This window comes from Microbacterium sp. NPDC060117 (assembly GCF_042729315.1).
GTDB lineage: Bacteria > Actinomycetota > Actinomycetes > Actinomycetales > Microbacteriaceae > Microbacterium.
Genome location: NZ_JBHWXR010000001.1, coordinates 680,437 through 735,902 on the forward strand (window position 1 = coordinate 680,437; position 55,466 = coordinate 735,902).

The window sequence follows — 55,466 nt, forward strand, 5'->3', positions numbered from 1 at the left end:
CGTTCCGCGGCACCGGATTCCGGGAGCGGCGGGAGCCCCGACGCCTCCTCCTGCATGAGCAGCAGAAGGTCGTCCTTCGCCGTGACATAGCGGTACAGCGACATCGGGGTGAAGCCGAGCGCCTTCGCCACGGCCGCCATCGACACGGCACCGAGACCCTCGCCGTCCGCGAGCGCGACGGCCGCCTCGACGATGCGCTCGACGCTCATCTCGCGCTTGGGCCCGCGTTGCGGGCTGGCCGCCATCCCCCAGGCCAGCGCGATGCCGCGCGGCAGATCGGGCAGCTCGGCGGGATCCGGTTCTTCGGTCATGACTCCAGAATAGGACTGTTTACGATATAAACAGTGCGTTACTGTCATAAACAGTTTCATCCGTACACAGAAAGGAACGGCGATGACCACGGCCATCGAAGTCGCAGGACTCACCAAGCAGTACCGCGGCACCCCCGTGCTGAGGGGCGTCGACCTCACGGCCGAGCAAGGCGAGATCGTCGCGCTGCTCGGTTCCAACGGCGCCGGCAAGACCACGACGATCTCGATCCTCACCACGCTGACCCGTGCCGATTCCGGCACCGCGGTCGTCGCCGGCTGCGACGTGCGCCGCGATCCCGGGGGCGTGCGGCAGCGGATCTCGCTCACCGGCCAGTCCGCCGCGGTCGACGACGCGCTCACCGGCGTGGAGAACCTGGTGATGCTCAGCCGACTCTCCGGTCTGAGCCCGCGCGCCGCCCGCCGCCGCGCGGACGAGCTGCTCGGGCAGTTCGCGCTCGCCGATGCGGCAGGACGCAAGGTCAAGACCTATTCGGGCGGCATGCGCCGTCGACTGGACCTCGCCCTCAGCTTCGTCGTCACGCCGCAGGTGCTCTTCCTCGATGAGCCCACGACCGGCGTTGATCCGCGCAGTCGCCTGGACCTCTGGGAGGTCATCCGGGGTCTCGCCGACGCGGGCACCACCGTCTTCCTCACCACCCAGTACCTCGAGGAGGCCGATCAGCTCGCGGATCGCATCGCCGTGCTGCACGAGGGGCTCATCGTCCGCACCGGCACCGCGCCGGCGCTGAAGGCGCAGTTCGGCAGCGACGTGCTCGTCGCGGAGGACGCCGACGGATCCCCTCTCGCGGAGATCGCCACCGACGGCTCGATCGACGGCATCCGCCGCGCCCTGGACGAGCTCGAGGCCGCGCATCCGGCCGCCCGCGTGCAGCTGCGCCGCCCCACGCTCGACGACGTCTTCCTCACCCTGACCGCGACCGGCGACGCCGACCGCACATCCATCCGGGAGTTCGCATGACCGCTCTGTCCGCCCCTGTCGCCCCGCGCCCGCTCGCGCCGGTCCCGTCGCCCCGTTCGGGGATCCGCCCTCGCCTGCGGGGCTTCGCCGCCGAACGCGTGTTCGTCCGCCGCAGCCTGATCCTGTCCCTTCGCGACGGCGAGACCCTCTCGATGTCGATCATGCTGCCGGTGACGCTCATGCTGCTGTTCACCTTCGTGTTCGGCGGAGCGATCGAGAACGACGGCAGTTACGTCGACTACGTCGTGCCGGGGATCATCCTGCTGTGCGCCGGCTTCGGCGCCGCATCGACCGCGACGTACGTGTCGCGCGACATGTCCACGGGGATCATCGACCGGATCCGCACCATGCCGCTGCGACCGGGATCCGTGCTCACCGGTCACGTCGTCGCGAGCCTGGTCCGCAACCTGGTCTCCACGGCCGTCGTGTTCGGCGTCGCTCTGCTGCTCGGCTTCCGTCCGAGCGCGGGCGCTCTGCAGTGGGTCGCCGCGTTCGGCGTGATCGCCGTCTACATCCTGGTGATCACGTACCTCTACGCGGCCATCGGCCTCGCCGCGGGCAGCCCGGAGGCCGCGGCGGGGTACGGGTTCATCCTGATGTTCGTGCCATATCTGTCCAGCGCGTTCGTCCCGGTGCACACGATGCCGACCTGGCTGCAGTGGGTGGCGGAGAACCAGCCCATCACGCCGATCATCGAGACGATCCGGGGGTTGCTCATGGGCACTCCCCTGCACCTCCAGCCCTACTGGGCGCTGGGCTGGTGCGCGCTCATCCTGGCGATCTCCGTGCTGTGGGGTCGCTGGCTGTTCGGCCGGGCTCGGCGCTGAGCCTCGTCGGCTCCTTCCGCGCGACGTGCGTGCGGCGCTCAGGCTCCGAGGCGCTTGAGCGCCGTCTGCACGACGTGCTTCGCGCTGGCGGCGGCCCGGCCGACGACCTCGGCCGCGTGCGCAGCGCCGTCCGGCAGCGGCGGAACCCCGATGACGCCGGAGATGTCGGGGGCCGAGTCGCCATAGGCGTCGGCGAGGAACGGGACAAGCCAGTCGTCGACCTGTTCCAGCGGCGCGGCCTCGATGCTGTAGAAGCGCCGCTGGCCGTCTTCGCGCACCGTGACGAGCTCCGCCTCGCGCAGCACCTTGAGGTGCTTCGAGACGGTGGGCTGGCTGATCCCCAGCTCGCTGACGATCTGCGTCACGCTGGTGCCGGCATCCCCTTCCTCTGACCGCTGGCGCAGGAGCTGCAGGATGTCCCGTCTCGTGCCGTCGGCGATCACGTCGAAGATGTCGGTCATGCCTTCACAGTAGCCGCGCCACGGGCGGAGTACCATGACGAAGGCTTGGCGGACGGAGGATCGGAGGGGCTCGACCATGGCGCGCACCGCTGCCCCGCGATCCTTCTCCGAGATCGTCCGACGCACCATCCGTCTCGGCAAGACATTGACGACATCGTCGCCCTCGCGGTTCGCGATCGTCGTGTTCTCGGCGCTCATCCTGATCACGACCGCGCTGCTCTCGCTGCCGATCGCGAGCGCCGACCGCACGGTGACCCCGCTCGCCGATGCCCTGTTCACGGCCGTCTCCACGATCTGCGTCACCGGGCTGTCCACCGTCGACATGTCTACGCACTGGTCGGGCTTCGGGCTCGGCGTGATCTTCGTGGGCGTCAACATCGGCGGTCTCGGCGTGCTGACCCTCGCGAGCGTGATGGGCCTGGCGATCTCGAAGCGACTCGGGCTGCGCGCCAAGCTCATCGCAGCGGGCGACACCAACCCGATGCGCGCGCACGGCGGCCCCGTGAACGAGAGCCAGACCGTGCGTCTCGGCGAGGTCGGATCCCTGCTGCGCACCGTGGCCATCTCGGCGTTCGCCATCGAGGCCGGACTGATCGTACTGCTCTACCCGGCACTGCTGACGGCGGGGGTGGATCCCGTCACCGCCCTCTGGGAGGCGCCGTTCTACGCGGCGATGGCGTTCACGAACACCGGCTTCACCCCGAACCCGGGAGGGCTCGCGCCGTTCGCGCAGAACTACTACGTGCTCAGCGTGCTCATGCTCGGCGTGTTCCTGGGCAGCCTCGGCTTCCCCGTCATCTACACGCTCGCCCGGCAGCGCTGGCACGTGCGGCGCTGGTCGCTGCACGCCAAGCTCACGGTGCTCACCACGATCCTGCTGTTCGTGGTGGGAGCCGCGGTCTTCCTGCTGCTCGAGTTCGACAATCCGAAGACGTTCGGATCCATGGACGCCGGCGACACCACGTTCCAGGCCTTCTTCCTGTCCGCGATGACGCGCTCGGGCGGCTTCAGCGTGGTGAACATGGGGGATCTGAACGGATCGTCGATGCTCGCCGCGTCGATGCTCATGTTCGTCGGCGGCGGCTCCGCGTCCACCGCCGGCGGCATCAAGGTCACCACGCTCGCCGTGCTCGCCCTGGCCGTGATCAGCGAGGCCAAGGGGCGCCCCGCCGTGCAGGCGTTCGGGCGCCGGATCCCCTCGGACGTGCAGCGCGTCGCGCTCAGCGTCGTGGCGTGGGGCGCCACCACCGTCGCGCTCTCCACGATCGCGATCAGCCAGATCACGAAGTACCCCGTCGAGGAGGTGCTCTTCGACGTGGTCTCGGCCTTCGGCACCGTGGGCCTGTCGACGGGCGTCACCGAGAGGCTCCCGGACGCGGCGACGTACATCCTCGCCGCGACGATCTTCATGGGCCGCGTCGGCACCGTCACCCTCGCGGCCGCCGTGGCGGCGACGTCGCGCACTCAGCTGTACTCGCTGCCCGTGGAGCGGCCGATCGTCGGCTGACCGCGGGCTCGGCGGACCGGAAGTCGTCGGACAGTAAAGTGGGCGGCATGGTTGAAGTGCTGCGCAACGACGCTCCGGTGCTCGTGATCGGGCTGGGCCGCTTCGGCGCCGCCTGCGCCGGAGAGCTGGACCGGCTCGACCGTGAAGTGCTCGCGATCGACACCAACCTCGAGCTGGTGCAGAAGTGGTCGGAGCGCGTCACGCACGCAGTGCAGGCGGACACCCGCAACATCGACGCGCTGCGTCAGATCGGCGCGCAGGACTTCCAGGTCGCCGTCGTCGCCGTCGGATCCTCGATCGAGGCCTCCGTGCTCATCACCGCGAACCTGGTGGACCTCAAGGTGCCGCAGATCTGGGCGAAAGCGGTGTCGCAGTCGCACGGCAAGATTCTCGCCAGGGTCGGAGCCAATCACGTCGTCTACCCCGAGCGCGAGGCGGGCGAGCGCGTCGCGCACCTCGTGTCTGGCCGCATGCTGGACTTCATCCGCTTCGACGACGACTTCGTGCTGGCCAAGATGTACCCGCCGAAGTTCATCCGCGGCGTGGGCCTGAACCAGTCGGGCGTGCGCAGCAAGTACAACGTGACCGTGGTCGGGGTGAAGAGCCCCGGCAAGCCGTTCCGCTACGCCGAGGCCGACACCGTCGTCACCAACCACGACCTCATCATCGTGTCGGGCACGAACAGCGACATCGAGCGGTTCTCCTCGCTCGATCGCTGACGCCCTCGCATCCGGCCCCTCTGGCGACCGCGAGACCGAACTCTCGTCCCGAGACCGACGTTCTCATCTGCGGTCTCGGGACGCAGGATCGGTCTCGCGGTCGTCGGCAGTGGCGGCGGGATGTTCGGCGGGGATATCCGCCTCGCGACGGATGCCGGCCGCGCCGCGGCATGGTCGGATGGAGGCATGACCGACTTCACAGCGCCCTTCGCCGCCGCGCCGCCGGTGCTCTCGCTGCAGGGCCTTCGCAAGCAGTTCGGGCAGAAGGTCGCCGTCGACGACCTCTGGCTCGACGTCCCCGCCGGATCCATGCTCGGACTGCTCGGGCCCAACGGCGCCGGCAAGACGACGACACTCGCGATGACCACGGGGCTGCTGCGCCCCGATGCCGGCACCGCCCGGGTGCTCCGCGCGGACGTCTGGCAGGATCCGGCTGCGGCGAAGGGCCGCATGGGCGTGCTCCCCGACGGCGTGCGGATGCTCGATCGTCTCACCGGCGCCGAGCTGCTGCGCTACACGGGTCTGCTGCGCGGAATGACCGAGGCCGAGGTCGTCGGCCGGACCGGCGAGCTGCTGGACGCGCTGGGCCTGGCCGACGCCGGCAGCACGCTGGTCGTGGACTACTCCGCCGGAATGCGCAAGAAGATCGGGCTCGCGTGCGCGCTCATCCACGCGCCGCGCCTGCTCATCCTGGACGAGCCGCTCGAGGCCGTCGACCCCGTCTCCGGCGAGACGATCCGGCAGATCCTGCGCGCGTTCGTCGCCGGCGGGGGCACGGTCGTGCTCTCCAGCCACGTCATGGAGCTCGTCGAGTCCCTCTGCGACCGGGTCGCGATCGTCGCCGAGGGGCGTCTTCTCGCGAACGGCACCCTCGACGAGGTGCGGGCGGGCGAGACCCTGCAACAGCGCTTCCTCACCCTGGTCGGCGCGCACGAGCTCGGATCGGAGACGCTCGCATGGTTGCGCTCCTCGTAGGCCTGCGCTGGCGCCAGCTCGGCCACCAGCTCGGCCGCAACCCGTGGATGATCGTCTCGGTCATCATCTCCGGGTTGATCGCGCTCGGCCTGCTCACCGCCCTCGCGGCGGGCCTCGTCGCGCTGCGCGTGGCCGCGCCCGACGCCGCCGTGCGCACCCTCGTGCTGGTCGGCACCGGCATCGTGCTGGTGTGGTGGATCGGATCGATCGTCGTGAGCGTCGACGACTCGCTCGCCCCGGAGCGCTTCGCCCTGCTGCCGGTCACCGCCCGATCGCTGCTGCCGGGGCTCGTGATCGCGGGCGCCACCACCATCGGCGGGATCGGCACGACCGCGGCGCTGCTGCTCATGCTGGTCGGATGGTCGGTGAGTCCGCTCGCGCTGGTGGCCGCCGTGCTCCTGATCCCGCTCGCACTCGCGACCTGCGTGCTGGGAGCCCGCGTGGTCAGCGGCGTCCTCGCCGGGTGGCTCGCCGGACGCCGGACGCGGGATCTCGTGATCACGATCGGCGTGCTCCTCGTCGCGTGCTCGGGGCTGCTGATCAACGTGCTGGTGCGTGCCTTCGCACGCGTCGCGGATCCGACCGCGGTGCTGCCTGCGATCGCCGATGCGGCCGGATGGACGCCGCTCGGCGCCGTGTTCGGCGTGTCCGCATCGCTGGCCCGAGAGGATCTGCTCGGCGCCGGCCTGCGGCTGCTGGTGGCGATCGCGACGGTCGTCGTGCTGTGGTTCGCCGCACGCGGACTGCTCGCCGCACGCCTGGTCGCGCCGATCCAGAGCCGCGGAGGCGGACGCGTGCGCTCGGGCGGACTGCTCGATCGTGCGCTTCCGGCCACGGCCGTCGGAGCGATCGCGGCCCGCACCCTGCGCTATGCCAAGCGCGACCCGCGCCAGGTGATCAACACCGTGATGATGCTGCTGCTGCCGGCCCTGTTGATCGGGCTGACCCTGATGAACGGGCGTGGCGGCGGCTCGTTCGCCCTGGGCCCCGCCGCGATCCTCATCCCGGCGATCAACGCGCTGCTGATCGGGACGATCCTGCAGATGGGTATCGCGTACGACAACGACGCCATTGCGCTGCACATCCACACCGGCGTGCCGGGCCGGGCCGACCGTGCGGGTCGCCTGCTCGGGTTCGGCATCATCGCGGTTCCCGTCACGGTCGTGCTGTGCGTCGCCGCCAGTGTGCTCGCGGGGCGGGTCGACCTCATCCCGGCCAGCCTCGGTGCGGCTCTGGGCCTGAGCGCGGCATCGGCCGGGCTCGGATCCTGGGTGGGCGCGTTCCTCCCCGGCCGCGCGCCGGCCCCGGAGGCGAATCCGTTCGGACGCGGATCCTCCGGCGGGGTTCAGTCGATGATCGCCATGATCATCATCGCGCCGCTGAGCCTGCTCATCGGGGGGCCCGCCTTCGGCCTCGCGATCGCGGCCATCTGGACGCCGTGGCTCGGATGGCTGAGCCTGGCGTGCGGACTCGTGCTCGGCGGGCTCGCCGCGTGGGGCGGGACGGTGCTGGGCGGGCGGATCCTGGATCGGCGCTGGCCCGAGGTGCTCGCGGAGGTCGCGAGCGAGGCGTGACCCGGACCGCCCCAGAGCTCGAGGATCCGGCCGCGGATACTCGAGCTCCGGGGGCGGGCTCCGGGTGGTCGGGCTCCGGGTGGTCAGGCTCCGGCTGCGAGTTCGCGCGCCCGGGCGAGGGCGGCGTCGGTGGCCCGGGCGAACAGGCCGTCGAGGTCCGCGTCCTGCAGCACCGCGACGGCGCGCTCGGTGGTCCCCTTGGGGCTCGTCACGCGGCGGCGCAGCTCGGCGGGGTCCTCGCCCGAGGCCTCCAGCAGCGCGGTCGCTCCGATGAAGGTCTGCTCGGCCATGAGCCGGGCCTCGGGCTCTGCGAAGCCCTTGCCGATCGCGACCTTGGTGAACTCCTCGATGAGCAGGAAGACGTAGGCGGGACCGGATCCGGAGATCGTGGACAGCGGGTCGATCTGCCCCTCCGCGACCTCGATCACGGATCCGACCGTCTCGAACAGCCGACGCACGAGCGCGCGCTCGTCGTCGCTGACGCCGGCGGCCGCTGCGAGACCGGTCACCGCGCGGCCCACGGTGGCGGGGGTGTTCGGCATCGAGCGCAGCACGCTCGTGCCGTCCGGCAGGTGCGCCGCGAAGGTCGCCAGGGTGACTCCGGCTGCGATACTCACCACGATCGCGTCCTCGCGGAGGTGCGGCGCGATCTCGTCGAGCAGGTCGGGCACCATGGCGGGCTTCACGCCGACGACGACGATCCGAGCACCGGCCGCCAGGTCGTTCCCGTCCGGCTGCTGCTCGAGCGCGATCGAGCGCACACCCGGCAGACCCTCCAGCTCGGCGGCGCGCGCCGCCGTGCGGTTGGTGGCGGTGATGCCGCCGTCGACGGGGATTCCGCTGGAGACGAGGCCGCGCAGGATCGCACCTCCCATCGAGCCGGCACCGAGGAACGCGACAGAGGGCAGAGCATCGACCATGCGGCCATCCTACGAGCCCCATCCGTGCGGCGGCAGGGCCGACGTCCGACCGCGGTGTCGTCGAGGGCCGGGCCCGTCATGCGCCCCGCCGCCCCGCATAGACTCGTGACATGAGTGCATCCGGTGGCGGCAAGGCGATCCTGGCGGCGTTCCTCGCGAACATGGGCATCGCCGTCGCGAAGCTCGTGGCCTGGCTCCTCACGGGGTCCGCGTCGATGCTCGCGGAGGCGATCCACTCGGTGGCCGACTCCGGCAACCAGCTGCTGCTCATGCTCGGCGGACGCAAGGCACGCCGTCGCGCCGACCGCGAGCACCCCTTCGGCTACGGGCGCGAGCGCTATGTCTACGCGTTCGTCGTGTCGATCATCCTGTTCTCGGTCGGAGGTCTGTTCGCGATCTACGAGGGCGTGCAGAAGCTCGTCGAACCGCATGAGCTCGACAAGACCTGGTGGTGGGTGCCGATCGCCGTGCTGGTCGTCTCGATCGTGCTGGAGTCGTTCTCGCTGCGCACCGCCATCCGCGAGAGCAACCACGTGCGCCCGAAGGGGCAGTCGTGGGTGTCGTTCATCCGCCGCGCCAAGGCGCCTGAGCTTCCGGTCGTGCTGCTGGAGGACACCGGGGCACTCGTGGGCCTGCTCTTCGCGCTCCTCGGCGTCGGTCTCACGCTGATCACCCACAACCCGGTCTTCGATGCGCTCGGCACGCTGATGATCGGACTGCTGCTCGTGCTCATCGCGATCGCGCTCGGCATCGAGACGAAGAGCCTGCTCGTCGGCGAAGGCGCGAACGAGGCCGACTACGACCGGATCGTCGACGCGATCCTGGCGGGTGGCGAGGTCGAGAAGCTCATCCACATCAAGACCCTGTACCTCGGCCCTGACGAACTGCTCGTCGCGGCGAAGATCGCCCTCACCTCGGACAAGACCGTGCGCGCGGCCGCCGACGACATCGACGCGATCGAGGTCCGCATCCGCGAGTCCGTGCCGGCGGCACGGGTGATCTATCTCGAGCCCGGCATCTACCGGCCTGCCCTGGATCCGTCCCCGTCCACCGACGCGTTCGTGCTGCGTTCGGCCGACTGACCAGGCGGATCCGTCGTGGTCGATCCGCTCGCCGAGGCGCTCGCCGATCCCACGGTGTCCGCAGACGCGCGCAGCAGGCTGCAGCACGTGCAGGACGTGCTGCACGCGGATCCGCAGGCGCAGCTGATCTCGCTGTTCTTCGAGGGCGAGGAGCCCCGCGCCGCCGTGGCGTTCGGCGATTTCGACGCGGCCGAGCTGATCGTGGTCGTCCTGCACGGGATCGACACGGATCTCGCCGCCTTCCCGGGCTGGGCAGGCATCGCCCAGCGGCTGTGCGCCGACGTCATCCGCGCCAGTGCGCTGCGGGGCGGATCCGTCCGCATCGCCACGATCGCCTGGTTCGGGTACGACTCCGGCACCCACCTGTCGGCGCTCGCGACCAAGCACGCGACAGTCGGCGCGGCGCGGCTGGCCGGCGACCTGGTGCGGATCCGGCATCGCCATCCCCGGGCGCACATCGCGATGCTCGCGTACTCGTACTCGTCCACCCTCTTCGGCGAGCTCGTGCTCATGGACGGCGCGGGCCCCGTCTCCATGGCGTTCTCCATCGCCTCGGCGGGGATGACGCGCATGGCCGCCGACGCGGTGGCGGAGGCCATCTCGAAGCGCTCCTTCTCGTTCTACGCCACGGAGTCGTCGAGCGACGCCACCGCGCCTCTCGGACGGCTCGGCGCGCACCCGGTCGACCCCCGCGACATCGAGGGCGCGATCGTCTACTCCTCGGACGGCGGCTCCATCCCGGGGACGGATGAGCAAGGCGAGGCCACCGAAGGTCACGCGTCCCAGACCGAGGTCGACGAGCACGGCGAACGGCGCCGCGGGTACTTCGATCCCCGCGCGCAGGCGTATCTGTTCGCCGTGCAGCGCCTGGCCCGGCTGGCATCGCGACGTCCGAAGGCCTGACCGCGGCCGTCAGCACCCCGGGGTCGTTGAGCGAGGACGCCGGAGGCGACCGAGACGAAACGCCGTCATCCCGAGATCGCCGCGTTTCGTCTCGCGCGCTTCGCGTGCTCGCTCAACGACCTCAGGACAGCAGCGGCCGGAGTCAGCGCCGTTCGGCGAAGAACGCGCGCAGCTGCGTCACGGCCTCGGCCTCGCGGAGGCCGCCGACGACCTCGGCCCGATACGGCAGCCGACGATCGCGCAGCACGTCGTAGAGCGAGCCGGCGGCCCCCGCCTTCTCATCCCAGGCGCCGAACACCACGCGAGCGAGCCGGGACTGCAGGATGGCGCCGGCGCACATCACGCATGGCTCCATCGTGACGACGAGCGTGCAGCCGGTGAGATTCCAGGATCCGTGCGCCGCAGCGGCCGCGCGCAGCGCGACGATCTCGGCATGACCGGTCGGATCCGTCGTCTCCTCGCGGTTGTTGCGCCCCTCGGCGATTGGCCGTCCCTCCGGGTCGAGCACGACGGCGCCCACGGGGATCTCGCCTGCGGCGGCGGCCTCGGCGGCGAGCGCGAGGGCGCGGTCCATCGCCGTGTCGTCCGTCACGGATCCTGCTGCGCTCACCGGTCCTCCCGACGGTCGAGCCTAGCCGCAGGGCCGCGTCGCGTCGCCGTTGGCCGCCTCGGAACCCGCCCCCTCCCCGGCGTCGCGTGAGTAGCATGCGGAGGAGGGGTGTCATGGGCGCTCAGACGGATGCAGACCCGGGGGCGGCGGGCCGCCGGTCTCGCGCACTGCCCTGGCCCGTCCTGTGCTGGGTCACGGTGCTGGTGCTGATCGGCGCGGTCCAGATCGTGCGCGCCCAGTGGTTCGACGCGATCGTGTTCTTCGGCGCTGCCCTGCTCGTCGTCGCAGCCCGGTGGGCTCCGCCCACCCGCACGCGCCGCGCGCCGCTGCGGATGATCGTGGCAGGGGCCGCCCTCGCAGGACTCGTCGTGGGCCTGCTCCCCCGCCACGGCAGCGGCATGGTGGCCGCCGTGACCGCGATCGGGATCGCCGCCGTTGCTCTGGCCTGGCCCGGCGCGCCCGCAGGACCGCCGCCTTGGACGCGCGACCTGCGCCGGCTGGCCTGGCTGTGGAGCGGGCTGGTGGTCGCCGGCTGCCTGTGGGAGCTCGTGCAGTTCATCCTCAGCCGGATCCACCCCGATGCGCCTTCGTCTGCGCTCAGCGATCTGATGGATCCGCTGCTCGACGGCGCGCCGGGCAGGATCCTGTTCGCGGCGGTCTGGCTGGCGGGCGGCGTCTTCCTGCTGCGGGCGGGGGCCCGGCGATGACACTTCTCAGCGTCGCCGCTTTCGGGCTGTGCGCCGCTCTGCTCGTGCTGGCGACGTGGCGGATCCGGCGCGCGGATGCGGAGGCGACCACCACCGCGCTGTTCGACCGGCTGCTCGATGACCGCTCCGTGCGCATCGCAGTGATCGTCGTCTGGTGGTGGCTGGGCTGGCACTTCCTCGCCGGCACCACCCTGTGACGCGCACGCGCGCGCCACAGGCGCGCGATCGTCGTGCGCCGGAGAAGCCCGACCCGATCGAGCGCTCCCCGCTCCACCGAGAATCCGCGCAACGCACGGCGGCCCGGGCGAAGTAGCCTGTACCTATGCGTGTGCACGTCGCCGACCACCCCCTCATCACCCACAAGCTGTCGGTGCTGCGCGATGCGCGCACCCCGTCGCCGGTGTTCCGCCAGCTCACCGAGGAGCTCGTGACGCTGCTCGCCTACGAGGCGACGCGCAACGTGCGGGTGAGTCCCATCGAGATCACCACTCCGGTCACCACGACCATGGGCGTGAAGATCTCGGAGCCGCGACCGATCGTCGTCCCGATTCTGCGCGCCGGTCTCGGCATGCTCGAGGGCCTGGTCAAGCTGCTGCCCACGGCCGAGGTCGGCTTCCTCGGCATGGTCCGCGATGAGGAGACCTTCGAGCCGACGACCTACGCCGAGCGCCTGCCCGACGACCTCAGCGGCCGCCAGTGCTTCGCGATCGACCCGATGCTCGCGACCGGCGGATCACTCGCCGCCGCGATCCAGTTCCTGTTCGATCGCGGCGCGGACGACGTCACGGCGATCTGCCTGCTCGGCACGCCCGAGGGCGTGGCGGCGATCGAGAGCCTGGTGGGCGACCGCAACGTCACGCTCGTGCTCGGCGCCCTCGACGAGCGCCTGAACGAGAAGGGGTACATCGTGCCCGGCCTCGGCGACGCCGGCGACCGCCTCTACGGCACCGTCTGAGCCCCCGCCGTCACACCGTCAGCACGAAGGAGCGGTCCTCGCCGTACGGGGTGAAGCCACAGCGTGCGAGGATCGGGGCGGACGTCGCGACGCGCCCCTTGACGAGCGCAGTGGTGGCCCCGAGCTCGGCGCCGTGCCGCAGCCGCTCCGCGAGCACGGCCCGATAGGCGCCGCGTCCGCGGAATCCGGGCAGCGTCGCCGCACCCCAGAGTCGGAGGAAGCCGTCGACCACGGTGCAGCCGCCGGTGCTGACGGGACGCCCCTCGAGACGGGCGAGCGCCCTGGCCCCGGTCCCGGCCGCGAGCTCCGTCGCGACTTCGGCGAGCTGGTCGGCGAGCCCCTCCTCATCCAAGGGAAGCTGGTCCCATACCGGCACGCTCACCGCGTCCACGTCCCGCACGTCTGCGAGAGTCCGCACGATCACGGTGTCGATGCCATCCGGCACCGGGATCCGCTCCCCCGGGATCGGGCGGGCGAACACGGTCACGGTGTCGTCGTGCACGGCTCCGCGCCGACGCAGCTCGTCCTCCAGGTCGGGGCTGTCGGCGGCGTTCGTCCAGAACACGAGCTTCTCCTCTCCCCAGGAGCGCGTGCGTGCGACCGCGTGATCCAGCACCGCAGCCGGATCGAGGTCGGACGCGACCTGCGACCCGCGTACCCCGCCGCCGAATCGCGGCGGGTAGCGGACCAGCTGCAGCTCGGACCTCTCCTGTTCGCTGCCGTTCGGGAACCAGACCCACGCGGCGGACGCGCGAGCGATCTCGGCCTCAGAGTGCATCGTCTCGGGTTCCCGTCGTGACCAGCAGGTCGTCCGCCGGATCCTCCTCCCGATCCGCCCCGACGAGGTGCGCGAACGCGCTCAGCCGAGCGACGCCCTCGGGCGTCCACGGCAGGTCGTCCAGCAAGGCCGGCGAGTGCACCAGGTACGCGGCGACCTTGGCGCGTGAGATCGCCACGTTCAGCCGATTCTGCAGCAAGAGGAACTCCGGCCCGCGCGGGGCGTCGCGCCCGCTCGATGCGGCCAGCGACGTGATGGAGACCACCGCCTCCCTGCCCTGGAAGTTGTCGACCGTGCCCACCGCGACGTCGCCGAAGCCGGCGTCGGCGAGCGCATCGAGGATCAGCTGCTTCTGCGCGTTGTACGGTGCGACGACGATGATGTCGGCCTGCGCGAGCGGGCGCGGTGACGCGCCCGCCATGCCGTCGGTGTAGTCCCGCCCGACCAGCGCGCCCACGATGCGGACGACTTCCGCGGCTTCCTCCGGCGACTGCGTGGCGTTGCCGCGATGACGGATCGGCTGCACGTGAAGCCCCGGGTCGATGCCGTCGATCATTCGCCGCTCGGTACCGGGCGCCGACGCCAGCGCGCCCGCGTACGCGAGCCGCGAGACCGGGGCCGCGACCTCCGGATGCATCCGCCAGGAACGGGCGAGGAACACTCCATGCGCCGGGTCGATGACCGCCTTGTCGTGCATGACCCAGCCGAGCGCCGACGTGTCGACGGGTTCGGGGTGCGTGCCCTGACTTACCTGAGGCAGCTGTTGAGGATCGCCGAGCAGCAGCAGCCGCTGCGCCGACACCGCCACCGCGATCGTGGAGGCGAGCGAGAACTGCCCCGCCTCGTCGATCACGAGCAGATCGAGCTCGCCGCGCTGGACTCGTCTGGTGCTCGAGAAGTCCCAGGCCGTGCCTCCCACCACGCAGCCGAGGCCCGCCGCGCTCTGCTCGGCGAGATACGCGGCCATGCCGTCCTTGCGGATCCCGGTGAAGACGGGTTCCGATCCGTGCGGATCCTTCGGCGCCTTCGCCACCTGCGCGGCCGGAACACCCGCCGCGACCACCCGCTCGAGCAGGTTCTCCACGATCGCGTGCGACTGCGCGACCACGCCGATGCGGTACCCGTGCTCGTTCACGAGCCGGGCGATCACGTGCGATGCCGTGTAGGTCTTGCCCGTGCCCGGGGGGCCCTGCACCGCGAGGTAGCTGCGGTCGAGGTCGAGCACACCCCGCACGATGCCGTCGGCGGCCTCGGGAAGATCGGAGTCCGGCGACGTGGCTCCGTCAGCGGCGTCGGAGCTCCGGTCCGAGCGCCCGTCCGGCCCCGTCTCCAGAACAGGCAGCGGCGCACCCGACACGGTCCGCGGCACCAGGCGGCGCAGCACGTCGGTCGCCGCGTCCTGCGGGAACGCCGGGGCCGCCGACAGCACGGATCCGGCCCACTCCTCGATCGCACCCTGCAGGGAGTTTACGCGGGGCGGGGAGGCCGGGGTGAGGGCGAGCGGCAGCTCGTCCCAGGTCTGCCCGCCGATCGAGCGCTCGCGGATCCGGTAACCGTCGTCGAGCACCTCGACGACCTCCACCTCGTGCGGCACGTGGATCACGCGCGCGGGGAACTCCCCGAAGAACGGCGCAGGGGCCTCGTACAGGGCGAACGGACTTCCGCCCGCGTTCAGAGTGCTGCCGGGCGCGACCTCTCCGTGCAGGTCGATCAGACGCGTGACGGCGCGGGCGCCCTCCTCCGTGCCCCAGTCCTGCACGACCGCCGAACGGTCGGGATCCACCCGCAGCACGTCGCGCGTGGACTCCCACAGGGTCACCGGCTCGCGCAGACGCTGGAAATGCGAGATCCAGAAGCTCTTCGCCTCGCGCGGGAAGTAGTCGATCGCCGCGGCGGCGACCCGGTGGGACTGGCCGGCCTGCTCGAGCGCGGGCCCGGTCGCACCCGCGCTCCGCGCCTCATCCTGCACGCGCTGCCCCTCGGCCTGCAGCGCGAGCGAGAGCGGCGCGGGCTCGTAAGCGCGCGTCTCGGGCTCGTCCGGCGGCGCCGGCAGGACCCCCGCCTCGCGGGCGAGGCCCACGAGCCAGTTGCGCAGCCGCCGGGTCGAGACGCAGTCGTAGCGGTTGTAGTCCGCGAGGTCGGCCAGGATCCCGTCCGCCTCGGCCGTGCGACCCGACGCGGCGAGCCCCCGCGCCTGCACGTACTGGACGATCGAGTCGTCGCCCTTCTGCACGTCGCTCGTGCGCACCTCGGCGCCCATGTAGAGCGGCTCGAGCTTCTTGATCGAGTACGACCGCGACCCGATCCGCACGGTCCGCAGCACCAGTGGGTACAGGTCGACGAACACCCCTTCCCGCAGCAGCCGGTCGACCGCGGCCTCGCCCACGCCGTAGCGCTCCGCCATGTTCTGCAGGTGCGAGGTCTCGTAGGGGGCGTAGTGGTAGATGTGCATGTCGGGGTGCGCCGCTCGCCGCGCGGCGACGAAATCGAGGAAGTCCAGCAGCGCCCGCTTCTCGGCCGCGAAGTCGTGCGCCCAGAGTGCGGTGTACTGCTCGGCGTCGTCGACCCAGCCGAACAGGTAGTCGAGCCCCCAGGGCTGACCCTCGCCCGGCTCGGTGTAGAGCGGATCCCCCTCGAAGTCGAAGAACAGATCGCCACGGCTGGGCCGCGGCATCAGCCCGATCGCTGCCGCGGAGACCATCTCGAACGGCGGCACCGGATGCGCGGCGGCGTCGCCGTGCCCCTGCGCGGCGTCCTCTGCGGCCGCCTCCGCCGCCATCGCGGCGAGCTGCAGCCGGGCCTGGGCGCGGAGCGCTTCGAACGTCTCGACGTTCATACCCTCCGGCGCATCCTCTGTCACGGCGAGGTCGTCGATGGTCCTGATCCCCGCCGCACGGAGCCGGGCGCGCTGCACCGGGCGCATGCGCGCGACGAGCAGCAGGTCGCGGTGCGCCACCACCTCGAGCTCGCACGTGGCGCAGCGCCCGCACGCGACGATCTGCAGGTCGCCGCGGTCGTCGCCCCAGGCGAGCGGAGCACCCGCCGCGCCCTCGTCGATGCGACGGTCGGCGATGAGCGCGCGCAGACGGGCCCTGCGCACATGGAACAGCGGCAGCAGATCGCTCACCGCATGCGTCGAGATGCTGCGATCGCCGAGGATCAGATCCACCTCGTCGGAACGGGGGATGCCTGCCCGGTCGAGCTGATCGACGTATGCCGCCAGCTGCATGAGCGCGGTGACCCGCGCGGTGCGGGCGAGCTTCGAGTCCTGCACACGCCAACGCCCGTCGGGATCGCGGAGCAGGAAGTCGGCGAACCCGACGAACTCGGGGGTGGAGAACGCAGCCTGGTAGATCACCGTCGCATCCGACCGCAGCGCGCGCAGCGTGTCCTCGACCACGCCGGCGAGAGCCTCGGCATCGGTCGAGGAGACCTTGGGCAGCTCGATCACGCCCGGTCCGCCGTCGACGGAACGCCCCCGCTCCGCGATGTAGTCGTCCAGCACCACGAGCTCATGCGCATCGCCCATCGCCGCAGCGCGGGCGAGCGTGGCGTCCTCGGGATCCTCGACCGGTTCGACCCGCCCGAGCTTGGCATCGACCGCGCGGACCCAGGCGAACTCGCACTCCGCCGCGAGCTTCAGATCCGTGGCGCTCCAGATCACGCGGTTCCGGTCGGATCCGACGTTCTGATCGGATGCGGAAGCAGTGATCACGCGCACGAGGGCTCCTGTCGTCGGGGGGGGCGACCGATCGGGCCGTCGCTTCGACCCTAGACGGGGGCGGGGACACCACCGATCTCCGACGTTTCCCTCCTCCCGCCGTCTTTCCCTCCCCGCAGCAACGCCCACCAGGGGAGGGAAAGCCGGGCAGAGGAGGGAAACGCGCAGCAGGGAGCGGGAGGGAGCCGGAGGGGGGACGCGCTCAGCGCCACCAGGTGTCGTCGGGCGTGACCGGCTGTCGGCGCTTGTGCGAGGTCGCGAGGTAGCGCGCCTCGATGCGCTCCGCCGCACCCGCCTCGACCTGCCGCCCCTCGAGGAAGTCGTCGATCTGCTCGTACGTGAGGCCGAGCTCATCCTCGTCGGCCCGGCCCGGTGTGCCGTCGAGCAGGTCGGCCGTCGGCACCTTGTAGGCCAGGCGATCCGGAGCCCCGAGCGCCAGCAGCAGCGCCCTCCCCTGCCGCTTGGTGAGCCCGGCGAGCGGCGTGAGGTCGGCCGCCCCGTCGCCGAACTTCGTGAAGAAGCCGGTCACCGCCTCCGCCGCGTGATCCGTGCCGATCACGAGCATGCCGCGCTGTCCGGCGATCGCGTACTGGGTGACCATCCGCAGGCGCGCCTTGATGTTGCCGCGGTGGAAGTCGGCGACGTCCTCCAGGCCCGCCGCCTCCAAGTCGTTCTCGAGGCCGTCGACCCCGTGCTCGATGTTGACCTCGACGCCCTCGTCGGCGGAGATGAACGCCATCGCGGCGGTCGCGTCGTCGGCATCGTGCTGCACCCGGTAGGGCAGGCGCACGGCGATGAAGGTCGCCTCTCCCCCCTCGGCGCGCACCTTCTCGACGGCGAGCTGTGCGAGGCGCCCGGCGAGCGTCGAGTCTTGTCCGCCCGAGATCCCCAGCACGTATCCCTTGGCGCCGGTGTGCCGGAGGTAGTCGACGAGGAAGCCGATCCGGCGGTCGATCTCGGCGGCGGGGTCAATGTCGGGGCGCACCCCGAGATCGACGGCGATCTCCTGCTGCAGGCTCATGCTTCTCCTTCGGTCGTGGAACCAGTATCCAACGGCCACGTTTCGCGCGCGTGAACGCCGACGCGGCCCCGGCGGCGCCTGCGAGGATGGAGGCATGAGACTCCTCGTCGCCGCCCTCGCGTCCGAACTGCAGGCCTTCCCCGAGGAGCTTCCGGGCTTCGACCGGCTCGTGACCGGCCCCGGCAAGCTCAAGGCCGCCTACGGCCTCACCCGCGCACTGGATGCCACCGCCTACGAGGAGATCGTCGTCGTCGGCACGGCGGGCGGCGTGGATCCCGCCCTCCCCGGCGGCGTCTACGAGATCACCGCCGCGATCCAGCACGACGTGCAGGACCTGGACGGCGTGATCGGGCAGCACGTCTCGCTGCCGCCGCGCGTGGCGACCGGTCGCGACGGCCTCGTCATCGCGACCGGCGACAGCTTCGTCGACGACGTCGCGGTCGTCGAGCGGATCCGCGGCCTCGGCGGGGTGCTCGTCGACATGGAGACCTACGCCTACGTCTGGGTCGCCGACCAGTTCGCCGTGCCGATCCGGGTGCTGCGCGCGATCTCCGACACCGCGCAGGACGGCGCGACCACCGTCTGGGACGAGACCGTCGCAGCGTGCAGCGTGCAGCTGCGCGAGCGGATCCGCGAGGAGTACGGCGTCTGAGAGCGCACACCCGTCCGTGACCGGTCGTGGACATTTCAGTTAACGCTCGCTAATCTGAATCACGAGTCCACGACCACTGCGAAGCCGCCCAACGGAGGGTGCTGTGTCCGAATCAATCGCGCCGAGCGTCAGCACGCCGACCTATCGGGAGCTCGTCGACGAACTCCGCGTCCGCCGCGCCGAGGCCGCGCTGGGCGGGCCGGAGAAGGCGCGGATCCGGCACACCGAGCGCGGCAAGCTCCTCGCCAGGGATCGGGTCGACCACCTGCTCGACGTCGGCAGCCCGTTCCTCGAGGTCGCACCGCTCGCCGGCTACGGCCTGTACGGCGGCGACGCCCCCTCGGGCGGCGTGGTCGCGGGGATCGGACTCATCCACGGTCGGCACGTCATGGTCGTCGCGAACGACGCCACGGTCAAGGGCGGCACCTACTACCCGATCACGGTCAAGAAGCACCTGCGCGCGCAGGAGATCGCGGCCGAGAACCGGCTGCCCTGCATCTACCTCGTCGACTCCGGCGGCGCGTTCCTGCCGATGCAGGACGAGGTGTTCCCCGACCGCGACCACTTCGGCCGCATCTTCTACAACCAGGCCAGGATGTCCCGCGACGGCATCCCGCAGATCGCGGCAGTGATGGGATCGAGCACAGCCGGCGGCGCCTACGTCCCGGCGATGAGCGATGAGACCGTGATCGTGCGGAACCAGGGCACGATCTTCCTCGGCGGGCCCCCGCTCGTGAAGGCCGCGACCGGCGAGGTCGTCACCGCGGAGGACCTCGGCGGAGGCGAGGTGCACACCCGGATCTCGGGCGTCGCCGACCACCTCGCCGAGAACGACGAGCACGCGCTGCAGATCGTCCGGGACATCGTGGCGACACTGCCGCCCTCCCCGGCGCTGGCGGATCCGATCGCCGCGATCGCGGATCCTCCGGCCGTCGACCTGCTCGACGTCGTCCCGGTCGAGTTGACGGTGCCCTACGACGCGCGCGAGATCATCCGCGGCATCGTCGACGGCGGGGCGTTCACCGAGTTCAAGCCCGAGTACGGCACGACCCTGGTCACCGCGTTCGCCCGCATCCACGGGCACAGGGTCGGGATCATCGCGAACAACGGCGTGCTGTTCGGGGAGTCGGCGCTCAGGGGCGCCCATTTCATCCAACTCTGCGAGCAGCGGCGCACGCCGCTGCTGTTCCTGCAGAACATCACCGGCTTCATGGTGGGCCGGGAGTACGAGGCGGGCGGCATCGCGAAACACGGGGCGAAGATGGTGAACGCCGTCGCCACCGCGACGGTGCCCAAGCTCACGGTCGTCGTGGGCGGATCCTTCGGCGCCGGCACGTACTCGATGTGCGGGCGGGCCTACTCGCCGCGCTTCCTCTGGCTCTGGCCGGGAGCCAGGGTCTCGGTCATGGGCGGACCGCAGGCCGCGTCGGTGCTGTCGACGGTGCGCCGCGATCAGATCGAGGCGGCCGGCGGATCCTGGTCGGCCGAGGAGGAGGCCGAGTTCCAGGCGCCGATCCGCGCCGCATACGACGAGCAGGGCAGCCCCTACTACTCCACCGCTCGCCTGTGGGACGACGGGATCATCGAGCCCGGTCAGACCCGCGACGTGCTGGGCCTCGCGCTCGACGTCGTGATGCGAGCACCCTCGACCGACGCGCCCGCCACCGGCGCAGCGACAGATCAGCGCCGGTTCGGCGTCTTCCGGATGTGAGCGAGATGCACCGCACTGAGCCCGTCGACCTGTTCGACACCGTCCTCATCGCCAATCGCGGCGAGATCGCCTGCCGCATCATCGCGACGCTGCGCCGTCTCGGGATCCGCTCGGTCGCCGTCTACAGCGACGCCGACGCGGGCTCCCGCCATGTCGCGCTCGCCGACGTCGCCGTGCGGATCGGCCCCGCCCCCGCGGCGCAGAGCTACCTGAGCATCGAAGCCGTGCTGGACGCGGCGCGGGCGACCGGCGCCCAGGCGATCCACCCCGGCTACGGCTTCCTCGCCGAGAACGCCGCGTTCGCGCAGGCCTGCGCCGACGCCGGCATCGTGTTCATCGGCCCCACCGCGGACGCGATCCGCACCATGGGCGACAAGATCACGGCCAAGCTCGCCGTCGCCGAGCGCGACGTGCCCACCGTGCCGGGGATCGCGCGCCCCGGCCTCACCGATGCCGATCTCATCGCCGCAGCGGCAGGGGTCGGGTACCCGCTGCTCATCAAGCCCTCGGCGGGCGGCGGCGGCAAGGGCATGCACGTGGTCGCGGACGAGGCGCACCTCGCCGAGGCGATCTCCGCGGCGCGACGCGAGGCCGCCGCGAGCTTCGGCGACGATGCCCTGTTCCTGGAGCGCTACCTCACCACGCCGCGGCACATCGAGGTGCAGATCCTCGCCGACGCGCACGGGAACGTCGTGCACCTCGGCGAGCGCGAGTGCTCGCTGCAGCGCCGGCACCAGAAGGTGATCGAGGAGGCTCCGTCGCCCCTGCTCGATGCGGCGACCCGCGCGGCGATCGGCGCGGCCGCCTGCGAGACCGCCCGCAGCGTCGACTACCGCGGCGCCGGAACCGTGGAGTTCATCGTCGAGGCGACCAGGCCGGACGAGTTCTTCTTCATGGAGATGAACACGCGCCTGCAGGTCGAGCACCCCGTGACCGAGCAGGTCACCGGACTCGATCTCGTGGAGCAGCAGCTGCTCATCGCGGCCGGCGCTCCGCTCGGCTTCGGGCAGGACGACGTCGTGCTGCGCGGGCACAGCATCGAAGCCCGCGTATACGCCGAGGACCCCACCGCCGGGTTCCTCCCCACCGGCGGTCGCGTGCTGCGCGTGCTCCACCCCGAGGGTGACGGCATCAGGGTCGACACCGCGATCGCCGACGGTCTGGACGTCTCGATCGACTACGACCCGATGCTCGCGAAGATCATCGCACACGGCACGGATCGCGACGAGGCCCGCCAACGCCTGGTCCGTGCGCTCGACGAGACCACGGTGTTCGGCTTCCCGACGAACGTGGAGTTCGTGCGGGCGCTGCTCGAGCTGCCGGAGGTGGTCGCGGGCGAGCTCGACACCGACCTCATCGCGCGCCGCTTCGATGACCTCACGTTCGCCGAGGCGGATGCGCGCGTGTTCGCGGAGGCGGCGCTGCTGCTCGATGCGGCTCGGGATGCCGGGGCCGCGACCGTGTCGAGTCCATGGACCCGCCGCGATGGCTGGCGCCTGGGCGACCCCGCCCCCCGGCGCTACCGACTGGTCTGCGGCGAGCGCAGCTCCGAGGTTCTCGTGACGGGATCCGGATCCGGCCTGTCGGTCGACGTCGACGGATCCGGTCCGGTCGCTGCCGCATCGCGTGCCGAAGGAGCCCTGCGCCGCACCCTCACGATCGACCGCACGACGCGCACGGTCGCGGCGCTCGAGATCGGATCCGACCGGGTGGCCGTCGCTCACGGCGGGGCCGTGTTCGAGGTCGCCGTGGAGCGGGTCTCGCACGCCGGTGCGACGGCGGCGGAGAGCCGCCCGCACCTGGACTCCCCCATGCCCGGGACGGTCGTGCTCGTGCACGCCGCTGATGGCGCGCACGTCGCAGAAGGCGATCCGGTGCTCGTGGTCGAGGCGATGAAGATGGAGCACGTGCTGCGCGCCGGGGTGGCGGGCACGGTCGCCGTCCACGTCGCGCAGGGCGACACGGTGGCCCGGGGGCAGACTCTCGCCGTGATCACGCCGGACGCCCCTGCTGCCGGCTCAGGGACCGATGTCGAGGAGGACGCGCAGTGACCGGGAAGCGCATCGAGCAGCGAGGACTCTACTTCGAGGAGTTCGAGGAGGGCGCGGTCTATCTGCACCGTCCGGGGCGCACGGTCACCGAGGCCGACAACGTGCTCTTCACGACGCTGACCATGAACACCCAGGCCCTCCATCTGGACGCGGCCTGGAGCGCCGGGACCGAGTTCGGCGAGCGGCTGGTGAACAGCATGTTCACCCTGTCCACGCTCGTGGGGCTCTCCGTCGCGCAGCTCACGATGGGCACGATCGTTGCGAACCTCGGCTTCTCCGAGGTGTCCTTCCCCGCGCCGGTGCGCATCGGCGACACCCTCTACGCCGAAACCCTGATCGTGTCGAAGCGGTTGTCGTCATCGCGTCCCGGTCAGGGGATCGTCCAGTTCGCGCACACCGGGCGCAACCAGGACGGCGACGTGGTCGCGCTCGCCACCCGATCCACCCTCATGCAGTGTCTTCCGACGGAAGTCGCGCGATGAGCGCACTCCGCGGCCCCGCCCTGTTGTTCTGTCCCGCGGATCGCGACGACCGGTATGCGAAGGCTCTCGCCGCCGCCGACTCGGTGATCCTCGACCTCGAAGACGCCGTGGCCCCGGCCGACAAGCCCGTGGCCCGCGAGCGCGTCGCCGCCGCCGACCTGGATCCGCAGCGCACCATCGTGCGGGTGAACCCGTCAGGAACCCCCGATCACGGGCTCGACCTCGCGGCACTCGCCGGCACCGGGTACCGCACGGTGATGCTGGCCAAAGCCGAGTCCGCGTCCGATCTCGACGGCCTGCACGCCGCGGGTCATCACGTGCTGGCCCTGTGCGAGACCGCGCGCGGTGTCGTGCACGCCGAGGAGATCGCCGCGCACCCCGCGACGATCGGTCTCATGTGGGGCGCGGAGGATCTGGTCGCGAGCATGGCGGGACGCTCGAGCCGGTTCACCTCCGGCGCTCATGCGGGGCGCTACCGCGACGTCGCCCGGCACGCGCGCTCCCGTGTGCTGCTGGCGGCGAAGGCGTTCGGGAGGGCGGCGATCGACTCCGTGCATCTCGACATCGCCGACGTCGAGGGGCTGCGCGCCGAGGTGCTCGACGCCGCGGCGAGCGGCTTCGACGCCACCGCCTGCATCCACCCGAGTCAGGTCGCGGTGATCCGGGAGGGCTACGCCGCCGCTCCGGCCGAGCGGGACTGGGCCGAGCGCGTGCTCGCAGAGGCGGAAGGGCGACCGGGCGTGTTCCGATTCGAGGGGCGCATGGTCGACGAGCCCGTGCTGCGCCAGGCCAGGGCGATCCTCGGGCGCTGACCACGGCGGGCGGGCCGCTACTCCCAGATCGCCGTGTCGGGGTCCATGCCGTGCGCGCGGGCACTCGCGTCGACGAGCGCACGGAACCAAGCCGCCATCCCCGGCCGGATCCCGTCGTAATGCGCGGCGAAGCCCGGATCCTCCGCGTAGGTGCGGGCGACGCACACCTGCATCGACCGGGTCAGCGGGAAGTACGCCGAGAACACGGCGCGGTGACGCTCGACGAGCCGATCCGCAGCGGCGTCCGCCGGCGCCACGCCGTCATCGAACGCCGCGGCGAGCTCCTGCTCGAAGCCGGTCATCGCCTCGGCCACCGCCTGCCATTCCTCTGCTCCGCGCTCGGCCGACCGCTCGGCGTACTGCGCCCACTGCGCGGTCGTGCCCCAACGCGCCCGCGCCCCCTCGGCCCAGGCCGGGTCCCAGTCCGGTCCGAACACTGCGACCTGCTGTTCGGGCGTCAGCAGCACCCCGCGTTCGTGTGCGGCGATCATCCGGCCGAGCCCCGCGTCGAGCTGCTCAAGGCGGGCGATGCGCTCCCGGATCCGCTCCTGCTGCCGCCGCAGCTCCGCGGGCGCCGCCGCCGCCGGGTCGTCCAGAAGGGTGCGGATCGCCGCAAGGCCGAGGCCGAGCTCGCGATAGAGCACGATGCGCTGCAGTCGCTCGATGTCCCGCGTCGTGTACAGCCGGTACCCGGTATCCGAGCGGAGGGACGGGCGGGCGAGCGCGATCTCGTCCCAGTGGTGCAGGGTGCGCACCGTGATCCCGAGGACGTCCGCGACGCGGCCCACGGTCAGGCCGTCGTCGCGGACGCCCACGGGGTCGAGAACGCCCGCGCGGGGGAAGGGGCGCGACTCAGTCATCCCCCTCATTGTGCCCGCCGTCCGCGACTGCGGGGCCGGTGATGCCCATCGCCGCCAGGTTCCGGGCCCCCTGACTCTCGGGCACATAGGGTTTGGCCGCAGTGAACACGACCCGCACGTTCTCCGGGGTGATCATCTCGATGTCACGGGTGTTCCAGAACGTGTCGGTCGGCCCCTGCACCCGATCCGGATCCAGCGCGCGGCAGGCCGCCGCGATCGGCTCGATCTGGTCCATCACGCAGGAGAAGCTGACGGTCATCGCCGGCACCTGCTCCTGCACCACGTCGGCGCGCACGAGCAGCACGTCCTGGAAGGCCCAGCGACGCAGGTGCACCACGCGTCCCGGCGTGCGGAACAGTTCGATGAAGTCCAGCCCTCGAGTCCAGAATGCGACCGAGGCATCCAGATCCGTGGTCGGGATCGTGACGAAGGCCGGCATCCCGTAGATGCCGCGGTAGTGTGCGGGCGGCACGGCATCCGGGCCGGGCGGGGGCACAGGGCTGATCTCGAAGGCGTCGTAGTAGTCGTTCATGAGACCAGCCTCGACCCTCACGTCGCGTCAGGGTCAAGCGCGATGTGGGTCGGCCCCTGCTCCCGGCTGTCCGACCTGAAGCAGTTCCTGCACCCGCTCGATCGGCAGGCCGTGCACGTTCTGCCGGTGTCCGACCATGTCCTCTCCGGCGACCAGCACGTTGAGCACGGCCTCCTCCGTCGCCTCGACCACCGCCGTGTAGAGCGGATCCATCCGCCCCCAGGGCACGGCGCGCAGGTCGTCCAGCACGACCTCCTCGCCCTCCGCGGGGAAGCGGCTGGCGAGCGCGCCCGCGTTGGCGGTCGAGAAGGCGAGGAAGATGTCGCCCGAGAAGTGCGATCCCGCGGTTCCCGTGCGTGCGAGGCCGAGCGAGACCCTCCGCGCCATCGCCGTGCACTGTCCGGGCAGCAGCGGCGCATCGGTCGCCACGACCACGATCACACTGCCGGCGCCCTGCGGCGGCGCCGCGGCACCTGCCACGACGGGGGCCTCGGCGGGGGTCGCGGAACCCGCGGAGAGCTCGGCCTTGAGCGCTGGCCCGACCTGCTCCCCGCGCACGGTCAGCTCCGACATCTCGCCGAAGTTCGCCTGCAGGAACACTCCGACCGCGTACTCGGCATCCCCGAGCACGACCCGGCGCGATGCCGTCCCGGATCCGCCCTTGAATCCATAGCAGATCATGCCGGTGCCGCCGCCGACGGCGCCTTCGTCGACGGGCCCGGATCGCGCTGCCTCCAGAGCGCCCACGGCGTGCTCGGGGCGCACGTGCAGACCGTTGATGTCGTTCAGCCGACCGTCCCAGGTCTCCGCGACGACGGGCAGCAGCCACTGGTCCGCCGCGCCGGGAACGGCGTCGAGCATCCATCGGATGGCGCCCTCGTGCGCGGCGCCGACCGAGTGCGTGTTGGTGATCAGCACGGGGGTGCCGAGGCTGCCGGACTCCGCGATCCACACGGATCCGGTCATCTCGCCGTTGCCGTTCAGGGAGTGCACGCCGGCCGCCACGGGATCCGCCGCGCCGGCGCGCCCCCGCGGCAGGATCGCGGTGACGCCGGTGCGGACGACCGCGGACGCGCGGTCCTCGATGAGCGTGCTGTACCCGACCTCGACGCCGGGAACGTCGGTGATCGCATTGTGCGGGCCCGGGATCCCCCCGCGGATGAGGCCGAGGTCGCGCGCACGTGCCCGGCTCATCCGCGCACCTCGTCCTCGAGCTCCTCGTCCGCGGGCAGCGGCAGCGTCCACCGATCCGGCTTCCCGCGCAGGTAGAGCGCGTAGTAGAGCAGGCCGATGGCGAAGATCCCGACCGCGACCGCGACCGGAACCCAGTCGGCGATCAGGCTCATCACGAGGATCACCAGCGTTGCGAGCGTCATCAGGATCGGCGCGACGGGCCACAGGGGCATCCGGTACTCGGCGGCGTCGGTGGTGTGGTTGATCCGTCCCACGAGGGCGGCGAGGCCGACCAGCGCATAGAGGATCACGATGCCGGCGCTGGTCGCGACGAGCAGGACGTTGAACGGGACCAGCCACAGGCAGAGCGCCGCGATCACGCCGACGATGATCGTCGCGATGACCGGGGTGCGCAGCGTCGGATGGATCCGCCCCAGCGGTCGGTTGATCGCGTCGGGCCAGGAGCGGTCGCGGGCGGAGGAGAACAGCGTGCGCCCGAACTGCAGGATGATCGCGAGCACGGCGTTGATGACGGCCACGGCGATGCCGACGCTGACCAGGGTGTTGACGACCGGCCCCGCGCGCTCGGTGAGGAACTGCGTCATCGGCGAGGGCGACGCGACGAGCGCCGCGAGGTCCTTCGAGCCCAGCAGCACGGCGATCGTGGGAACGATCTCCGCGACCACGGCGATGAGCAGCGACCACAGGATCGCTCGGCCGATCGTGGAGCGGGCGTTCTTGGTCTCCTCGGCGTAGTAGACCGCGGCGCCGTAGCCGTTGAACGCGAACAGGGCGGTCGCCGTGTAGGAGACCACGAGCCCGGCGGAGGCGCTCACGAGCACGCCGCCCGGACCGCTCGTGGCGACCGTCCACAGCGTGGAGATCGGCTGGCTCACGTGCAGGAACCCCACCACCGTGAGCACCACCAGCGCGCCGATCTCCAGGATCAGGAAGATGCCGGTGACCCACGCGTTGGTCCTGATCCCGAGGCAGGCGATCACCGTGGTCACCAGGATCACGACGATCCCGACCCATCCGCCGCCGAGTGCGTTCGAGAGCACGCCGAGGTACTGGCCCGCTCCCGACGCGATCACGCCGATGATGAGCACGCCGCTGACCAGGTTCAGCAGGAAGAGCCCGAAGCCCCAGGGTTTGCCGAGCGTGCGCGCGACGAACGCGTACTCGCCGCCGGTGATGGGGAACGCGCTGGAGAGCTCCGCGTAGCAGAGTGCGACGAAGACGCCGACGAGGGCGCCGATCAGGAACGCGAGCGCCGACGCCCCGCCGATGCCGTTGATGATCGCGGGCACGATGATGAACACGCTCGACGCGGGCGTCACCGCAGAGAGCGTGATCAGGATGTTCTCCTTGAAGGTCAGCCCGCGGGACAGCTGCTGTTCGTACTTGGCCACGTCCGGCACCACCCCCGGCATCTTCGCTCCCCGGGCCTCGGCGGCTTCGCCGAGGTCCCCTTGCAATGCATCGCTCATCGTTGAGCCTTTCGTTCGCGGGTCGACTATCTGACTCGCCAATCAAATATGCTCGACTCACCTCCGTCAAGTGTTTTGTTGTAATGAGTCCGCAGTAGTTGACCAGCGAGTCAGCCTTGGTGACGCCGGGGCCACTTCGGCCCTCTGCGCCGCGACCCCGTCGGATCCTGAGATGATGTCCGCATGGCAGGTGCAAAGAGGCCGTCGGACCGTCGCGATCAGCTGATCCTCGCGACGCTCGATGCGATCCGCGATCGGGGGATCGCGAATCTCCGGATCCAGGACGTCGCCGCGCGGGCGGGCGTCGCCACGGGCACGGTGCACTATCACTTCAACGATCTCGACCAGCTCATCAACGACGTGTACGCGTGGGCGTGCGACCGGTTCTACACGACGCGCCTGAACGCCCTCGCCGGCGTCGAGGACGCCAGGGAGCAGCTCGCCCTGATGATCGATGCCGGCGTGCCGGAGAGCGAGCACGACGCTCTCGTGATCGCGATGCACGACATCGACCTGTACCGCCGCGGCAACGCGACCATGGGCCTGCTCCTGCAGGCCCTGTACGAGCGGCAGGTCGCGCTCTACTTCGCCACCCTGCAGCTGGGGGTCGCGCAGGGCCACTTCCGCTTGAGCGGACCCGTCGTCGATCTCGCGCAGAACCTCGTCGCGCTCGAGGACGCGTACGAGCTGCACATCATCAGCGGCAACCGCTCGGCCGCCCCGGAGCGCGCGCGCGAGCTCATCCTCGGCTACGCGCGCACGGTGACCGGCTGCACCGACCTCTCCCTACGGCGCTGAAGCGGTCGTCCGCGCCGGGAGGGACCGGAATCAGGCCTCCGCCTGCAGATGCCTTTCCGCCGCGGCGGCCAACTCGCCGAGCACGAGCTCTCCCGTGTCCGCGTCGTAGTCGTACAGCTCCCCATAGCGACCCCAGTCGATCGCGATGTCGAGCTGCCGGCGGGCGTCCTCGGCCGTGTAGCCGCGCCGCAGCAGGTCGAGGAAGAAGTCGTCGCGCAGCGCGCCGTCGTCACTGTTCTCGAGCGCCTTCACGATCGTCCGGACGAGCGGGACGCTCTGCACCGCCCGCGCCGCGAACAGCTCCTTGCTGGTCTGGATGTCCGCGGTCAGCCAGTCCCGCCCTCCGTCGCTGAGGAAGGCCTGGGCGCCCTCGACCTCGAGCAGCCCGAGCAGCTGGGCGGCGTCCACCAGCGGCAGCAGATCGTCCACCTCGAAGGAGAGCTCGTCCGCGAGATCGGGCAGATCGGTCTGCCCGTTGTGCGCGTGCACGATCTCGATGAGGCCCGCGAGCCCGCCCACTGTGATGTCCGGCAGCGGGTGGCTGAGCGGGGTCGGCGCGGGCACCACCGACGACGTCGGCACCCGCTCGGTGTCGGTGAGCATCGCGTAGAGCGCATCGATCGTCGACTCGAAGGTGGGGCTGCGGCGATCGCGGGGCCGGGGCAGCAGGATCGGCACCTCGCCCTTCACATGCCCGGGGTTGGATCCCAGCACGAGCACCCGGTCGGCGAGCAGCACCGCCTCCTCGATGTTGTGCGTCACGATGCAGATGGCGGAGGTCGGGAACTCCGGCTGCGCCCACAGCGACATGATCTCGCCCCGGAGGTTCTCCGCGGTCAGCACGTCGAGCGCCGAGAACGGCTCGTCCATCAGCAGGGCGTCCGGACGCAGCACGAGGGCGCGCGCGAAGCCCACGCGCTGGCGCATGCCGCCGGAGAGCTCGCGCGGGTACGCGGACTCGAATCCGTCCAGGCCGATCACGTCGATCGCGGCGAGCGCGCGCTCCCGGCGCTCCGCCGCCGGCACGCCGCGGGCCTCGAGCCCCAGCTCGACGTTGGCCTGCACCGTGAGCCACGGCATGAGCGCGAACGACTGGAACACCATCCCGACCCCGGGGTTCGCGCCCTCGAGCCGCTCGCCGCGGTAGCGCACCTCCCCCGTGGTCGGCGCGATGAGCCCCGCCATCGTGCGCAGCAGCGTCGACTTGCCGGATCCGGACTTGCCGAGCAGGGCGACGATCTCACCCTTGCGCAGCGTGAGCGAGATCTCGGACAGGACGTTGAGCGTGGTGCCGTCGGCCGAGGGGAACGACTTCGTGACCCGGTCGATGTCGATGAGCGGCGCCCCGATCTCCAGCGGGGCGGACGTGCGGTCGGTCTTCTGTGCCATGGGGCACCTCCTCCGGGAGTCGGGGACAGCGTCAGGTCAGGGAGAATCGGGTCTCAGCGAGGCGGTAGAGCCGACGCCAGAACAGGCGGTTGATGCCCACGACGAACAGCGTCATGACGATCACGCCGACGAACGTGCGGGCGAAGTCGCCCGCCGTGGTCGCGTTCGCGATGTAGGCGCCGAGGCCGGTCGCCGTGAGGGTGGTGTGCCCGTAGCTGACCACCTCGGAGACGATCGAGGCATTCCAGGCGCCGCCGGCCGCGGTGATCCCACCCGTCACCCAGGAGGCGAACACGGCGGGCAGGATCATCCTCTTCCATCGCAGCCAGCGGCTCACTCCGAGATTCACCGACGCCTCCCGGAGGTCCGCCGGGATCGCCGAGGCTCCCGCGATGACGTTGAACAGGATGTACCACTGCGCACCGAGCGCCATCAGGAGGATGCCGCCGACGTCGAGGCTGACGCCGGTCTTGATGAGCAGGAGCGTGATGAACGGGAAGAGGAAGTTGGCGGGGAAGCTCGCGAGCACCTGCACGACGGGCTGTGCGAAGCGGGTGACGCGGGGATTCATGCCGATCCAGACCCCGATCGGCACCCAGATGAGCGTGGCGACGACGATCAGCACGACGACGCGCGCGAACGTGACGAAGCCGAGCAGCAGCGCCTTGCCGAACTCGACAAGGCCCACCGCGCCCTGGATGTAGAGCAGCATCTCCACGACGCCCCACAGCACGAGGGCGCCGACGACGACGGCGAACACGACGTCGCCGGTGCGGCGCCGGCGCTCGTTCACGAGCAGGGGCCGATCGGCGAGCCCGAACGGGCGGGTGACGGCGTCGAGCCCCCGCCCTACGGGGCGGAGCGCGACGCCCAGGTAGCGGGAGAGCCCGGAGTGCCGCAGCACGTTGAGCGTGATGCTGCGCTGCACGACCGCAGCCGACGTGTCGCCGATGCGGAACTTCTCGGCCCAGGCGGTCAGCGGCCGCCAGAACAGGGTGTTCACGCCGATCACCATGAGCACCATGACGCCGATCGCCAGGAGGATCGCAGGGATGTTCTGCTGAGCGGTCGCCGCCGCGACATAGGACCCGATCCCCGGCAGCGCGTAGGTGTGGTTGTTGACCGAGATCACCTCGGACGCGACGAGGAAGAACCAGCCTCCGCCGAAGCTCATCATCCCGTTCCAGACCAGCGGGATCATCCCGCTCGGGACGTCCAGCTTCCAGAAGCGCTGCCACTTCGTGAGCCGCAGCAGGCGTGCGGCCTCGTCCAGCTCGCGGGGCTGAGTGGTCAGGGAGCTGTAGAAAGCGAACGTCATGTTCCAGGCCTGGCTCGTGAAGATCGCGAAGACCGAGGCGCACTCCAGCCCCAGCATCGACCCGGGGAAGAGCACGAGCCAGATCGACAGCGTCACCGAGAGGAAGGCGAGCACGGGCACCGACTGCAGGATGTCGAGCAGAGGGATGAGGATCTTCTCCGCCCGCCGGGAGCGCGCCGCCGCGGTCGCATACACGAAGGTGAACAGCAGGGACGCGAGCAGCGCGACGAACATCCGCAGCAGTGACCGCGCCGCGTAGTACGGCAGGTTCGTCGGATCGGTCGAGACGCTGGACGCCGCGTTCGACGGGTTGAACGGCGCGCCGACCCCCTCCGCGAGGCGGATGAGCAGGAACAGCAGCACCGCGAACCCGACGAGCACGATCGCGTCGGCCGCGAGGCGGGTGCGCGACCGTGCGCCGACGGACGTGTGTCCGGCGAAGGGACGGAGAGTCGTCATGGCGGGCTCCATAGGGAGAGCGCAGCCGGCGGGTCAGCGGGAAGCTGCCGGATGACGGAGCAGAACCGGGCCGAGGAGCGCGAGCGGGAGGGACGGGTGGGATCGATGGTCAGGATGACTCATCGTCATCACCTCCTCCGCTGTGCGCTCGTGCCCGATGCCGGGCCATGTCGTACGATAGTCTCACTCAACTGCTTGCGCAAATGAATGGATGGTGAGTCGCTCGTGAACGAGCCGGACCGGATCATCGCCACGCCGGAGCGCCTCGGCGCGGCCGCCGGCACCTTCGATCTGCTCTCCGTCCCCGGACGCCTGCACATCGTCTGGCTGCTCGCCGCGGGCGAGAGCGACGTGACGTCCCTCTCCGAGCGCACGGGCGCCACCATCCCCGCCACGAGCCAGCAGCTCGCCAAACTGCGCGCCGCCGGCGTGGTCTCGGCCCGGCGCGAAGGCCGGCGACAGCTCTACCGCGTCGACGACCCGCACATCGTGACCCTCGTCGAGACCGTCTTCGAGCACATCGCCCCCGATGGCACGCTCGCACTGGAGTCCGACGAGCGCCGCCCGCCCCGCCGGCCCCGCTTCCAGCACGCCTGAGGATCGGTTGCTCTCTCCTCAATTTCCTCATTCATTTGCGCAACCAATTGAATGTTGATACCGTCGTCCTGACGCGATGACCCGTGCCTCTGCGGGGCGCGCCGAACAGCGCGACCGTCCGCACTCCCGCGGCAGGTCGCCCGCCGCATGAGCGTGCGAGACCAGGATCCGACCCGAAGGAGGTGACCGCCGTGCCTGACAGCGACAGTCGATTGACCCGCCCCGGCGGGACGGTCCTCCGACGGCGAAGCCTCGTCGGAGACGTCGTGCCGGGATCCTCCGAAGCCCTCCCGTTCTTCGCGACGATCCGCCCTCCCCGCTGACCTGCGAGTGAGCCGGCGTCCTCCGTCGCGCCCTCACCGTTAGGCAGACCATGCGCGCATTCCGCGTCAACGACCAGGTGCTCACCCTTCCCGACCCCACCCGCGCGCCGCGCCCCGCGACGAAGAAGCGCGGCGAAGCCACCGCGACCCTCAGCACAGCACAGCAGCGCATCCTCGTGGACTCCGCGACCCAGCCCGCCAAGATCACGCTGCGCGCCTTCTCCAGCGACATCGACGGCATCGACGAGCGCGCGGTCGAGGAGCGCCGCGCACGCTACGGCACCAACGAGGTGCGGCACGACAAGCCGGCCCCGGCGGTCGTGCAGCTGCTCAAGACGTTCCTGAACCCGTTCATCCTCATCCTGATGTTCCTCGCCGGGGTCATGCTCTGCACGGACGTGATCTTCGCCGACCCCCTGGATGGTCCCGACTTCACCGGCGTGAGCACGATCGGCGCGATGGTGCTGGTCAGCGTCCTGCTGCGCTTCTGGCAGGAGTACCGCTCCTCGCGCGCCGCCGAGCAGCTCAAGGCGATGGTTCGCACGACCGCCGCCATCACCCGCCGCGTTGACGGCCGCCCCGTCACCGGCGAGCTGCCGATCGAGCAGATCGTGCGCGGCGACATCGTGCAGCTCGCGGCGGGCGACATGATCCCCGCCGACGTGCGGTTCCTGCGCACGAAGGACCTGCAGATCAACCAGTCGATGCTCACCGGCGAGGCCATGCCGGCGGAGAAGACCTTCGAGGCAGACAAGACCGCGACCACGGCGTCGATCGTCGATGCCGCCAACCTCGGCTTCATGGGCACGTCGGTCGTGTCCGGATCCGGCACGGCCGTCGTCATCGGCACCGGAAGGCTCAGCTACTTCGGCAGCATGTCCTCCGCGATCGTCGGCGCGCGCCCGGAGACCGCCTTCGACCAGGGCATCAAGAAGGTCACCTTCACCCTGATCAAGTTCATGCTCGTCATGGTGCCTGTCGTGTTCATCGTGAACGGCCTCACCAAGGACTGGACCAGCGCCTTCCTCTTCGGCGTCACGACCGCGGTCGGCCTGACCCCCGAGATGCTGCCCCTCGTCGTGACGGCGAACCTCGCCAAGGGCGCGAAGTTCATGGCACGACGCAAGGTCATCGTGAAGCGCCTCAACAGCATCCAGAATCTGGGCGCGATGGACGTGCTCGCGACGGACAAGACCGGGACGCTGACCGAGGACCGCATCGTGCTCGAGCAGCACCTGGATACCTCGGGCACGCGCTCCGAGAGTACGCTGCGGTATGCGGCCGCGAACGCGCACTTCCAGACCGGGCTGCGCAACCTGCTGGACGGCGCGGTCCTCGCCGCGGCGGGGCCGAGGATGCTCGATGAGGTGCGCCGCGACTTCTCCCTCGTCGATGAGATGCCGTTCGACTTCGTTCGTCGACGCATGTCGGTCGTCGTCGGCGACGGCTTCGCTCAGACGATCATCACGAAGGGGGCCGCCGAGGAGCTGCTCGACCGTTGCACGAACGAACTGCGGGACGGTGAGGAGACCGAGCTGACCGCCTCCCGCCGGATCGAGCTGGACGACCTCGTCGCCGCCCAGAACGAGCTCGGGATGCGGGTGCTCGCCGTCGCCGTGCGCTCGATCGCGCCGGATGAGAAGGGCCGGTTCCTCGACTACTCCGCCGAGGACGAGCACGACATGACGCTCGTGGGCTTCCTCAGCTTCCTGGATCCGCCCAAGGCGACGGCGGGCGCGGCGATCGCGAACCTGCGGCACCGCGGCGTCGAGGTGAAGGTCATCACCGGGGACAACCCGCTGGTTGCAGCCACCGTCTGCCGCGAGATCGGAATGGATCCGGGACGGATCGTGCTCGGCCCCGAGATCGATGACCTGTCGCTGCGCGAGCTCGGCGAGCTCGCCGACGAGACCGCGGTGTTCGCAAAGACGAACCCCGCGCAGAAGGCGCGCATCGTCGAGGCGATGCGCGAGCACGGGCACACCGTCGGTTTCATGGGCGACGGCATCAACGACGCTCCCGCCCTCCGCACCGCGGATGTCGGCATCTCGGTGGACACCGCCGTCGACATCGCGAAGGAGTCGGCCGACATCATCCTGCTGGAGAAGGACCTGAACGTGCTCGACGGCGGCGTCGTCGAGGGACGGCGGACCTTCGTCAACACGATGAAGTACATCAAGATGACCGCGTCCTCGAACTTCGGCAACATGTTCTCGGTGCTCGTGGCCAGCGCGATGCTGCCGTTCCTGCCGATGATCCCGCTCGTCGTGCTGGTGCAGAACCTCGCCTACGACCTGTCCATGCTGACGCTGCCCTGGGACAGGGTCGACGAGGGCGACATCGAGCAGCCGCGCAAGTGGGAGACGAAGACGCTGTCCCGGTTCATGATCCTCATCGGACCGACCTCGTCGATCTTCGACATCACCACCTACCTGCTGATGTGGTTCGTCTTCCAGGCGAACAGCCCCGCGCACGCCGCACTGTTCCAGTCGGGCTGGTTCATCGAGTCGATCATCTCGCAGACCCTGATCGTGCACCTGCTGCGCACCAAGCGGCTCCCGTTCGTGCAGTCCCGCGCGGGCCTTCCCGTGCTGCTCGCGACCGGCGCCGTCTGCGTGTTCGGCCTCGTGCTGCCGTTCACCGGCTGGGGCCACGTGCTCGGCCTGGTCTCGCTGCCCTGGACCTACTTCCCCTGGCTGGTGCTGACGCTCGCGGTCTACTGCCTCGTCGTCCACGTGGCCAAGAAGGCCTTCATCCGGCGTTTCGGCGCCTGGATCTGATCCCCGAGCGCGGTCGCGCTCGCCTCGCCGGCCCTCCGGCGATCCGCCGCGGATCGTCCGGAGGGCCCCGCACGCCAGGAGATTCCCATGATCGACACCCTCGACATCGCCCTCCGCCTGAGCGCAGGTCTCGCCTTCGGCGCGCTCATCGGGTTCGAGCGGCAGTGGCGCGCACGCACCGCGGGCCTGCGCACGAACGCCCTCGTGAGCCTCGGCTCGGCCCTGTTCGTGATCATGGGCGCCTTCAGCTTCCATGGCCCCGACGCCGACCCCACCCGCGTCGCCGCGCAGATCGTCTCGGGCATCGGCTTCCTCGGAGCCGGGGTGATCATGAAACAAGGCGCGTCGATCTCCGGTCTCAACACCGCGGCCACCCTCTGGGCCTCGGCCGCGGTGGGTGCCCTCGCCGGAGGCGGCCTCGTCTGGATCGGCGCGGCCGGCACGGCGGCCGTGATCCTGGCGAACGTGCTGCTGCGCCCGGTCGGGCGAGTGCTCGACCGGCGCGGGGGCACGGCAGGCCGGGAGAAGAACACCGAGGTCGAGTACACCTTCGAGGTGCGCTGCGCGCGGGAGCACGAGGTCGATGTGCGCGCGGTCGTGTTCGACGCCGTGCACCGCCCCGAGCTCACGGTGCAATCCGTCGCCGCCGCCGACCTGCCCGACGAGATCGTGGTGATCACGGCGATCGCGATCAGCCCCGAGCGCGACGACCACCAGATCGAGCTCGCGATCGCGGACGTCATCCGCACCCCCGAGGTGCTCGGCGTCCGGTGGACCGCCCAGGATCTCAGCCCCGTGGACTGAGCGGGTCCTCCCCGAGGATCGCTCAGCCGATCAGCACCCGCCGAGCGGCACCGGAGAGTATTCCGCGCTCATCGGCCGAGACGAGCTTCTCCGTGCTGTGCGCCGTCGAGTTCAGCAGCCCGAACACCGCGTGCATCGCCACCTGGAGGTCGGCCGGCGCGATCTCCGGGCGCAGCCGTCCGACGACCCCGGCCCAGAGATCCAGATACTGCCGCTGCAGCTTGCGCACTTGGCGATTGGGCGCCTTGGGGAGCGTGCCCAGCTCGCGATCCTGCACGCGGATGATGTCGCGATGCGCGAGCGCGAACGTGAGATGGAAGTCGATGAGGTCGTCCAGCACGTCCAGATCCGAGTCATGCGGAGCGGCGACGATCTCGGATCCGCCCTGCAGCAGGAACTCACTGGTGCCGATCAGGATCTCCTCGAGCATCGCGTCCTTGCTCGGGAAGTGCCGGTACAGAGCAGGCCCGCTGACCCCGACGGCGGTGCCGAGTTCGCCGATCGAGACCGCGTGGAACCCGCGGTCTGCGAAGAGCCGGGCGGCGGCGTCGAGGAACAACTGCCTCGTCCGTGCCTTCCCCTGCGCCCTCGCGGTGGTCATCCCGTAAGGATAGCGATCCTGGACAGTCGAGTGAGCGCGCGCTAACATCTATTTCAGTTACCGATCGTTCACTGAGGAGCTGATCTGCGTGTCCGAGACGATCCCTTCCGAACTCCCCGAGGAGTACCGCGAGCTGTCCGCGACGGTCCGCGATTTCGCGGAGCAGGTGGTCGCCCCCGTTTCCGCCCAGCACGACCGCGAGCACAGCTTCCCTTACGAGGTCGTCGCGGGCATGGCGGAGCTGGGCCTGTTCGGCCTGCCCTTCCCCGAGGAGTACGGCGGCATGGGCGGCGACTACTTCGCCCTCTGCCTGGCGCTCGAGGAGCTCGCGAAGGTCGATCAGAGCGTCGCCATCACGCTGGAGGCCGGCGTCTCGCTCGGCGCCATGCCGATCTTCCGGTTCGGCACCGAGGAGCAGAGGCAGCGCTGGCTGCCTTCACTCGCGGCAGGCACGACGCTCGGCGGGTTCGGCCTCACCGAGCCCGACGCGGGCAGCGATGCCGGCCGCACCCGCACCACCGCCCGCCTGGACGGGGGCGAATGGGTGATCAACGGCTCGAAGCAGTTCATCACGAACTCCGGCACCGACATCACCGCGTTCGTGACGGTCACCGCCGTCACCGGCGAGACCGAGCGCGGCAAGGAGATCTCGACCATCATCGTGCCGTCGGGCACGGCGGGCTTCACCGTCGCCCCTCCCTACGACAAGGTCGGCTGGAACGCGTCGGACACGCACGGGCTGGCCTTCGACGACGTGCGCGTGCCCGAGGGGAACCTCCTCGGCGAACGCGGTCGCGGCTATGCGAACTTCCTGCGGATCCTGGACGAGGGCCGCATCGCGATCGCGGCCCTCGCCGTGGGCGCCGCGCAGGGCTGCGTCGACGACGCGGTCCGCTACGCCAAGGAGCGCCAGGCGTTCGGCACGCACATCGGCGGCCACCAGGCCATCGCGTTCAAGATCGCCCGCATGGAGGCGCGCGCGCAGGTCGCCCGTCGCGCCTACTACCACGCCGCCGCGCTCATGCTGGCGGGCAAGCCCTTCAAGCAGGAGGCGGCGATCGCGAAGCTCACCGCGAGCGACGCGGCGATGGACAACGCCCGTGACGCCACCCAGGTGTTCGGCGGCAACGGCTTCATGAACGAGTACCGCGTCGCCAGGCACTACCGCGACTCGAAGATCCTCGAGGTCGGCGAGGGCACCACCGAGGTGCAGCTCATGCTGATCGCCCGCAGCCTGGGACTGTAGACCCGTCCCGTTTCAAAGCGCGCAAATGGCTGCATCCGCACGGTGATGGAGCCATTTGCGCGCTTCGAACTGACGGAGGTCGGGTGGATCGGCCCGGCGAGCGAGGGTGATCTGCCCGAATTCGGGCAGATTCTTGTCATTCGGCCTGCCAGATCCGCATACTCGTGTGATGACCGACGATGACCTGATCCAGCGGATCGTGGCATCGACCGGTCTGCCGGCGAGCGTCGCCGCGCGAGTCGTCGACGACGTCCTCGCCTGGTACGACGAGCCGGTCGAGGTCTTCGTGCGCCGCCGCCACGGCGAGCTCCAGCTCTACGGCACGCGCAACGCCGAAGCGTTCGCGCTCATCGCCGCGGAGCTGCGCGATCGTCGCGTCACGGCCCCGGAGCTCTCCGAGCGGCAGCTGCGCCGCATCGTCTACGGCTGAGCCCGAACCCGCCCCCTTCCCCTTACTCCTGAGGAGCCCCACCATGTGCGGAATCGTCGGATACATCGGCCACCAGGCCGCCGCCCCCGTCCTCGTCGAAGGCCTCACCCGCCTCGAGTATCGCGGCTACGACTCGGCGGGCATCGCCGTGCTCGGCAGCAAGGGCACGACCTCGATCCGCCGGGTGGGCCGCGTGCGCGAGCTCGAGGCCGCGCTTCCGAAGCGCCTTCCCGGAACGGTCGGCATCGGCCACACCCGCTGGGCGACACACGGCCCCGCCGCCGAGCAGAATGCGCACCCCCAGCGCAGCCAGGACGGCCGGATCAGCGTCGTGCACAACGGGATCATCGACAACGCGGCGGCTCTGCGCGCCCAGCTCGCGGAGTCGGGCGTCACGCTCACGAGCGACACCGACACCGAGGTCATCGCGCACCTCATCGCCCGGTCGGGCGCGGAGACCCTCGAGGAGGCCGTGCTCGCCGCCCTCGGGCGCATCACCGGGACGTACGCCCTCGCCGTGCTGGACGAGCAGCACCCGGAGCGGATCGTGCTGGCGCGCAGTGGATCCCCGCTGATCATCGGCATCGGCGACAAGGAGATGCTCGTGGCCAGCGACGTGGCCGCGCTCGTGCGGCACACCGATCGGGTTGTGCATCTGAACGACGGCGAGCTGGCGACCGTGACGGCGACCGGCTTCCGCACCTTCGACCGTGGCAACACCCCGACCAGCTCGGAGCCCGTCGAGATCAGCGTCGCCGCGGAGGATCTCGAGCTCAGCGGCTACCAGCACTACATGCTCAAGGAGATCCACGAGCAGCCCGACGCCGCCGCGATGGTCCTCCGCGGCCGGCTGGACGAGCGGTTCGCCACCGCCCGCCTGGACGGGCTCGGACTGGATCCGCGGGAGCTCCGCAGCTTCCGCCGCATCAAGATCCTGGGCTGCGGGTCCGCCTACTACGTGGGCCAGCTCGGCGCGCAGCTCATCGAGGATCTGGCGCGCATCCCCGCGGATGCGGAGGCCGCATCGGAGTTCCGGTACCGCCAGCCCATCATCGAGTCGGACACGCTGTACGTCGCGGTGAGCCAGAGCGGAGAGACCGCCGACACCGCCTTCGCCGTCGAGGAGATCAAGCGCAAGGGCGGCCGTGTCATCGGCGTCGTGAACGTCGTGGGCTCGACCATCGCCCGCACGGTCGACGGCGGGATCTACCTGCACGCGGGGCCGGAGATCTCGGTCGCCTCGACCAAGGCGCTCACGAACATGGCGCTCTCCTTCGCCCTGCTCGCGCTGCACCTCGGGCGGCTGCACGACCTGTCGCACGCGGACGGCCAGCGCATCCTGCGCGGACTGCAGCGGATCCCGGAGCAGATCCGGGAGATCCTCGAGGACGCGGATCCGATCGCGGCGGTCGCCGAGGACATCGCGAAGGCCAGGAGCGCGTTCTACATCGGCCGCGTGCGCGGGTTCCCCGTCGCGCGGGAGGGGGCGCAGAAGCTCAAGGAGATCAGCTACATCCATGCCGAGGCGTATCAGACCAGCGAGCTCAAGCACGGCCCCCTCGCGCTGATCGACCCGGAGATGCCGACCGTCGCGCTCATCCCCGAGGACGAGCTGACCGACCGCAACCTCGCCGCCGCCGAGCAGATCCTCGCCCGCAAGGGACCGCTCATCGCGATCACCCATGCCGGCGTCGAGCTCGCGCACCTCGACGCCCGCACGATCGTCGTCCCCAAGAACGAGCCCGAACTGGATCCGATCCTGCTGACGATCCCGACCCAGCTGCTCGCCTACCACGCTGCAGTGCTGCTCGGACACGAAGTGGACAAGCCCCGCAATCTCGCGAAGTCGGTGACGGTGGAGTGACGAACCTCCCCGGTTCGAAGCGCGCGAATGGCGGCATTCGCGCCGCGGATCGAGCCATGTGCGCTCTTCGAAACCGCCACCGGAGGACAATGGACGCATGAGCAGCAGAGATGCGGTCATCGTCGCCGCGCGTCGCACGGCGGTCGGCATCGGCAAGCCCGAACGCGGCGTCTTCAGCGGCGTCCACCCGGTCGATCTGTCCACGCACCCGATCCGTGCGGTGCTGGCGGACACGGGTGTGGATCCGGCCCTCGTCGACGACGTGGTGTGGGGGTGCGTGTCACAGGTGGGCGAACAGTCCTTCAACGTGGGCCGCAACGTCGCCCTCGCCGCAGGACTGCCCGAGCACGTGCCGGGGATGACGATCGACCGGCAGTGCGGCTCGTCGCAGCAGGCGATCCAGAGCGCCGCTGCCGCGATCATCGCCGGCTACGCGGACATCGTCGTCGCAGGCGGGGTCGAGGTGATGTCGCGTGTGCCGATGTTCTCCAGCGTCGCGGGTCAGGATCCGTACGGCCCGCTCATGCACGAGCGCTTCCCTGACCTCGGCAACCAGGGCATCGGCGCCGAGCTGATCGCCCAGCGGTGGAGGCTAACCCGCACCGAGCTGGACGAGTTCGCCGTGCGCTCGCACCAGCGGGCTGCGTCCGCGACGGCGTCCGGGGCGTTCGCTGACGAGATCGTCACCGTCCCGACCGCCTCGGGCGTCGTCACGACGGATCAGGGGATCCGGCCCGATTCGACCGTCGAGCGCCTGGCGACTCTGCCGACACCGTTCCTCGAGGGCGGCGTGGTGACGGCGGGAAGCGCGTCGCAGATCTCCGACGGCGCGGCCGCTGTGCTCATGATGACGAGCGCGCGTGCCGCTGAGCTCGGGCTCTCCCCGATCGCCCGCGTGCACAGCGTCGCCGTGGTGGGCTCGGATCCGATCCTCATGCTCACCGGTCCGATCCCGGCGACCGCGAAGGTGCTCGCCCGCGCAGGCCTCGGCATCGCCGACATCGGCGCCTTCGAGGTGAACGAAGCGTTCGCGCCCGTCGTGCTCGCCTGGCTGGCCGAGACCGGTGCCGACCCGGAGCTCGTCAACCCTCGCGGCGGCGCGATCGCTCTCGGACACCCGCTGGGCGGATCCGGCGCACGCCTGGCTACGACCCTGCTGCACCACATGCGGCAGAACGGGATCCGATACGGCCTGCAGACGATGTGCGAGGGTGGCGGCATGGCCAACGCGACGGTGTACGAGCTGCTCTGACGACGGCCGCGTTTCGTCTCGCTCCGGCTGCGCCAGTGCTCGCGCTCGACGTCCACTGCCTCACCCTCGGAGTCGTTGAGCGAGGACGCCGCAGGCGACCGGGACGAAACGCCGCGCCACGACGAGTCCACGACAAGACCCGACGTCAGGAGTCGATCACGCTCGGTCCGTCGGGGGTCGCCCGCACCGTGATCTGTGCCGGGATCTGCTCCTGCATCGCCTCGACGTGGCTGATGACGCCGACCGTACGGCCACCCGCGCGCAACTCGTCGAGTGTGCGCATGGCCACGTCGAGCGTCTCGCCGTCGAGGGATCCGAAGCCCTCGTCGATGAACAGCGTGTCGAGCTGGATGCCGCCCGCACGGGCGGTGACGACCTCGGCGAGCCCGAGCGCGAGCGCGAGAGAGCCGAGGAACGTCTCCCCGCCGGAGAGCGACTGGGCGGGCCGGGTCTGCCCGGTGAACGCGTCGAACACGACGATGCCCAGGCCGGACGCAGCCCCGCGCGCGGCCCGCGCATCGCTGTGCTGAAGCTGGTAGCGGCCCGAGGACATGTCTGCGAGGCGCAGATTCGCCGCCGCGACGATCTCCTCGAGCTCGGCGGCGAGCACGAACGTCTCCAGGTTCATCCGGTACGTGTTCGCCCCACGACCGGCCACGGCGTCGGCGAGCTGCTGCAGGACCTCATGATCCGCGGCTGCGGCCGCACCACGGCCGTGCTCGGCGACGGCTGTGGAGAGGAGGGCTCCGAGCTGCGCGCCGATCCCGTCGGCCCGGCTGGCCGCGTCGACGGCGGCGGTCCATGCCGCACGCGCCGCGGATTCCGCGGACTCGAACGGAGCCAGGTAGATCGGTTCGTCCGGCAGGGTGCGCAGTTCGAGGTCGAGCAGGATCGCCCGCTCCTTGGTGCGCTCTGCGGCGTGCGCGGCGATCCGCTCCTCGAGCACGGACTGGTCGACCGGGCTGCGCAGCGCGGCCCCGGCGGCGGTGACGTCGTCGAACGGAGACGCGGTCAGTGCCTCCTGCTGCTCGGCGCGTGCGGCGCACGCCGCCTCGGACCGGGACTCGCGCTCCTCGATCGCCGCAGCGAGCATCTCCGCGGCCGCGATCCGGGCGGCCGCGTCGTCGAGGCGCGCGGCGACGGTGGGGAAGGCTCCACGCGCCTGCGCGATGGAATCCTGCGCGGCGGCGAGCACCTGCCGGGCGAGGGCGAGGTGCTCGCCCGCCTCAACCTCGCGGGCGGCAAGACCGGCGATCGTCGTCTCGAGCCGGTCGGCCGTCCCCCGCAGGTCGGCGAGGCGCTGGTCCGCTGCCGTGGCAGCGGACTGCGCTGCCGTGGCGGCGTCCTGCTCCGCGCGCGCGACGGCGAGCTCGGTCTCGGCGGTCTCGACCGTGCGCCCGTCGGCACGCACGGTCGCGGCGGCCAGTTCTGCGTCCAGCGCCGCCAGGGCCTTCGTCGCCGCGCGCACTTGCTCGGTGGCGCGTTCCCGCGCGTCCGTGGCCTCGGTGACATCGTCCGCCGAGACCGGATCCGCGTGCACGGCCGGGGCCGGATGCTCCGTGGATCCGCAGACGCTGCAGGCCACGCCCGGGAGCAGTGCTCCCGCGAGCTCGCCCGCCATCCCTGCGTCGCGACGGCGACGCAGGTCCGCGGCGCGCGCGAACGCGGCCGCTGCCTCCTGCTCCCGATCGGCGACCGTCCGCTCGGCGACGCTCCGCTCCTCGGTGCGCGCCGCGACGGCGCCGGCGCCCTCGAGCCGCGCCGCGGCCAGCGTCACGACGGTCTCGAGATCCGCCACACGGTCGGCCCGCCGACGCAGGTCGTCGCGCTCCGCGGTCAACGCCTCGATCGCGGCGGGCAGGGCGGCGCGCTCGGACTCGCGGCTCGCTCGCTCTGCCGTCGCGGCCTCCCGCTCGCTCAGGGCCGTCGTCACCGCCGCCTCATGGGCGGCGAGCTGGCCCTCGGCCGACGCCGCCTGCTGCCAGGCGCCGCTGGCCCGGGCGCGATCGGCCGCCCACGCCCGCAGCGCTTCCGCAGAAGCCCCCTCCGGGGCCGCGTCGTCGTCTGCGGCGATCTCCCGCCACGCAGCCTCGGCCTCGGCGGCGAGCGAGGTGGCGGTCGCCGCGGCGGCCGCGGTGCGCTCCGCCGTGCTCAGCACGTGCCGGAGGGCTTCAGCGGCCCTGGCGTCTTCCAGCGTGCGCCGGTCCGCGGCGATCCGGTCGGCATCGGCGTCGAGCGCGGCGAGCGCCGTACGGGCACGGTCCCGCTCCGCCTGCGCCTGGCGCTCCTCGCGGGCTGCCGCGTGCGCGGCGGCCGCTGTTCCGTGCGCGGCATCGGCCAGGTCCCGCTCCTGGCGGCGCTGCTCGGCCCGGTAGTCCGCCCGGGCCCTCGCCCGGTGCAGCGAGTCCAGTCGTGCGTCGATCGAAGCATCGACGTCGGCCGGGATCGCCTCGGCGCCCGAACCCGCTCCGGTCAATTCGTTCTCGACGACGAGATGCTCGGCCTGCTCGACGCGGGCCACCACGGTCGCGCGCCCCGCGCCCAGCGCCTGCTCCGACGCGCGGCGGCGCTCGTCGAAACGGGCCTGGTAATCCTCGAACCGGCCGGTTCCGAAGAGCCGGCGCAGCAGCGACTGGCGCTCCCTGCTGTCCGCGAGCAGGAATCGCGCGAAACGCCCTTGAGCGAGCAGGATCACCTGCAGGAACTGCTGCAGGTTCAGCTGCAGGATCTCGTCCAACTCGTGCGCGACATCCACCTCCCGCGCGGCCCGGCCGATCCAGTCCCCGCCGATGAGCTCGTCCAGCGCCACAGCGGACGCCTGCTTGGTCAGCCCACCGCCGCGCTTCGCCGGGCGCTGGTACTCGGGCGATCGCGTCACCCGGAACCGCCCGGCGACCGTGCTGAACTCGACGACGACCTCGGTCGGATCCGCGGGCTCGCAGTGATCGCTGCGCAGGCGCTTCTCGCCTCCCTCGTAGCGCGGCACGTTGCCGTAGAGCCCGAAGCACACGGCATCGAGGATGCTGGACTTGCCCGCGCCGGTGCGGCCGCCGATGAGGAAGACGCCGTCGTCGGCGAACGCGTCGAAGTCGATCGTCTGACGCCGCAGGAACGGACCGAAGCCCTCGATCTCGAGTCGATGCAGCTGCACTAGACGAGCGCCTCCGCCAGGGCGCGGTCGTCGAGCACCTCGCGGATCAGCTCCTGCTCGCGCGGCGACGCCCCGGCCCCGTGCCGCACATGCGCGAGGAAGGCGTCGATGCGCTCCTCATCGGTCGCGGCCGCGCGCAGCCGCTCACTGTACGACCGCTCCTCGACCGTCTCCGTCCGCGCGGGCTCGTGCTGCACGAGCGCGCAGAACGGGTACTTCTCGCGCAGGCGGCGCATGGGCTCGGTCTGCGGCAGATCATCGGTGTAGACCGCGCACACCCAGTCGTCGGCGTGGGCGGCGACGTTCTCGGCGGAGAGGATCTCATCGAGGGACCCGGTCAGCGTCGCTAGCCGGCGCGGCACGGGGAGCCCCAGCCACTGCGCGTCGACCGCGCCATCCGCGGCCAGGTCGACGAGCCAGGATCCGCGGGGCTTGTGCTGCTCCCCGAAGCTGTAGTGCAGCGGCGCACCGGCGTAGCGGACGCGCTCGGTGAGCGCCTGACGCCCATGGATGTGCCCGAGCGCGACGTAGTCCGCGCCGTCGAACACGGAGACCGGCACCATGTCGATGCCGCCCTGGCGGATCTCGCGCTCCAGACCGGTCGTCGCGTCGACGCCGGCCGCGAAGCAGTGCGCGATCACGACGGAGCGCCCCGGGTGCTCGGCCATCCCGGCACGGACGAGCCCCATGGCGTGTGCGAGCGTCTGAGCCTGGGTGCGCAGCGGACGGCCGTCGTCCGCGCCCGCACCGGCGTCCGCGGGCGTCGCAGCGGCGGGCTTCTGGAAGGCGGGCTTCTGGAAGGCGGCGTACTGCCGCACGATGGCGGGCTCGAGGTAGGGGATGCCGAAGAAGCGCACGGGTCCGTCGGCGTCGTCGATCGTGATCGGCTCGCCGATCGTGCGCGGATCCGTGATGACGTGGATCCCCTCCCGCAGCAGACGCGCCTGGAAGCCCAGCCGGGCCGCCGAGTCGTGGTTGCCGCTCGTGACGATCACGCGAGCGCCCGTCTCGTGCAGCGCGACGAGCGTGTCGGTGAGCAGCGTGTAGGCGGGGGCGGCCGGAGTCGCGGAATCGAACACATCACCCGCGACGACCACCACGTCGACGTCGTTCTCCCGCACCTGCACGACCAGCGCGGCGAGCACTTCGGCGAGCGCTTCCAGGGTGGAGTGCCCGTGGAAGGTCCGGCCGATGTGCCAGTCCGAGGTGTGCAGGATCTTCATGCCCTCAACGCTACGGACGGGGTCCGACATTGCGTCCGAGGCGTGCCGCAGACGCCACCGGAGCGGAAGTTCCCGGCTCGCCCGTCATACGCGTAACAGAACGTCACACTCGCCGCGCAGAGCGATAGGGCGTCAGCGCACGCGCAGCAGACCGGCCCGTTCGGGGTGCGCGTCGAACCAGTCGGCCACGTACCAGCAGACCGCGTCGATGCGCCGTTCCCCTCGCGCCGCGATGTCGTCGACCGCGCCTTCGACGACGACCGCGGCATAGCCGGATCCGCGGAAAGACGGGACGGTGAAGGCCCGTGTCAGCGCCATGGTGCGTCCGTCGTCGCGGTAGTCGAGCACGCTCACCAGCACCCCGTCGCGCGTCAGCGTGTAGCGCGACGCATCGTCTTCACGAGTGAGCACGAACCGGTCAGTGCTTGCAGAAATCCCCACGTTTTCACGCTACGCCCGAATTCTTCGACTCGGTCCGTTTTGACACGGGAGGTCACCGTCGGTAATAATCGGCCCCATGACCACCAACGCACGCCCCTTGTCCGCCCAGGAGGCGAACGGGACGACCGGGATGATGATGCCCGGTTGCGTTGGCATGTGTTGCCGAATGTGTCGCTGAAGCCACAGCACTCCGTCTGACTCGCTCGTCGTGATCTTCGCGAGCTGAGTCTCCGAGCACCCATCCGCGTGCTCGACTTCTCCGGCTTCCCGCCCGGTCATTCGCAACACCCTCCGAGTCGTCGACCGACTCCCTCCTTTCAAGGACCCATCATCATGTCGAACACCGCCCTCCTCGAGCGTCCCGTCACCGTCTCCCCCGTCGCCGCGCCCCGTCTGCACGCCGTGCCGCGCACCCAGATCGACGCGCCGGCCCCCGCCGTCGACGCGCCGCCGGCACGGTCGCCGCGCGGCTTCGCCCTCTATGTCGGCATCGACGAGCTCAAGGCCGCCACGAACGGCGTGAGCCTGCCGCTGCTGGTGGACGCCCTGCGCCGCACCCTGGCCGAGCTCGCCCCCGATGCCGAGACCCACGCCACCGTCGCCCTCGCCCCGCAGGGCACCGGCGGGCGAGACCTCGATGTCGTGCGCCTCGCCCTGCACGAGCCCGGCGCGATCGCCCGCTCCAAGGCGGAGGCCGAGGAGCGCGAGCCCGAGGACGGCGGCGGTGTCGTGGTCGACATCTCCCGCAAGCGCGTGCTGATCGACGGCGACTCCGCCGCGTTCACGTACAAAGAGTTCGAGCTCCTGCAGTACCTGGTGCTGCGCGAGGGCTCGACCATCGAGCGCAGCGAGCTCGTCGGCGCGCTGTGGCAGACCTCCGACGAGGAGGCCCCCGGCGAGCGCACGATCGACGTGCACGTGCGGCGCCTGCGCGCCAAGCTCGGCCGCTACGAGGACATCGTGCGCACCGTCCGCGGCGTCGGCTACCGCTTCGACCGCCACGCCGACGTCGCGATCCGCTACGGCGTGGGCACCCCCTCCCCCGACCGGTTCTGAGCGCGCCCGGGTTCCGACCCCAGGCTCAGTTCTGAACGCACCCCAGCTCCGCCACCTGCCAGTTCTGTCCCGGTTCTGCCGCGCGCCGCGACTCGCTCCGCGGGCAGCGACCGGTAACCGCGCGCCGAACCACCCTTTTCCACGCGAGCCACCCCTGTGCACACGGCGCACAAGGGGGTTGCTGGGCGACAAGGGGGTGGCTCGAGGATCCGCCGATCCCGAGCACGGCACCCGAGTCTGGGCCCCGCCTGTCGGCGCGCCGATCTAGGGTGTTCCCATGACTCTCGCCGCGGATCCCGCACCCCGCGCGTGGCCGATGCGGGAGAGCGCCTATCGCCCGGGGCGACTGCTCGACCTGCATGCCACGGTCGGCGTCCTGGGTCGCGGGCCGCGCGACCCCGCGGTGGTGCGCGACGGCTCGGTGCTCTGGCTCGCGCTGCGCACCGAGGGCGGCATCGCGACGCTCGCGCTGCGCGCCGGATCCGGTGAGGTGCGGGCGAGCGCCTGGGGCCCCGGCGCCGACGCCGCCCTCGACCTCGTCCCCGCCCTGTGCGGCGCGCACGACGACCCCGACGGCTTCGACCCGTCCTCTCATCCACTGCTCGCGGCGACGGCGCAGCGGCATCCCGGCGTCCGTCTGACACGCACCGGCGCCGTTTTCGATGCCCTCGCCGGCGTCGTCCTCGAGCAGAAGGTCACCGGCCTGCAGGCGTATGGTGCCTGGCGCGCGATCGTCACCCGTTTCGGCGATCCCGCTCCCGGGCCCACCCCCCGCCCGATGGCCGTCGCCCCCGACGCCGCCGGCTGGCGGCGCATCCCGTCCTGGACCTGGCATCGCGCGGGCGTGGAACCGCCGCAGTCGCGGACCATCGTGCGCGCCGCCGAGCGCGCCGCCGGCATCGAGCGCGCCGTACACGCGGCCGCAGACGGGCCCGCCCGCGACAGCGCGCTCACGAGCCTGCCGGGCGTGGGCCTGTGGACCTCCGCGGAGACCCGGATCCGCGCCCTCGGCGACCCCGATGCGGTGAGCGTCGGCGACTACCACCTGCCCCACGAGGTCGGCTACGCGCTGACCGGGCACCGCACCGACGACGCGGGCATGCTCGAGCTGCTCGCACCGTGGGCCGGACACCGCCAGCGCGTGGTGCGACTCATCCGGATGAGCGGCGCCCTCGAGTCCCGGCGCGGACCGCGTCTGGCCCCGGAGGACCACCGGAAGCGGTGACGAGCACCCTTCGCCGCCGATGACCCGCTCAGTGCCAGACGGCGAGCGGGCCGTCGGGGCCGTCGATCACGGAGACCGGGGTCTCGAACACGTCGGTCAGCACGTCGCCCTGCATGATGTCGGCGACCGGTCCGAACGCGACGACCTCGCCGTCCTTCATCGCGCAGATCCGGTCGGCGTAGCGCGCGGCGAAGTTGATGTCGTGCAGCACGACGACGACGCTCTTGCCGAGCTCGTCGGAGATGCGCTGAAGGTGCCGCATCATCCGCACCGCATGCTTCATGTCGAGGTTGTTGAGCGGCTCGTCCAGCAGCACGGTGCCGGTGTCCTGCGCGAGCACCATCGCGACATAGGCGCGCTGCCGCTGCCCGCCGGAGAGCTCGTCCAGGTAGCGCTTCTCCAGCTCGCCCAGCTCGAGGAAGTCGATCGCGCGACTCACGACCTCCTCGTCCGCGCGCGTGAGCCGGCCGTGCGAGTACGGGAACCGGCCGAACCCGACCAGTTGGCGCACGGTCAGGCGCGTCACGAAGTGGTTCTCCTGACGCAGGATCGACACGACCCTGGCGAGATCCTTCGACTTCGTGGTCCCGACGTCGAAACCGGAGATCCGGATGGTTCCCTCATCCATCCCGAGCAGCCGCCCGATCATGGTCAGCAGCGTCGACTTTCCGGCGCCGTTGGGACCGATCAGCGCGGTGACGCCCCCGGCCGGGATCTCCAGATCGACCGGCCCGATGGCCACCCCGGCGCTCTTCCCTGTCCGGTCGCCGTAGTGCTTGCGCACTCCCGCGACCGAGATCCCCGAGTCGGATCCGGTCCGCTGCTCGCCATCACCGCGAGACCGAACCTGCGTTCCGAGACCGACGATGCGATCGTCGGTCTCGGAACGAGGACTCGGTTTCGCGGCCACGCCGGATTGCGCGGCGTGCGGGGCGAGCGAGGCCCGGTGCGCGGCATGCGAGGTCTCGTGCGCGGTGAGCGAGGGCTCGTTCATAGGCGTCCCTTCCTGAGCAGGACGAGCAGGAAGACGGATCCGCCGACCAGCTCGATGATGATGGAGACGGCGCCCTGCGCCGAGAAGATGTGCTTCATCACGAAGTAGGCGCCGCCCAGCACGGCGATCGCCGTGAGCACCGCGACCGGCAGCACGAGGCGATGGTCATGGGTGTCGGCGAGTTGGTAGGCGAGTGTCGCGACGAGGAAGCCGAGGAACGTCATCGGCCCGACCAGCGCGGTCGAGGTGGCCATGAGCACCGCGACCAGCAGCAGCACCCGGAGCTGCTCACGCCGGTGATCGACGCCGAGTGCGTTCGCGGCGTCGGGCCCGAGCGCCAGCACGTTCAGCCGGCGCGCGCGCAGGAGCAGGAGCACCGATGCGGTCAGGCACAGCGGGATCGCCAGCGGCAGATAGGAGGCGTCGGCGTTCGCGACGCTGCCGAACAGGCGCGCGGCGAGCACGTCGAACTCACTCGGCGTGAGCAGCCTCTGCATGAACGTGGACACCGCGCCGAGCCCGCCGCCGATCACGATCCCGATCAGCAGCATCACGTGCATGCTGCCGCGCCGCCCCGACAGCAGCCAGCCGTAGAGCAGGACGGCGAATCCGGTCATCAGCACGATCTGCAGCGCGAACTGCGGCACCCCCTGCAGCGCCGTGACGCCGGCGGCGCCGAGCAGGAACACCGCTGTGGTCTGGATCGCCGTGTACAGGGACTCGAACCCCATGATCGACGGGGTCACGATGCGGTTGTTCGCCGCCGTCTGGAACGCGACGGTCGCGGTGGCCTGCGCGACCGCGACCACGAGGATGACCAGCACGCTCGTGACGCGCAGCTGCACGATGCGCCAGAACCCGTCCGTGCCGAAGGGCACGGGATTGCCGTGCACGAGCAGCCCGATCAGCGCCGCCGCGGCGAGCACCGCCAGCGCGGCGACCACGAGGACGTACCGCCGCCGCGCACGAGCGGTGGGGAACGCCCCCGATGCCCGCTCGCCCGCGGACACCCGACGCACCGGGGCCGCGGTCAGCAGCTCAGCCACGAGCACGCCCCCTCAGGATCAGCACGATGAACACCGCGGCTCCGACGAGGCCGAGCACCAGCGACACCGGCACCTCGAACGGCATGATGATGGTGCGCCCGATCAGGTCGCACACGGTGACCAGGCCCACTCCCAGCAGGCACACCCACGGCAGGTTGCTGCGCAGGTCGTCGCCGCGGATCATCGACACCAGATTCGGCACGATCAGTCCTACGAACGGGAGGTTGCCGACGACGACGGTGACCACGCCCGTCGTCGCGGCGATGAGCACCGTGCCGAGCAGGACGACTCGGCCGTGGTTCAGGCCGGCGTTCGTCGCGATCTCCTCGCCCAGCCCCGCGATCGTGAAGCGGTCGGCGACGATGAAGACGATCACGCCGACGACCGCGACGATCCAGAGCAGCTCGTACTGTCCGCGCAGCACCGAGGTGAAGCTCCCGGCGAACCACACCCCGAGGGTCTGCAGCGTGTTGGTCGCGAGGGCGAGGTAGGTCGAGACGGATCCGACCACCGCGCCCAGCATGATCCCGACGATCGGGACGATCAGCGAGGAGCGCAGCGACACCCGCCGCAGGAACGCGAAGAACACCAGGGTTCCGACGAAGGCGCACAGCACGGCACCGAGCATCCGCAACGGGATGCTCGGATGCGGTACGAGGATGGAGACGGCGAGCAGACCGAGTCCTGCCCACTCCGTCGTGCCGGTGGTCGTCGGCTCGACGAACCGGTTCTGCGTCAGCATCTGCATGACCAGGCCCGCCATCGCCATGGATGCTCCGGCGAGCACGAGCGCAGTCGTTCGCGGTATGCGCGTGATCGCGAACATCTCCGCGCCATCCGCGGATCCGGTCACGTCGTAGACACCGACGAACAGCGACAGCACGAGGAGGCCCGCGACGATGAGGACGCCGACGAGCAGAGCGGGATCGAAGAGCCGCGCCCTGCCCCGGGCAGCAGCGGAGGCGCTGCCCGGGGCGGGGCGGGTGAGCCGGGTGGCCATGGCCGGATGTGCTGGGGCGTCAGCTCTTCTTCGCGCTCTTCTCGAGGGCGTCCGCGAAGGAGTTCAGGAACGTCGTGTAGGTCTGGATGCCCTCGTTGAGGTAGGTGTCGGTGGGCATGTAGACGACGTGCTTCTGCTGGATCGCGGTGACGGAGGCCAGCGCCTGGTTCTTCTCCAGGATGTCCGCGGCCTGCACGTAGGAGGCGTCGTCCTTCGCGAACACCGCGTCGCGGTCCATCACGAGGATCCAGGACGGGTTCGACGCGGCGATCGCCTCGACCGAGATGTCATCGCCCTTGTGGTTGTCATCGGCGCCCTCGACCTGCAGTGCGGGCTTGAGACCGAGGATGTCGAACACCGGGCCCAGGGTGCGGCCGACGGTCGGCGCGAGGTAGCCGATCTTGCCGCCGGACGTGGTGACGGCCATCACGCCGGATCCGTCGTAGGCCTTCTTGGCGCGGTCCACCGCCTTGTCGAAGTCGGAGGTCAGGTTCTTGGCCTCCTTCTCCTTGCCGAAGACCTCGCCGAGCACGGTCACCTGGCGCTTCAGCTCGGCGTCGAACGGCTTCCCGTCGCGCGGGTCGAGTTCGAGGATGGTCGCATCGGGGACGAGCGCGGCGAGCTTGTCGTGGTGCTGGGTGAAGCGCTGCCCGTTCACGATGACGTCGGGCGCCACCGCGACGACCGCCTCGAGGTCCGGCTCCATGTGGGTGCCGAGGTCGACGATGCTCTTGTCCTTGACGTAGGACACGGTCTCGGGCATGAGCGACACCGCGGCGGCCTTGACCGGGATGCCCCAGTCGGCGAGCGTCTGGAACGTGCGGTTGTCGGTGGCGACGACCGAGGCCGGCGGCGTGGAGATCGTGTGCTCGCCGTTGTTGTCCTCGACGGTCACGGTGCTGGCCTTCGCGCTCTCCGTGGGGGCTGCGGCGGGGCCGGAGGCGCAGCCGGCGAGGGCGACGACGGCGGCGAGGCCGAGCGCGGTGGCGGTGAGGATCCGAGGCACGGACATGGAGATGCTCCTGTTCTGCGGGATGTGCTGTGTGAATGACCCGATGGGAAAGGTTAGGTTTACCTAACTTCAACCTGGGGTCTCACACAGGTTAGCCTTACCTTATGAACAACGCGAAATCCGGCTTCACCCTGGCGCGACGCCCGCTCGAGCTGCGCTTCCGCACGCTGACCCTCGCCGCGCGCGAGTGGATCGCGCCCGATTTCGTCCGGGTGCGCCTCGCCGGATCCGACCTCGCCGGTTTCGATTCCCTGGGCGCGGACGACCACATGCGGCTCTTCTTCGTGGATGCGCCGACCGACTCGGTCGAGGAGCTGCGCGCCTCCCCGAGCCGCGAATACACGCCCCTCGCGTGGGGTGAGGACTGGCTCGACGTCGAGTTCGCCGTGCACGGGGACGAGGGCGTCGCCGCCCGCTGGGCCGCGACCGCACCGCTCGGATCCGTCATCGGCGTCGGGGGCCCGCGCGGCTCCCTCGTGCTGGAGGGCGAGCCCGACGGCTGGCTCCTCGCCGGCGACGAGACCGCGATCCCGGCGATCCGGCGCTTCGCCGCCCGCATCCACGCCGGCGTCCCCGCCCGCATCGCGATCGAGGTGCGCGGACCGGAACACGAGCTGGCGCTCGACGCTGCCGTGCCCGTCGAGTGGATCCATCGGGGCGGCGCCCCCGCCGGCACCGCCCTCGCCGCGTTCCTGGAGTCGCTCGTCGCGGTCGATCGTCCAGGTGAGGCCCCGTTCGTCTTCGTCGCGGCCGAATCGTCGATCGTGAAGCCCGGCCGCGCCCTGCTCGAGCGCTGGGACGTCGACACCGCCCAGGCCATCGTGAAGGGCTACTGGAAGCGCGGAGAGGCCGAGTACCACGCCCCGCACTGAGTCACCACGCTGGCCGAATGCGTCGTTCCACGCACCCGACGGATCCGCACAGAACTGCTCGATCCGCACAGTCGTCGGCCGCGCCGCGTTCCGCACGGATTGCATGCACTGGCGCCGCACAGCTCGCGCCTCTGGCACGCTCGGGTGATCGATGCGACCATAAGGGAGTGGGTTTCATGAACGACGCGCAGATCTGGACGATGATCGGGGCCTTCACCGCCTTGATGCTCGGCATGCTCACGATCGTGTCCACACTGTTCATCCGCGTCGTCCGCTCCGAGATCGGTGGGCTCCGCTCGGAGATGAACGGACGATTCGACGTGATGAGCTCCCGCATGGACGGGCTCGACCGCGATGTTCAGGCGCTCGTGAAGCGCACCTTCGGCCTCGACCGCGAGTGATTCACGCCCGGTCGAAGACCGCGGCAACGGCCTCGATCTCGACGAGCTGGCCGTCGTAGCCCAGCGCGGTCACACCCAAAAGCGTGCTCGGCACGTCGTGAGCGCCGAACGCGTCGCGCACGACGGCCCATGCCACGCCGAGATCCGACCGCTGGGAGGACGCGACGAGCACACGGGTACTGATCACGTCCGTCATGCTGGCTCCCGCCGCAGCGAGCGCCCCTTCCAGGGTCTCGATGCACTTCGCGGCCTGACCCGCATAGTCCCCGAGGGCAGCCGTGGTGCCGTCACCGTTCAACGGGCACGCTCCGGCCAGGAAAATCAGCCGTGCGTCCTTCGGCGCGGTGGCGGCGTAGGCGTACTGCGCGACATCGGAGAGCGCGGCAGCGCGGATCAGGGTGACAGCGGTCATGCCCACAGTCTGTCGCACCGGTCGGATCGCGACGGTTCCGGCAGACTGGGCCGATGCCCCTCATCGATCACCTCGGCCTCACCGTCGAAGACCTCGACCGCGCCTTCGCTCAGTGGAATCCCGTGCTCACCGCGCTGGACTGCATCGCCGAGGACGGCGAGATGGAAGGCGGGATCGCCTGGTACCGCGAGGACGACGTCGAGCTGATCCTCTACCGCGCCCCGGAGCCCGGTGGCGAACCGCACCGCTACGGACGGATCGGGTGGCAGCACCTCGCCTTCGCCGTGGACTCGCGCGCCGAGGTGGAGCGCCTGCACACGGTCGCCGTCGATGCCGGCTGGTCGACGGTGCGGGCGCCGAAGGTCTTCACGCGCTTCTCGGATCGGTACTACGCCTCGTTCGTCGAGGACGACAACGGCATCCGCCTCGAGTTCGTGCACAACCCGCCGCGCGAGTCCGCCGAGAGCTGACGTCCGCCGCACGCGCCTCGCGCTTTGTCCCCGGCATCAGCGATGCTGGGGACATGGCCACTCTCGATCATCTCGGCATCAGCGTCGATCACGTCCCCGGCGCCTCCGCGCAGTTCGATCCGGTGCTGAGTGCACTCGGCTATGTCCGCAGGCACGACGCTCCGGATCTCGCGTACTGGCGGCAGGACGGTCTGCCCGAGATCCTGCTCTACCCCGCACGTGACAACGCGGACGGTCCGCACGAGCACGGTCGCGTCGGCTGGCAGCACCTCGCCTTCGCCGTCGACTCGCGCGCCGAGGTCGACCGCGTGCACGACATCGCCCTCGACGCGGGGTGGACCGCGGTACGCCCGCCGAAGGAGTACCCGCGGTTCAGCGATCGCTACTACGCCTCGTTCGTCGAGGACGACAACGGTATCAGGCTCGAGGTCGTGCACAACCCGCCGCGGGAGGCATCCGAGAGCTGATTCGCGACACACCGTTGCCGAT

Annotated in this window: 52 protein-coding genes (1 of these 52 running past the window's edge); 30 read left to right on the forward strand and 22 right to left on the reverse strand. The window is 70.7% G+C overall.

Annotation, left to right across the window (positions count from 1 at the left end):
• Positions 1 to 311, reverse strand: partial view of a TetR/AcrR family transcriptional regulator gene (locus ACFWCK_RS03045; RefSeq protein ID WP_378804473.1) — the 5' end (the start) only. 640 nt of this gene lie to the left of the window's left edge; the window shows 311 of its 951 coding nt (coding positions 1–311); it begins with the start codon at positions 309 to 311; the stop codon falls past the left edge of the window.
• A gap of 82 nt (positions 312 to 393) precedes the next feature.
• Here ACFWCK_RS03045 and ACFWCK_RS03050 point away from each other — a divergent pair, with 82 nt between their 5' ends.
• Both ACFWCK_RS03050 and ACFWCK_RS03055 read left to right on the forward strand, forming a co-directional pair.
• Complete coding sequence (locus ACFWCK_RS03050; RefSeq protein WP_378804475.1) at positions 394 to 1,290, forward strand: ATP-binding cassette domain-containing protein; 897 nt, start codon at positions 394 to 396, stop codon at positions 1,288 to 1,290.
• A complete protein-coding gene (locus tag ACFWCK_RS03055; RefSeq protein ID WP_378804476.1) occupies positions 1,287 to 2,117 on the forward strand; it encodes an ABC transporter permease in 831 nt (276 codons plus the stop codon). The genes ACFWCK_RS03050 and ACFWCK_RS03055 overlap by 4 nt, the downstream gene beginning before the upstream one ends.
• 38 nt (positions 2,118 to 2,155) lie before the next feature.
• On the opposite strand, the gene ACFWCK_RS03060 is transcribed toward ACFWCK_RS03055, so the two are convergent.
• Entirely contained in the window at positions 2,156 to 2,578 is a 423-nt protein-coding gene (locus ACFWCK_RS03060; RefSeq protein WP_233310184.1) for a helix-turn-helix transcriptional regulator, read from the reverse strand.
• Between the two features lie 76 nt (positions 2,579 to 2,654).
• On the opposite strand from ACFWCK_RS03060, the gene ACFWCK_RS03065 reads away from it, so the two are divergent.
• The 4 genes from ACFWCK_RS03065 to ACFWCK_RS03080 all read left to right on the forward strand — a co-directional run bounded on the left by ACFWCK_RS03065 (position 2,655) and on the right by ACFWCK_RS03080 (position 7,353).
• Positions 2,655 to 4,085 carry a TrkH family potassium uptake protein gene (locus ACFWCK_RS03065; protein ID WP_378804477.1) on the forward strand — a complete coding sequence of 477 codons (1,431 nt, stop codon included), beginning with the start codon at positions 2,655 to 2,657 and terminating at the stop codon, positions 4,083 to 4,085.
• Positions 4,086 to 4,132: 47 nt separating this feature from the next.
• Positions 4,133 to 4,804, forward strand: a complete 672-nt coding sequence (locus ACFWCK_RS03070; protein WP_233310181.1) for a TrkA family potassium uptake protein — start codon at positions 4,133 to 4,135, stop codon at positions 4,802 to 4,804.
• A 186-nt stretch (positions 4,805 to 4,990) separates the two neighbouring features.
• On the forward strand, positions 4,991 to 5,779 hold the full coding sequence (locus ACFWCK_RS03075) for an ABC transporter ATP-binding protein (protein ID WP_378804478.1): 789 nt from the start codon (positions 4,991 to 4,993) through the stop codon (positions 5,777 to 5,779).
• Positions 5,761 to 7,353 (forward strand): hypothetical protein, encoded by a 1,593-nt coding sequence (locus ACFWCK_RS03080; protein WP_378804479.1) that lies wholly within the window; start codon positions 5,761 to 5,763, stop codon positions 7,351 to 7,353. The genes ACFWCK_RS03075 and ACFWCK_RS03080 overlap by 19 nt, the downstream gene beginning before the upstream one ends.
• A gap of 83 nt (positions 7,354 to 7,436) precedes the next feature.
• Here ACFWCK_RS03080 and proC read toward each other — a convergent pair whose 3' ends face one another.
• Positions 7,437 to 8,273: a pyrroline-5-carboxylate reductase gene (proC, locus tag ACFWCK_RS03085; protein ID WP_378804480.1), complete on the reverse strand. Its 837-nt coding sequence runs from the start codon at positions 8,271 to 8,273 to the stop codon at positions 7,437 to 7,439.
• Between the two features lie 110 nt (positions 8,274 to 8,383).
• Between proC and ACFWCK_RS03090 the strand changes: the two genes are divergently transcribed.
• Together ACFWCK_RS03090 and ACFWCK_RS03095 are read left to right on the forward strand one after the other, a co-directional pair.
• Positions 8,384 to 9,355: a cation diffusion facilitator family transporter gene (locus ACFWCK_RS03090; RefSeq protein WP_378804481.1), complete on the forward strand. Its 972-nt coding sequence runs from the start codon at positions 8,384 to 8,386 to the stop codon at positions 9,353 to 9,355.
• A gap of 15 nt (positions 9,356 to 9,370) precedes the next feature.
• Positions 9,371 to 10,258, forward strand: coding sequence for an alpha/beta hydrolase (locus ACFWCK_RS03095; RefSeq protein ID WP_378804482.1), 888 nt, complete (start codon positions 9,371 to 9,373; stop codon positions 10,256 to 10,258).
• A gap of 142 nt (positions 10,259 to 10,400) precedes the next feature.
• On the opposite strand, the gene ACFWCK_RS03100 is transcribed toward ACFWCK_RS03095, so the two are convergent.
• Positions 10,401 to 10,850, reverse strand: coding sequence for a nucleoside deaminase (locus ACFWCK_RS03100; protein WP_378804483.1), 450 nt, complete (start codon positions 10,848 to 10,850; stop codon positions 10,401 to 10,403).
• Between the two features lie 131 nt (positions 10,851 to 10,981).
• Between ACFWCK_RS03100 and ACFWCK_RS03105 the strand changes: the two genes are divergently transcribed.
• The 3 genes from ACFWCK_RS03105 to upp all read left to right on the forward strand — a co-directional run bounded on the left by ACFWCK_RS03105 (position 10,982) and on the right by upp (position 12,530).
• Positions 10,982 to 11,575 (forward strand): hypothetical protein, encoded by a 594-nt coding sequence (locus ACFWCK_RS03105; protein ID WP_378804484.1) that lies wholly within the window; start codon positions 10,982 to 10,984, stop codon positions 11,573 to 11,575.
• Positions 11,572 to 11,772 carry a DUF6186 family protein gene (locus tag ACFWCK_RS03110; protein ID WP_233310172.1) on the forward strand — a complete coding sequence of 67 codons (201 nt, stop codon included), beginning with the start codon at positions 11,572 to 11,574 and terminating at the stop codon, positions 11,770 to 11,772. The genes ACFWCK_RS03105 and ACFWCK_RS03110 overlap by 4 nt, the downstream gene beginning before the upstream one ends.
• Positions 11,773 to 11,897: 125 nt before the next feature.
• The gene (gene upp / locus ACFWCK_RS03115) at positions 11,898 to 12,530 is read left to right on the forward strand and encodes a uracil phosphoribosyltransferase (RefSeq protein WP_233310171.1); all 633 of its coding nucleotides are present in this window, start codon (positions 11,898 to 11,900) and stop codon (positions 12,528 to 12,530) included.
• A 10-nt stretch (positions 12,531 to 12,540) separates the two neighbouring features.
• Here upp and ACFWCK_RS03120 read toward each other — a convergent pair whose 3' ends face one another.
• The 3 genes from ACFWCK_RS03120 to nadE form a co-directional block, all read right to left on the reverse strand.
• Positions 12,541 to 13,308 carry a GNAT family N-acetyltransferase gene (locus ACFWCK_RS03120; RefSeq protein WP_378804485.1) on the reverse strand — a complete coding sequence of 256 codons (768 nt, stop codon included), beginning with the start codon at positions 13,306 to 13,308 and terminating at the stop codon, positions 12,541 to 12,543.
• A complete protein-coding gene (locus ACFWCK_RS03125) occupies positions 13,298 to 17,029 on the reverse strand; it encodes a TM0106 family RecB-like putative nuclease (RefSeq protein ID WP_378804486.1) in 3,732 nt (1,243 codons plus the stop codon). The genes ACFWCK_RS03120 and ACFWCK_RS03125 overlap by 11 nt, the downstream gene beginning before the upstream one ends.
• A 202-nt stretch (positions 17,030 to 17,231) precedes the next feature.
• Positions 17,232 to 18,050: an ammonia-dependent NAD(+) synthetase gene (gene nadE, locus ACFWCK_RS03130; protein WP_233310169.1), complete on the reverse strand. Its 819-nt coding sequence runs from the start codon at positions 18,048 to 18,050 to the stop codon at positions 17,232 to 17,234.
• Between the two features lie 94 nt (positions 18,051 to 18,144).
• On the opposite strand from nadE, the gene ACFWCK_RS03135 reads away from it, so the two are divergent.
• The 5 genes from ACFWCK_RS03135 to ACFWCK_RS03155 all read left to right on the forward strand — a co-directional run bounded on the left by ACFWCK_RS03135 (position 18,145) and on the right by ACFWCK_RS03155 (position 23,758).
• A complete protein-coding gene (locus ACFWCK_RS03135; protein WP_378804487.1) occupies positions 18,145 to 18,702 on the forward strand; it encodes a nucleoside phosphorylase in 558 nt (185 codons plus the stop codon).
• Between the two features lie 103 nt (positions 18,703 to 18,805).
• Positions 18,806 to 20,413, forward strand: a complete 1,608-nt coding sequence (locus ACFWCK_RS03140; RefSeq protein ID WP_378804489.1) for a carboxyl transferase domain-containing protein — start codon at positions 18,806 to 18,808, stop codon at positions 20,411 to 20,413.
• 5 nt (positions 20,414 to 20,418) lie between these two features.
• Positions 20,419 to 22,464, forward strand: coding sequence for an acetyl/propionyl/methylcrotonyl-CoA carboxylase subunit alpha (locus ACFWCK_RS03145; RefSeq protein WP_378804490.1), 2,046 nt, complete (start codon positions 20,419 to 20,421; stop codon positions 22,462 to 22,464).
• Positions 22,461 to 22,946 (forward strand): MaoC family dehydratase, encoded by a 486-nt coding sequence (locus ACFWCK_RS03150; protein ID WP_378804491.1) that lies wholly within the window; start codon positions 22,461 to 22,463, stop codon positions 22,944 to 22,946. Before ACFWCK_RS03145 ends, ACFWCK_RS03150 begins: the two co-directional genes overlap by 4 nt.
• The gene (locus ACFWCK_RS03155; RefSeq protein ID WP_378804492.1) at positions 22,943 to 23,758 is read left to right on the forward strand and encodes an HpcH/HpaI aldolase/citrate lyase family protein; all 816 of its coding nucleotides are present in this window, start codon (positions 22,943 to 22,945) and stop codon (positions 23,756 to 23,758) included. Before ACFWCK_RS03150 ends, ACFWCK_RS03155 begins: the two co-directional genes overlap by 4 nt.
• 17 nt (positions 23,759 to 23,775) lie before the next feature.
• Here ACFWCK_RS03155 and ACFWCK_RS03160 read toward each other — a convergent pair whose 3' ends face one another.
• Genes ACFWCK_RS03160 through ACFWCK_RS03175 form a run of 4 tightly spaced genes read right to left on the reverse strand, consistent with a single transcriptional unit; the run spans position 23,776 to position 27,813 of the window.
• Complete coding sequence (locus ACFWCK_RS03160; RefSeq protein WP_378804493.1) at positions 23,776 to 24,618, reverse strand: MerR family transcriptional regulator; 843 nt, start codon at positions 24,616 to 24,618, stop codon at positions 23,776 to 23,778.
• Complete coding sequence (locus tag ACFWCK_RS03165) at positions 24,611 to 25,150, reverse strand: VOC family protein (protein ID WP_378804494.1); 540 nt, start codon at positions 25,148 to 25,150, stop codon at positions 24,611 to 24,613. The genes ACFWCK_RS03160 and ACFWCK_RS03165 overlap by 8 nt, the downstream gene beginning before the upstream one ends.
• Before the next feature lie 33 nt (positions 25,151 to 25,183).
• Positions 25,184 to 26,344, reverse strand: a complete 1,161-nt coding sequence (locus tag ACFWCK_RS03170) for a P1 family peptidase (RefSeq protein WP_378804495.1) — start codon at positions 26,342 to 26,344, stop codon at positions 25,184 to 25,186.
• A complete protein-coding gene (locus ACFWCK_RS03175; protein WP_233310158.1) occupies positions 26,341 to 27,813 on the reverse strand; it encodes an APC family permease in 1,473 nt (490 codons plus the stop codon). The genes ACFWCK_RS03170 and ACFWCK_RS03175 overlap by 4 nt, the downstream gene beginning before the upstream one ends.
• Positions 27,814 to 27,996: 183 nt before the next feature.
• Here ACFWCK_RS03175 and ACFWCK_RS03180 point away from each other — a divergent pair, with 183 nt between their 5' ends.
• A complete protein-coding gene (locus ACFWCK_RS03180; protein WP_378804496.1) occupies positions 27,997 to 28,611 on the forward strand; it encodes a TetR/AcrR family transcriptional regulator in 615 nt (204 codons plus the stop codon).
• 30 nt (positions 28,612 to 28,641) lie between these two features.
• Here ACFWCK_RS03180 and ACFWCK_RS03185 read toward each other — a convergent pair whose 3' ends face one another.
• Positions 28,642 to 30,000, reverse strand: coding sequence for a nitrate/sulfonate/bicarbonate ABC transporter ATP-binding protein (locus tag ACFWCK_RS03185; protein ID WP_378804497.1), 1,359 nt, complete (start codon positions 29,998 to 30,000; stop codon positions 28,642 to 28,644).
• 31 nt (positions 30,001 to 30,031) lie between these two features.
• Positions 30,032 to 31,777: an ABC transporter permease subunit gene (locus ACFWCK_RS03190; protein ID WP_233310155.1), complete on the reverse strand. Its 1,746-nt coding sequence runs from the start codon at positions 31,775 to 31,777 to the stop codon at positions 30,032 to 30,034.
• Between the two features lie 225 nt (positions 31,778 to 32,002).
• Here ACFWCK_RS03190 and ACFWCK_RS03195 point away from each other — a divergent pair, with 225 nt between their 5' ends.
• The 3 genes from ACFWCK_RS03195 (at position 32,003) to ACFWCK_RS03205 (ending at position 36,281) form a co-directional block, all read left to right on the forward strand.
• Positions 32,003 to 32,374 carry a helix-turn-helix transcriptional regulator gene (locus ACFWCK_RS03195; protein WP_233310154.1) on the forward strand — a complete coding sequence of 124 codons (372 nt, stop codon included), beginning with the start codon at positions 32,003 to 32,005 and terminating at the stop codon, positions 32,372 to 32,374.
• A gap of 373 nt (positions 32,375 to 32,747) precedes the next feature.
• Positions 32,748 to 35,477: a magnesium-translocating P-type ATPase gene (gene mgtA / locus ACFWCK_RS03200; protein ID WP_378804499.1), complete on the forward strand. Its 2,730-nt coding sequence runs from the start codon at positions 32,748 to 32,750 to the stop codon at positions 35,475 to 35,477.
• Between the two features lie 87 nt (positions 35,478 to 35,564).
• Positions 35,565 to 36,281, forward strand: coding sequence for an MgtC/SapB family protein (locus ACFWCK_RS03205; protein WP_233310152.1), 717 nt, complete (start codon positions 35,565 to 35,567; stop codon positions 36,279 to 36,281).
• A gap of 22 nt (positions 36,282 to 36,303) precedes the next feature.
• Here ACFWCK_RS03205 and ACFWCK_RS03210 read toward each other — a convergent pair whose 3' ends face one another.
• The gene (locus ACFWCK_RS03210) at positions 36,304 to 36,882 is read right to left on the reverse strand and encodes a TetR/AcrR family transcriptional regulator (protein ID WP_233310151.1); all 579 of its coding nucleotides are present in this window, start codon (positions 36,880 to 36,882) and stop codon (positions 36,304 to 36,306) included.
• An 88-nt stretch (positions 36,883 to 36,970) separates the two neighbouring features.
• Here ACFWCK_RS03210 and ACFWCK_RS03215 point away from each other — a divergent pair, with 88 nt between their 5' ends.
• From ACFWCK_RS03215 to ACFWCK_RS03230, 4 genes are all read left to right on the forward strand, one after another.
• Complete coding sequence (locus ACFWCK_RS03215; RefSeq protein WP_378804500.1) at positions 36,971 to 38,128, forward strand: acyl-CoA dehydrogenase family protein; 1,158 nt, start codon at positions 36,971 to 36,973, stop codon at positions 38,126 to 38,128.
• Between the two features lie 169 nt (positions 38,129 to 38,297).
• Entirely contained in the window at positions 38,298 to 38,558 is a 261-nt protein-coding gene (locus ACFWCK_RS03220; protein WP_233310150.1) for a hypothetical protein, read from the forward strand.
• A 43-nt stretch (positions 38,559 to 38,601) separates the two neighbouring features.
• The gene (gene glmS / locus ACFWCK_RS03225) at positions 38,602 to 40,422 is read left to right on the forward strand and encodes a glutamine--fructose-6-phosphate transaminase (isomerizing) (protein WP_378804502.1); all 1,821 of its coding nucleotides are present in this window, start codon (positions 38,602 to 38,604) and stop codon (positions 40,420 to 40,422) included.
• Between the two features lie 97 nt (positions 40,423 to 40,519).
• Positions 40,520 to 41,674, forward strand: coding sequence for a thiolase family protein (locus tag ACFWCK_RS03230; protein WP_378804503.1), 1,155 nt, complete (start codon positions 40,520 to 40,522; stop codon positions 41,672 to 41,674).
• A gap of 145 nt (positions 41,675 to 41,819) precedes the next feature.
• On the opposite strand, the gene ACFWCK_RS03235 is transcribed toward ACFWCK_RS03230, so the two are convergent.
• From ACFWCK_RS03235 to ACFWCK_RS03245, 3 genes are all read right to left on the reverse strand, one after another.
• Positions 41,820 to 44,825 (reverse strand): AAA family ATPase, encoded by a 3,006-nt coding sequence (locus tag ACFWCK_RS03235; protein WP_378804504.1) that lies wholly within the window; start codon positions 44,823 to 44,825, stop codon positions 41,820 to 41,822.
• Positions 44,825 to 46,048, reverse strand: coding sequence for an exonuclease SbcCD subunit D (locus ACFWCK_RS03240; RefSeq protein ID WP_378804505.1), 1,224 nt, complete (start codon positions 46,046 to 46,048; stop codon positions 44,825 to 44,827). The genes ACFWCK_RS03235 and ACFWCK_RS03240 overlap by 1 nt, the downstream gene beginning before the upstream one ends.
• Before the next feature lie 132 nt (positions 46,049 to 46,180).
• Positions 46,181 to 46,489: a GNAT family N-acetyltransferase gene (locus ACFWCK_RS03245; protein WP_378804507.1), complete on the reverse strand. Its 309-nt coding sequence runs from the start codon at positions 46,487 to 46,489 to the stop codon at positions 46,181 to 46,183.
• 333 nt (positions 46,490 to 46,822) lie between these two features.
• On the opposite strand from ACFWCK_RS03245, the gene ACFWCK_RS03250 reads away from it, so the two are divergent.
• Complete coding sequence (locus tag ACFWCK_RS03250) at positions 46,823 to 47,545, forward strand: winged helix-turn-helix domain-containing protein (RefSeq protein ID WP_233310144.1); 723 nt, start codon at positions 46,823 to 46,825, stop codon at positions 47,543 to 47,545.
• A gap of 277 nt (positions 47,546 to 47,822) precedes the next feature.
• Positions 47,823 to 48,770 (forward strand): DNA-3-methyladenine glycosylase family protein, encoded by a 948-nt coding sequence (locus ACFWCK_RS03255; protein WP_378804508.1) that lies wholly within the window; start codon positions 47,823 to 47,825, stop codon positions 48,768 to 48,770.
• Positions 48,771 to 48,798: 28 nt separating this feature from the next.
• On the opposite strand, the gene ACFWCK_RS03260 is transcribed toward ACFWCK_RS03255, so the two are convergent.
• The 4 genes from ACFWCK_RS03260 to ACFWCK_RS03275 all read right to left on the reverse strand — a co-directional run bounded on the left by ACFWCK_RS03260 (position 48,799) and on the right by ACFWCK_RS03275 (position 52,822).
• Positions 48,799 to 49,569, reverse strand: a complete 771-nt coding sequence (locus ACFWCK_RS03260) for an ABC transporter ATP-binding protein (protein ID WP_378805035.1) — start codon at positions 49,567 to 49,569, stop codon at positions 48,799 to 48,801.
• Between the two features lie 191 nt (positions 49,570 to 49,760).
• Positions 49,761 to 50,810, reverse strand: a complete 1,050-nt coding sequence (locus tag ACFWCK_RS03265; RefSeq protein ID WP_378804509.1) for an iron chelate uptake ABC transporter family permease subunit — start codon at positions 50,808 to 50,810, stop codon at positions 49,761 to 49,763.
• Entirely contained in the window at positions 50,803 to 51,810 is a 1,008-nt protein-coding gene (locus tag ACFWCK_RS03270) for an ABC transporter permease (protein WP_378804510.1), read from the reverse strand. Before ACFWCK_RS03270 ends, ACFWCK_RS03265 begins: the two co-directional genes overlap by 8 nt.
• Before the next feature lie 19 nt (positions 51,811 to 51,829).
• A complete protein-coding gene (locus ACFWCK_RS03275) occupies positions 51,830 to 52,822 on the reverse strand; it encodes a siderophore ABC transporter substrate-binding protein (RefSeq protein WP_378804511.1) in 993 nt (330 codons plus the stop codon).
• A gap of 104 nt (positions 52,823 to 52,926) precedes the next feature.
• Here ACFWCK_RS03275 and ACFWCK_RS03280 point away from each other — a divergent pair, with 104 nt between their 5' ends.
• Both ACFWCK_RS03280 and ACFWCK_RS03285 read left to right on the forward strand, forming a co-directional pair.
• Positions 52,927 to 53,694 (forward strand): siderophore-interacting protein, encoded by a 768-nt coding sequence (locus ACFWCK_RS03280; RefSeq protein WP_378804512.1) that lies wholly within the window; start codon positions 52,927 to 52,929, stop codon positions 53,692 to 53,694.
• Positions 53,695 to 53,870: 176 nt separating this feature from the next.
• Positions 53,871 to 54,095, forward strand: a complete 225-nt coding sequence (locus ACFWCK_RS03285; protein ID WP_233310138.1) for a hypothetical protein — start codon at positions 53,871 to 53,873, stop codon at positions 54,093 to 54,095.
• Position 54,096: 1 nt separating this feature from the next.
• Here ACFWCK_RS03285 and ACFWCK_RS03290 read toward each other — a convergent pair whose 3' ends face one another.
• Positions 54,097 to 54,507, reverse strand: coding sequence for a RidA family protein (locus tag ACFWCK_RS03290; protein WP_378804514.1), 411 nt, complete (start codon positions 54,505 to 54,507; stop codon positions 54,097 to 54,099).
• A 53-nt stretch (positions 54,508 to 54,560) separates the two neighbouring features.
• Between ACFWCK_RS03290 and ACFWCK_RS03295 the strand changes: the two genes are divergently transcribed.
• Positions 54,561 to 54,977, forward strand: a complete 417-nt coding sequence (locus ACFWCK_RS03295) for a VOC family protein (RefSeq protein ID WP_378804515.1) — start codon at positions 54,561 to 54,563, stop codon at positions 54,975 to 54,977.
• A gap of 53 nt (positions 54,978 to 55,030) precedes the next feature.
• Positions 55,031 to 55,444, forward strand: a complete 414-nt coding sequence (locus ACFWCK_RS03300) for a VOC family protein (RefSeq protein ID WP_378804517.1) — start codon at positions 55,031 to 55,033, stop codon at positions 55,442 to 55,444.
• Positions 55,445 to 55,466 lie beyond the last annotated feature (22 nt).

Coding starts and splice junctions, on each gene's coding strand:
- ACFWCK_RS03050 (WP_378804475.1), top strand. CDS start 394: ATGACCACGGCCATCGAAGTCGCAGGACTCACCAAGCAGTACCGCGGC.
- ACFWCK_RS03055 (WP_378804476.1), top strand. CDS start 1,287: ATGACCGCTCTGTCCGCCCCTGTCGCCCCGCGCCCGCTCGCGCCGGTC.
- ACFWCK_RS03060 (WP_233310184.1), bottom strand. CDS start 2,578: ATGACCGACATCTTCGACGTGATCGCCGACGGCACGAGACGGGACATC.
- ACFWCK_RS03065 (WP_378804477.1), top strand. CDS start 2,655: ATGGCGCGCACCGCTGCCCCGCGATCCTTCTCCGAGATCGTCCGACGC.
- ACFWCK_RS03070 (WP_233310181.1), top strand. CDS start 4,133: ATGGTTGAAGTGCTGCGCAACGACGCTCCGGTGCTCGTGATCGGGCTG.
- ACFWCK_RS03075 (WP_378804478.1), top strand. CDS start 4,991: ATGACCGACTTCACAGCGCCCTTCGCCGCCGCGCCGCCGGTGCTCTCG.
- ACFWCK_RS03080 (WP_378804479.1), top strand. CDS start 5,761: ATGGTTGCGCTCCTCGTAGGCCTGCGCTGGCGCCAGCTCGGCCACCAG.
- proC (WP_378804480.1), bottom strand. CDS start 8,273: ATGGTCGATGCTCTGCCCTCTGTCGCGTTCCTCGGTGCCGGCTCGATG.
- ACFWCK_RS03090 (WP_378804481.1), top strand. CDS start 8,384: ATGAGTGCATCCGGTGGCGGCAAGGCGATCCTGGCGGCGTTCCTCGCG.
- ACFWCK_RS03105 (WP_378804484.1), top strand. CDS start 10,982: ATGGGCGCTCAGACGGATGCAGACCCGGGGGCGGCGGGCCGCCGGTCT.
- ACFWCK_RS03110 (WP_233310172.1), top strand. CDS start 11,572: ATGACACTTCTCAGCGTCGCCGCTTTCGGGCTGTGCGCCGCTCTGCTC.
- upp (WP_233310171.1), top strand. CDS start 11,898: ATGCGTGTGCACGTCGCCGACCACCCCCTCATCACCCACAAGCTGTCG.
- ACFWCK_RS03120 (WP_378804485.1), bottom strand. CDS start 13,308: ATGCACTCTGAGGCCGAGATCGCTCGCGCGTCCGCCGCGTGGGTCTGG.
- nadE (WP_233310169.1), bottom strand. CDS start 18,050: ATGAGCCTGCAGCAGGAGATCGCCGTCGATCTCGGGGTGCGCCCCGAC.
- ACFWCK_RS03135 (WP_378804487.1), top strand. CDS start 18,145: ATGAGACTCCTCGTCGCCGCCCTCGCGTCCGAACTGCAGGCCTTCCCC.
- ACFWCK_RS03145 (WP_378804490.1), top strand. CDS start 20,419: ATGCACCGCACTGAGCCCGTCGACCTGTTCGACACCGTCCTCATCGCC.
- ACFWCK_RS03155 (WP_378804492.1), top strand. CDS start 22,943: ATGAGCGCACTCCGCGGCCCCGCCCTGTTGTTCTGTCCCGCGGATCGC.
- ACFWCK_RS03160 (WP_378804493.1), bottom strand. CDS start 24,618: ATGACTGAGTCGCGCCCCTTCCCCCGCGCGGGCGTTCTCGACCCCGTG.
- ACFWCK_RS03165 (WP_378804494.1), bottom strand. CDS start 25,150: ATGAACGACTACTACGACGCCTTCGAGATCAGCCCTGTGCCCCCGCCC.
- ACFWCK_RS03170 (WP_378804495.1), bottom strand. CDS start 26,344: ATGAGCCGGGCACGTGCGCGCGACCTCGGCCTCATCCGCGGGGGGATC.
- ACFWCK_RS03175 (WP_233310158.1), bottom strand. CDS start 27,813: ATGAGCGATGCATTGCAAGGGGACCTCGGCGAAGCCGCCGAGGCCCGG.
- ACFWCK_RS03180 (WP_378804496.1), top strand. CDS start 27,997: ATGGCAGGTGCAAAGAGGCCGTCGGACCGTCGCGATCAGCTGATCCTC.
- ACFWCK_RS03185 (WP_378804497.1), bottom strand. CDS start 30,000: ATGGCACAGAAGACCGACCGCACGTCCGCCCCGCTGGAGATCGGGGCG.
- ACFWCK_RS03190 (WP_233310155.1), bottom strand. CDS start 31,777: ATGACGACTCTCCGTCCCTTCGCCGGACACACGTCCGTCGGCGCACGG.
- mgtA (WP_378804499.1), top strand. CDS start 32,748: ATGCGCGCATTCCGCGTCAACGACCAGGTGCTCACCCTTCCCGACCCC.
- ACFWCK_RS03205 (WP_233310152.1), top strand. CDS start 35,565: ATGATCGACACCCTCGACATCGCCCTCCGCCTGAGCGCAGGTCTCGCC.
- ACFWCK_RS03210 (WP_233310151.1), bottom strand. CDS start 36,882: ATGACCACCGCGAGGGCGCAGGGGAAGGCACGGACGAGGCAGTTGTTC.
- ACFWCK_RS03220 (WP_233310150.1), top strand. CDS start 38,298: ATGACCGACGATGACCTGATCCAGCGGATCGTGGCATCGACCGGTCTG.
- glmS (WP_378804502.1), top strand. CDS start 38,602: ATGTGCGGAATCGTCGGATACATCGGCCACCAGGCCGCCGCCCCCGTC.
- ACFWCK_RS03230 (WP_378804503.1), top strand. CDS start 40,520: ATGAGCAGCAGAGATGCGGTCATCGTCGCCGCGCGTCGCACGGCGGTC.
- ACFWCK_RS03240 (WP_378804505.1), bottom strand. CDS start 46,048: ATGAAGATCCTGCACACCTCGGACTGGCACATCGGCCGGACCTTCCAC.
- ACFWCK_RS03250 (WP_233310144.1), top strand. CDS start 46,823: ATGTCGAACACCGCCCTCCTCGAGCGTCCCGTCACCGTCTCCCCCGTC.
- ACFWCK_RS03255 (WP_378804508.1), top strand. CDS start 47,823: ATGACTCTCGCCGCGGATCCCGCACCCCGCGCGTGGCCGATGCGGGAG.
- ACFWCK_RS03270 (WP_378804510.1), bottom strand. CDS start 51,810: ATGGCCACCCGGCTCACCCGCCCCGCCCCGGGCAGCGCCTCCGCTGCT.
- ACFWCK_RS03275 (WP_378804511.1), bottom strand. CDS start 52,822: ATGTCCGTGCCTCGGATCCTCACCGCCACCGCGCTCGGCCTCGCCGCC.
- ACFWCK_RS03280 (WP_378804512.1), top strand. CDS start 52,927: ATGAACAACGCGAAATCCGGCTTCACCCTGGCGCGACGCCCGCTCGAG.
- ACFWCK_RS03285 (WP_233310138.1), top strand. CDS start 53,871: ATGAACGACGCGCAGATCTGGACGATGATCGGGGCCTTCACCGCCTTG.
- ACFWCK_RS03290 (WP_378804514.1), bottom strand. CDS start 54,507: ATGACCGCTGTCACCCTGATCCGCGCTGCCGCGCTCTCCGATGTCGCG.
- ACFWCK_RS03295 (WP_378804515.1), top strand. CDS start 54,561: ATGCCCCTCATCGATCACCTCGGCCTCACCGTCGAAGACCTCGACCGC.
- ACFWCK_RS03300 (WP_378804517.1), top strand. CDS start 55,031: ATGGCCACTCTCGATCATCTCGGCATCAGCGTCGATCACGTCCCCGGC.